This is a genomic window from Halomarina ordinaria (assembly GCF_030553305.1).
Lineage (GTDB): Archaea > Halobacteriota > Halobacteria > Halobacteriales > Haloarculaceae > Halomarina > Halomarina ordinaria.
The window spans coordinates 548999-604020 of record NZ_JARRAH010000001.1 but is presented as its reverse complement, the minus strand read 5'-3'; the positions used below and the strand labels follow the sequence as shown (position 1 = coordinate 604020).

Sequence of the window (55022 nt, the reverse complement as noted above, 5' to 3'; positions counted from 1 at the left end):
CCGCCCAGCAGGTCGTCGACGGGGGCGCAGCCGGTCGGGATGGAGTCGGTCACTGCGTCGAACTTGGACAGGTTCGGATAAAAACGTCCGCGATACGGCAGCGCTTTAGCCGCCGCCGGTCCGAGAGTGACCGAATGACCGACCTCCGGCGCACCCTGGCGCAGCGCATCGCGGGCGAGGTGGTGCTGAGCGACGACCCCGGCGGGACGCTCCGGAAGTGGCGCACGGACTTCGACGTCGCCCAGACGACGCTCGCCGACCGCCTCGACGTCTCGCCGTCGGTCGTCTCGGACTACGAGAGCGGCCGGCGAAAGAGCCCCGGCATCGGCGTCGTCCGGCGGGTCATCGAGGCGCTGCTCGACATCGACGAGGAGCGCGGGGGCAGTCACATCCGGCAGTTCGCGCGGGTCATCTCCGCCGGCTTCGAGAGCGACATCGTCTACGACCTCCGGGAGTACCCTACGACCATCCCCGTCGAACGACTGTACGAGGCCATCGACGCCGAGGAACTGGTCGCCGGCCGCCAGCGCACCATCGCCGGTCACACCGTCATCAACTCCATCGAGGCCATCACCCGCCTGTCGAGCGAGGAGTTCTACCGCCTCTACGGCCAGTCGACCAACCGAGCGCTCGTCTTCACCGACGTCACCCGGGGGGAGTCCCCGCTGGTCGCGCTGCGCGTCGTGACGCCCACGCCGAGCGTCGTCGTCCTCCACGGCCTCGACCCCGACGCCCTCTGGGAGCACGCCCCCGCGCTCGCGCGCGTCGACGGGTTCTCCCTCGCCATCACCGACACCGACATCGGGACGATGCTCGACGCGCTCCGGACCGTCGGCTGAACGCCCGAACCCGTCTACCCGGCCGCGACCACGTCCCGCGTGACCCTCTCCCGGTCGTGACGGTGAGGCGAGACTTATTTCCGAATCGCACCTACTGTGGACGTGGGTCACGCACAGCAACTCGTGGAGGCGTTCGACGGCGCCGGGTCCGTGCTCGTGGTCTGTCACGCCAACCCCGACCCGGACTGCATAGCGAGCGCGCTCGCACTCGAGACCATCGCCCACAGCGCCGGCGTCGAGACGGTCCGGCTCGTCTACACGGAGGACCTCTCCCACCAGGAGAACCGGGCGTTCGTCAACCTGCTCGACGTGGACCTCAGGGAGGCGAAGGGGGTCAGTCCCGAGGGGTTCGACCGGGTGGCGCTGGTCGGTCACACCGACCCCACCGCCTTCGAGGACCGGGGGTTGGGGACCGTCGACGTCGTCGTCGACCACCGGCCGTGCGAGGGGGTCCCCGAGGGGGCGTTCGTCGACTGCCGGACCGGCTACGCCACGACGGCGGCCATCCTCGTCGAGTACCTCCGGGACCTCTCGGTCGAACCGAGCGAGCGCCTCGCCTCCGCGCTCCTGTTCGCCCTCCACCGCGAGCGCCTCGACCACGTCCGCAACCCGACGGCGAACGAGTACGCCGCCGGCGCGTACGTCCGGCCCTACGCCGACGTGGAACTCGTCGAGGAGATGTACGGCGCGGCGTTCAGCCCCACCACCCTCGACGCCATCGGCGAGGCCATCCGCAACCGCGAGGTCCGGGGGTCGGTGCTCGTCACCTCCGCCGGTATCACGCCCGAGACGGACGCCCTCCCGCAGGCTGCGCGCTACCTCCTGAACCTCGAGGGCGTCCGGACGGTGCTCGTCTTCGGCATCGTCGAGAACGACATCCGAATGAGCATCCGCTCGACCGACCCCCGCGTCAACGCCGGGGCGGTCCTCGAACACGCGTTCGACGACGTCGGGAGCGCCGGCGGCTACCGGGACATGGGCGAGGGCGAGATACCGCTCGGCCTGTTCGCGGACGCCGCCGACGACACCATCGTCCTCCGCTACGCCGCCGAACAGGTCACCGACCGTTTCTTCGACGAGATGCACCTCTACGAGGGGTCCTGAGACCGCCGACGTCGGAGCGCTCGTCTTCGTCGCAATCCGACACACCCGCCGAGCGGCGGACGAGTCATCTGACCGTCGACGACGGTCCGGAGCGTACCCGGACACGCTGGTTTAGGTACGCCGAAACTTCGCAACAGCTATGTTGGTTTAGGCGAGCCTAAATGTCGGTGACGGACAGCGAACTCACGCGTCGCCGCCTCCTCGGCGGGACGGGTATCGCGGCTGGTGGACTGCTCGCCGGGTGTCTCGGCGGTCCGAGCGCGGGCGACTCGAACGGGAGCGCCGGCGGTGGGCCGGCGAACGGGACGGACGGAACGAACGACACCGGAGACGAGGGGGACGGGTCGTACACGGTGACGCTCTCGCCCGTCGGGGACGTCGAGTTCGACGCCGTCCCCGAGTCGGTGATGGCCTACAGCCCCCACTACGCGGACATGGCCGTCGCGTTCGGCCACGGAGCGTCGGTGAACTCCCTCGGGTTCACGGACGGCTACGGCGAGACGGCGGCGTACTTCTACGACGCGCTGGACGGTGTCTCCTTCGAGGTGGACGGCCTCACGCAGTTGTTCAACGAGGGGATGGACAAGGAGGTGTACTACGAACTCGACAGCGACGTCCACCTGATGGACCCCTGCTGGGCGATGACCTTCGACGCGTGGAGCGAGGCCGACGTCGAGGACGTCCGGCGCGACGTCGGTCCGTGGTTCGGCAACCGATACAGCCGACAGCACTCCGAACCGCCGGAGGGCTGTCGGGACGGCTACGAGTACTACTCGCTCTGGGAGCTGTGCGGGAAGGTCGCCGACGTCTTCCGGGAGCGCGAGCGCTTCGAGGCGCTCTCGGCGATGCACGACGACCTCATTGGGACCATCGAGTCGGCCCTCCCGCCCGAGGACGAACGGCCGACCGTCGGACAGGTCGCGTTCTACGACGAACGGTTCTCGCCGTACCGGATAAACGGCCCCGGCTTCGGCCGCGCGCACACCGCGCCGCTCGGGGCCAGGGACGTGTTCGCCGACAGCGACCGGACGTACGCCGAGAACTACGAGGCGAGCTACGACTTCGAGGGGATGCTGGAGTACGACCCCGACGTCGTCCTCCACCACTTCGCCATCACACCGTTCTACGAGTTCGACTCGATTCTGGAGACGGTCCGGGACCACCCCGTCGGGAGTCAGCTCTCGGCCGTCGAGAACGACCGCTTCTACGCCTCCGGTACCGCCTTCCAGGGCCCCATCGTCAACCTCTTCCAACTGGAGATGACCGCCAAGCAACTGTACCCGGACCTGTTCGGCGAGTGGCCTGGCTACGAGGACGGCGACAGCTACCCCGAGGTCCCCGAGGACGAGCGCCTCTTCGACCGGGACGAACTCGCGACCGTCGTGCGCGGCGAGTGAGTCCGCCGGTCGACCGACCCGCCGACTCCGGCGTGTTTTCACGGTGTTCGAGTGTACAACCATGTACGCTAAGCCACAAACTATTACAGTTGTGCACGAGTCCTGTCAGCCGATGCCACAGACAACCGCGTCGAAGAACCGTTGGTTGATCGCGCTGTCCGCCGTCGCTATCCACGTCTCTATCGGCTCGATATACGCCTACAGTGTCTACCAGAACCCGCTCAACGAGACCCAGGGGTGGGCCATCTCGGACGTCACGCTCGGGTTCACCGTCGCCATCTTCATGCTCGGGATGGCCGCCGCCTTCCTCGGGACGTTCGTCGAGAAGTACGGTCCACGGGTATCGGGGCTGGCCTCCGCCGTCCTGTTCGGTCTCGGGACCGTCGGCGCCGGTCTCAGCGTCCAGCTCGGGAACTACCCGCTGTTCCTCGCGACCTACGGCGTCGTCGGCGGCGTCGGCCTCGGTATCGGGTACATCGCCCCCATCTCCACGCTGGTCCAGTGGTTCCCCGACCGGCGCGGGCTGGCGACCGGGATGGCGGTCATGGGCTTCGGTGCCGGCGCGCTCATCACCAGTCCGGTCGCCGCCTTCCTGATGGAGGCGACGTCCGTCCCGACCGCGTTCTACGTCCTCGGCGCCAGTTACTTCCTGTTCATGGCGGCCGGCGCGAGTTACCTGCAGAAGCCCCCGGAGGGGTGGGTCCCCGAGGGGGCCGACCCGGACGCCCTGGAGGACGAGGAGGAGGGGGGCGACCTCGCACAGTTGCGGGCGCGGGAGTCGCTCAGGACGCCCCGGTTCTACCTGCTGTGGCTCATGATGTTCATCAACGTCTCGGCCGGCATCATGCTGCTGTCGGTGGCCTCGAACATGACGCAGGCCATCACCGGCGCCACGGCGGCGACGGCCGCCTCCATCGTCGGCGTCACTGGACTGTTCAACGGCCTCGGGCGCATCGGGTGGGCCAGCGGCTCCGACTACATCGGGCGGACGAACACCTACACCCTGTTCTTCGCCATCCAGGTCGTCGCGTTCGCCCTCCTCCCGCGGGTGACGAACGTGACGATATTCGCCGTCCTGCTGTTCCTCATCATCACCTGCTACGGCGGCGGGTTCGCCTGCCTGCCGGCGTACATCGGCGACCTGTTCGGGACGAAAGAGCTCAGCGCCATCCACGGCTACCTGCTCACCGCGTGGGCGCTCGCCGGCGTCGCCGGCCCCTCGCTGGTCGCGTACGTCGTCGAGTCGACCGGGAACTACACGACGGCGTTCTACGTCGTCGCCGGCGCCCTCGCCGTCGGCTTCCTCGCGACCGTCGCGCTCCGGTTGAAGATTCGGCGCGTCCGGGACGGCACGCCGAGTACGTCGGGCACTCCCGCCGGACAGGACTGAGCCACCCGATTCGACCCACTCCTCTCGATTACTACCCGCGACCGAACGCCTATCCGAACGCCGAGTGCCGACGCGTCACCGCGAGAAGGCGGCGTCGGCGACCGCGTTGCGGTGGACGTCGTTCGACCCGCCGGCGATGGTCAGCAGTTTCGCGTCGCGGAAGTACCGCTCGACGCTGTGTTCGCCGGTGTACCCCACCCCGCCGTGGAGTCCCATCGCGTCAGAAGCGGTGTCGACGGCCGCCTCGGTGGCGTACACCTTCGCCAGGCTCGTATCGCCGCTCGCGGTCGGCGCGTCGCGGGCCGCCGCACTCGCGGCCCGGAGCGTCAGCAACCGGGCGGCCTCGACGCGCTGGCTCATCTCCGCGACGCGCCAGCGGACGCCCTGGTACTCCTCGACGGCCCGCCCGAACTGCTCGCGTTCGTGGACGTAGTCGACGGCGTCGGAGAGCGCCGCACGGGCGACGCCGACGGCCCGCGCGGGGAGGTTCACGCCCGTCCGGAGGGCCCCCCGCCGTTCGAGCGCACGGCCGCGCTCGCCCACGAGACGGTCCGTTCCCACCCGGACGCCGTCGAACTCGACGCGGTAGGTGCCGACGCTGCGCCCACCGATGACGTCCCACTCGCGGACGACGTCGAGCGCCCCGGCCGGGACGAGGAAGGCGCTGATGCCACCTCGCTCCTCGGGCGGGTCGGTCCGCGCGTAGAGGAGGACGACGTCGGCGTCCGCGACGTTCGTCACCCACTGCTTGTGTCCCGAGAGCACCCACTCGTCGCCGTCTCGCTCCGCGCGCGTCTCCATCGCCGCCTTGTCGCTGCCCGCCCCCGCCTCGGCGAGGCCGAGCGCGCCGACCCGCTCGAAGGCCGCCATCGCCGGCAGGAACCGCTCGCGCTGGGCGTCGGTGCCGAAGCGCTCGACGACCTCGGCGACGCCGAGGTGCAACGACAGCGCCGCGGCGACCGACATCAGTCCCGCAGACAGTTCCTCGACGACGACGGCGAGTTCGACGGGGCCGGCCCCCCGCCCCCCGTACGTCTCGGCGACGGTGAGCCCCGTCACCCCGCGCTCCGCGAGCGCGTCCAGTATCTCGCCGGGGTACTCGCGGTTCGCGTCCAACTCGTCCGCGACGGGCGCTATCTCCTCTCGGGTGAACCGGCGCGTCTCCTCGCGGAGAGTCCGCTGGTCTCGTGTCAACTCGAACGGCATCGTCCCGACAACGGGGGACGCACGCTTGAAACCGCACGCTCACCGCGGCGGGTCGGGTCCCTCCCCCCAGAACCGACCGCGAGCGCCCCTCGCCGCGATACGTTCATCGCTGACACAGCGGACGCAACTGTGGTATGGAATCTTCTGTGAGATTTTTAGTATCGTATAAATACGTGTGCCTGATACTTCGTATAGCAGTAGAAGATACATCGTCCAGTCGCATCGCTCCACGGGAGCGAGACGGAGGGAGAAGGTCGCAGTCAGGCGATCTGTTCTTCGTACGCCTCGGGCGTGAGGAGTGCGTCGAGTTCGTCCTCGTCTACGCCTTCGAGTTCGAGCAGCCAGCCGTCGCCGAAGGGGTCCTCGTTGACGAGTTCCGGCGCGTCGAACAGGTCCTCGTTGACCGCGCTCACGGTCCCCGAGAGGGGAGTGTAGAGGTCGGAGACGGCCTTGATGGACTCGATGACGCCGAACTGCGCCTCCTGGTCGAGGGACTCCCCTCCGTCGGGGAGTTCGACGAAGACCACGTCGCCCAGTTCGTCCTGCGCGAAGTCGGAGATGCCGACCCTCGCGGTGTCGCCGTCGATGCGTGCCCACTCGTGCGATTCCAGGTAGTACAGGTCGTCGGGTATCTCGAAGCTCATAGGAAGGGTATGTCGGTGATGCGTGCGTCTTTCCGCTGGCCGCGGACCACGATGCCGATGTCGGTGCCGGGGGCTGCGAACTCGCGCGGGACGTAGCCGAGGCCGATGCCCTCGCCCAGCGAGGGACTCATCGTCCCGCTGGTGACGGTCCCGATGACGGTCCCCTCGGCGTCGGTGATGTCGTACCCGCCCCGGGGAATCCCCCGCTCTCGGAGTTCGAAGCCGACGAACCGCTCGTCGGGGTCGGTGGCGTCGGCCAGCGCGTCGCGCCCGACGAAGTCCGTGTCGAGGGCGACGACGAAGTCGATGCCGGCCTCGTAGGGCGTCCGCGGGTTCGACTCGGCGTCGAAGTCCTGCCCCGAGAGGAGGAAGCCCTTCTCCAGTCGGAGGGTGTCCCGCGCGCCGAGGCCGCAGGGCTGACAGGGGAGCGCCGACCAGACGGCCTCGGCGTCGTCCCACGGACAGAGGAGTTCGAAGCCGTCCTCGCCCGTGTAGCCGCTCCGGGCCGCGAGGACCGGAACGCCCTCGATATCGGCCTCGACGAAGTCGAAGGGGGCCACGTCGCGGACGGCCTCGCCCGCGGCGTCGGCGAGGAGGTCCTCGCTGTCTGGACCCTGGAGCGCGACCATCGCGTACTCGGCGGTTCGGTTCTCGACCTCGCAGTCGAGGTCCCACTCGTCGCGGTGGTCGACCCACCGCGCTTCCATCTCCCCGTCGTGGCCCGCGTTCGGGATGAACAGGAAGCCCTCGCCGGTGTCGGGCTGGCGCGCCTCCGGGAGCGCGTAGACGATGGTGTCGTCGAGGATGACGCCCTCGCTGTCGGTGATGGCCGAGTACTGGCCCTCGCCCGGCGCGAGTCGGGAGACGTCGTTGGTGGTGAGCCGTTGCATGAGGGCCGCGGCGTCGGGGCCTCGGACCTCGAGTTCGCCCATGTGCGAGACGTCGAAGAGACCGACAGTCTCGCGGACGGCCTCGTGTTCGGTCCGGATGGAGTCGAACTCCACCGGCATGTCCCAGCCGCCGAACTCCGTGAACGTGGCGTCCCGCTCGGCGTGGACGTCCCACAGCGGCGGTTTGCGAAGGGCCATACCCGACACCTCGGGGCCAGCGACGTAATGATTTGGTTATCCGTCGCCGATATTCACGAACTCGTGTATTAACAGCTGCTATATCGAAATGGCCGAGAGGTCGACGAGTGCGCCCCGCCTCAGCGTGCCGCCTCCTCGACGGCGTCTCCGACTTCGCCGACCAGTTCCTCGAAGTCGGGGTTCTCGTCGCCGCGAACCCAGCGGTACGTGACGACGCCGTCGGTATCGACGACGAAGACGCTCCGCTGGGCGACCTCTATCATCCCATACATGTCGTCGAGCACCACGTCGTAGGCGTGGATGACCTCGTGGGTCCAGTCCGAGAGCATCGGGAAGTTCAGGTTCTCCGCCCGTATCCAGATGTTCTGGGCGAACGGGAGGTCGACGCTGACCCCGTACACTCGCGCGTCGAGGTCGTCGAACAGCCCCATCGAGTCCCGGAAGGCGCACATCTCCGCGGTACAACCGCTGGTGAACGCGGCCGGGTAGAAGGCGAGGACCGTCGGGCCCTCGCTCACTGCCTCCGAGAGCGTGAACGCCTCGAGGTCGTTGTACGCCTCGCCGCCCGCCTTCGGTACCGTGAAGTCGGGTGCCTCGTCGCCGACGTTTGTCATGGTGACCCCTCGCACGGAGGTCGCTTCACCGTTTCCCCCGGGTCGCCTCAGGCGAACTCGCCCATGTCGAGGCGGGAGAGCGTCGCCTCGGTGGGCGTCCCGTCGTCGTCCCAGCCCCGGACGTCGTAGTACTCGGTGAGCATCGCGTCGAGTTCCTCGGGCGGACAGTACATCCCCTCCGAGGGGCCGTCGGGGATGGGTTCGTGCGTGACGCGATGCGAGAGCGTGTCCGTCTCCCGTCTGGCGACGCCCCGCCGGACGTTGATGAGGCGTTCGAGGTTGTACACCCGCTCGCCGATTTCCTCGACGTCGTCGACCGAGAGGTCCCACCCGGTCGCGAGGCTGAGGGCGTCGCGGTAGTTCTCGTTCACCTCCTTGCCCCAGCCCCCCTCGCTGACGAACCGACACTGGGTGAGCGAGTCGCCGAGGGCGGTGTAGTGCTGCGAGCGGGCGGCGAACTCGGGCGTCCCCTCGGTGGTCTCGTCGTGCTCGCCGCCGTACTGGCGCGTCGGGCGGGTGTCGTGGTGCGACCCGCCGCGCGTCGCGGTGGCGTAGCCGATGCTCATCCCCTTCAGGCCCCGCGGGGAGTGGGCGGCGAACTCCAGGTCCTTCGAGCCGTGGAGGAAGCGCTCGGCGCTCTCGGTGTCCTCCAGCGACGCGGCGAGGCGGAACGACCCCTCGGCGAGCCGGTCGCCGAACCCCTCGCGGTGGGCGGTCTGGCGGGCCAGTTCGACCAGACCGTCGGCGTCCCCGAAGTCGAGGTGCGGCGAGTCGTGGTGGTCGAGCAACCCCTGTTCGTTGCACTCGCGCGCGAACGCGACCGTGACGCCCCACGAGATGGTGTCCATCCCGAGGCGGTCACAGAGGTCGTTGGCCTTCATCACGCGCTTGATGTCGTACACCTCCTGCATCGTCGTCGTGGCGAAGAGGCTCTCGAACTCGGGTATCTTCGCCTCGGTCAGCCCCTCGGACTGGACGGAGACGTGCTTCCCGCAGCGGACGGCGCAGTTCGCGCAGGTGGTGTCCTCAGTGACGTACTTCGATTTGAGGGTCTCGCCGCTGACCGCCTCGGCGTCGGCCTCGTCGGCCTGCTCGTGCTGGTAGTTGTGGGTCCCGAGTTTCCCCATCTCGTTGATGGGATTGACGAGGCCGCTCGTGCCGTACTCCTGGAGCATCTCCGTCTCGTTCATCAGCTCGCCCATCTGCCCGTTGGCGAGCTCCCTGAGACCGCTCTCGTCGGCCGGTTCGGGGGTGAACTCGCCCTCCCGAATCGCGACAGCCTTCACGTTCTTCGACCCGAGGACGGCCCCCGCGCCGCCGCGCCCGGCGACGCCCTCCCGTAACTTCCCGTCGTGGAGGAGGCAGGCGAACCGCACCCGGTTCTCGCCGGCGGGGCCGGCGGCGACGACGTGCGTCTCGTGGCCCCGGCCCTCCGCCTCGCGGACCGCCGCACACGTCTCGTAGGTGTCCATCCCGGCGAACTCGCTCGCGTCCTCCAGGCGCGCTCCCTCCTCGTCGACGTGGACGTACGAGAGGTCCTCGGCGACGCCGTGGAGGACCACCACCTCGAAGCCCGTCGTCTTCTGGGCCTGCGGGAACGTCCCGCCGAACGTGGAGTCGAAGAAGCCGCCGGTCATCGGGGAGACGAACCCGACGACGCCGCGACTCGTGCTCTGGAAGGGCGTGTAGTTCATCGGCCCGACGGCGAACGCGAGGACGTTCTCGGGGTCGAAGGCGTCCGCGTCGTCGGGGACGTGTTCGTACACCTGCTTCGCGGCGAAACCGTTCCCGCCGAGGAAGCGCCGGGCGTCCGCCGGGTCGATGGCCTCCCGCTCCGTCTCGCCGGTGTCGAGGTGGACGTGGAGTATCTCGCCGCCGTACACCGGGGGGAGGTCGCTCACCGCCCGCCCCCGCGGCTCGCCCGCGTCCGTCCGCACCGGTTCGCCGTGTCGTCGTCACCCATGGTACGTAGTGGAGCGGGCGCCGCGAGCAAAGGCGTTGTGCGTTCGGTCGCCCGGCGGTCATGTCAGACGAGGTCCGAAAAGCGGTAGGCCCCCCGGTCCGTGGTGTCCGCCACCATGCCGGACTCTGACTTACAGCACGGAACCCGACTGGTCGTCTCGCCGAGCAAGGTCGTCCTCGGCAGCGGCGCCGCCGACGAGGTCGGCGACTACGCCGCCACCTACGGCGACCGGGCGCTGGTCGTCGCGAGCGAGGTCATCTTCGACATCCACGGCGAGTCGCTCGTCGAGACCATCGAGGACGCGGGCCTCGACGTCGTCACCTACACCGACGTCCGGCCCGACCCCACGGTGGAGAACATCGAGGACGCGTTCGCCCTCTGGGAGTCGGAGGACTGCGACGTCATCGTGACGCTCGGCGGCGGGTCGTCCATCGACACGGGCAAGGGGGTCGGCATCCTCGCGGCCAACGGCGGGTCCATCCGCGACTACGGCGTCGACCGCGCGGGCTACGAGGGCGTCCCGAACCCCTCGCCGCCCATCGTCGCCGTCAACACGACGGCGGGGACCGGCAGCGAGGCGACCCGGTCGGTCGTCGTCTCCGACGAGTCCACCTCGACGAAGTTCCTCATCGTCTCGCAGAACGTCGTCCCGACCGTCGCCATCGAGGACCCCGAGATAACCCGCTCGCTCCCCCGGAGCCACACCGCCTTCACCGGCATCGACGCGCTCACCCACGCCATCGAGGCGTTCGTCTCCGTGAAGTCCTACAGCGTCCCCGACGACTACGCCCGGTCGGCCATCAGGCGCATCAGCGACTCGTTCACGAAGGCGTGGGCCAACGGCGACGACATCGAGGCCCGCACCGAGATGATGATCGGCCAGCTCCAGGCCGGCCAGGCGTTCACCAACTCCTCGGTGGCGCTCGTCCACGGGATGGCCCGGCCGCTCGGCGCGCAACTGCACATCCCTCACGGCCTCGCGAACGCGCTCATCCTCCCCTACGTGATGGAGTTCTCGGTGATGGCGGCCCCCGAGAAGTACGCCGAAATCGCGCGTCTGATGGGTGCAGCCGATGCGCACACGCCGACCCGCGAGGCCGCCGAGGCCGCCGCCGACGCCGTCCTGCAGGTCTGTGAAGACGTCTCGCTCGCCTCCTACCTCGACGAGTTCGGCGACGTTCCCGACCGGGAGGCCTACCTCGACGTGGTCGGGACGATGGCCCAGGACGCCATCGACTCCGGGTCGCCGGACAACAACCCGCGTCGGCCCACCCGCGAGGAGATCGAGGACCTGTTCGTCACCATCTACGACGACGCGCTGGCACCCGACAGCCCCCGGCGGTCGTAGGACGGTTCGCACTGCGCCGGTCGGCCTCCTTCGACCTGTCGACCCCCTCCAACCGCTCGGAGGAGGTCGGGGTTCATCACCCGTCGGCCCCTCGCTCCACCATGGAGGTGGAACTCAGGTTGTTCGCCACGTTCCGCGAGCGGGTCGGCGAGCGGACGCTCGACCGGGCGGTCGCCCCGGGAACGACGGTCCGTGACCTGCTCGCGGCGCTCGAAGCCGACTACCCCGCACTCGACGGGGAACTCCTCGACGGCGAGGGGACGCCCCCCTCGGTGGCCGTCCTCCACGACGGGAAGCGGGCGGACCTCGACGCGGAACTGACACCGGACGACCGGGTGAGCATCTGTCCGCCCGTCACGGGCGGGAACGGCACGTAGGGGGCGACGACGGGACGCGTCGACACCACCGGGTGGCCGTACCGGGGGCTCGACGCGGTGGTCGAACAGGAAAAACTCGAAGCGTGCCGTTCAGCTCTCGAAGGGTCGCTCGTCGCGGTGGTTGTCGATGTTCTCCTGGTCCGCGGCCTCCTCCTCGCGAACCTCGGACTTGCGCTCGACTTCCTCCGCTATCTCCTTCTCTTGCTGCTCGCGGGCGGCCTCCTTCGCCTCGGCTTCCGCCTCCTCGATGTCCTCCGCCTCTTCCTCGTCTTTCTCCTTCGCGAGTTCCACGTCGCGGCCGTGTTCGTCGTCGGACATACGCCGGGCTACTCGACCCGGTCGGATATATCTAGTGGCACCGGTCAGGTCAGAACGAGGGGTCGGGTGAGAACGTCGCAGTCAGAGCCGAGTGCGACGGTCGAGGGATATCGAGGCGACGGGGTCAGGCGAACTCGGTGATGGTCACCGTGTAGTCGCCGCCCCCGCTGTAGGAGTCGACGAGCACGCGCAGGTCCGTCGAGGTGTCGGGTGCGTCGATGCTGATGCGCTCCTGGCTGTCGACGGTCCACGACCGGTAGTCGTAGTCCGACGTCGAGGGGCAGGAGCCGACGCCGTCGTTCACGTAGAGGTCGAAGTCGGCGTTCGACGGGCCGCTCAGTTCGACGACGACGCGACTCGGGGCGTCGTACTGGAACGGATAGCTCCAGCAGTCGGCGTCCCAGTAGCCCGACAGCGAGTCGCTCACGGAGACGGACTCGGAGTCGCCGCTCCCGCCGTCGTCCCCACCGTCGTCGCCGTCGTCGCCGTCGTCGCCGCCGGACCCGCTCCCCGGTTCGGTCGTCACGGCGTTACCGGCGTCGACGCGTCCGCTCCCCTGTTCGTCGTCCGCGAGGCCGATATCGACGGCGGTGTCCTTCAGGTGCGTCCGGAGTTCCTCGTTCGAGAGGTCCCACGCGGCGAGCGTCAGGCCGGCGACGCCGGCGACGACGGGCGTCGCCATCGAGGTGCCCGATATCGTCTCGTAGTCGTCACCCGTCCACGTCGAGAGGACGTTCGTCCCGGGCGCGGCGAGTTCTATCTCGGGGCCGACGTTGGAGTACGACGCGAGGCCCTCGTCGGGGTCGAGCGCCGAGACGGCGAGACACTCGCTGTAGGCCGCCGGGTACGAGACGGGCTGACCGGAGTCGTTGCCGGCGGCGGCGACGACGAGCGCCCCCTGGTCCGTCGCGTAGGAGACGGCGTTCTTCATCGTGTTCGTGTAGCCGCCCCCGCCCAGCGAGAGGTTGACGACGTCGGCACCCTCGTCGGCGGCCCACTGGATGGCGTCGGCGATGTCGCTCGTGCTCCCGCTGCCCGTCTCGCTCAGCGCGCGCGCGGCGAGTATCGTCGAGTTGCCGATGCCGGAGACGCCCTCGCCGTTGTCCACCTCGGCGGCGGCGATGCCGGCGACGTGGGTCCCGTGTATCTCCTCTCCGAGGTCGTCGGGGTAGGGGTCGCCGTCGTCGTCGACGAAGTCGTACCCCGGGTCGGAGGCGACGTTCCCGTCGAGGTCCGGGTGGTCGTACTTCACGCCCTGGTCGACGACCGCGACGGTGACGTCCGCGTCGCCGAGCGTGACGTCCCACGCCGTCGGCGCGTTCACCGTCTGGTCCGCGTACTGGTCGTCGAAGCGCGGGTCGTTCGGGACGAGCAGCGTCTCGAAGGTGGCGTTCTCCTCGACGTACTTCACGTCCTCCCGTCTGGCCATCGCCCGGCGGAAGTTCTCGCGGGCGCGGTCGGTCCCCTCCCCGGGGAACTCGACGGCAGCGTAGCCGAGTGCCGCGTTCTCGTGTGCGATACGGGCCTGCTCCGGGAGGTCCTTCTCGATGGCCCGCCCCGGTCCCTTCCGCTTCGACTCGTCGCTCCGACTGACGCCGACGAGGAGTTCGTCCCCTCTCGCCCCCGGCGAACGGCCGGGCGTCGCGCCCGTGATACCGGTGAAGGCGCCGACGCCGGCGAGTCCGGACAGTCGAAGGAAGCTACGGCGGCCGAGTGAGGTTCTCTCACGCATAGTGACTATCCCTTCGAGAGACAGTATTTTAATCTATTGATAATAGATTTAATTTAGATAGTAATAAAGGGATAACAACCCGAACCAGCACGACTATAGCCGGGCGCCGGTTCGGGTCGGCCATGAGCGGGCTGCTGCGCCGATTCGTGGGCGACGAGGAGCGGCGGGTCGGGTTGTTCGTCGACGGGCCGAACGTCTTCCGGACGGAGTTCGACGTCGACCTCGACGACGTCAGGACCGCGGCCGCCGAGCGGGGGCGCATCACGCACGCACGGCTCTACGTCGACGAGCACGCGACGCCGGGGCTGATACAGGCGGCCGAGGCCCACGGCTTCGAGGTGGTGACGACGAGCGGCGACGTGGACGTGAAACTCGCCGTGGACGCGACGACGGCCGTCGTCGACGGCGACGTCGACGTCCTCGCCGTCGCCTCCCGGGACATGGACTTCAAGCCGGTGCTGGAGGTGGCCGCCGCCCGCGGCGCTCGAACGCTCGCCATCGCGCCCGGCGACTACGGCCGCTCGGACGCCCTCCCGAGTACGGCCCACGAGGCCGTGACGCTCGACTGAACGTTTTGTCCCCCGACACGGCTGTCGAGACGTGTCCTCCCCGGTTCCTCTTCAGAAGGCGAGAGTGAATTGCCCCGAGAGCGCGGGGCTTTTGCCGACGCTGGGAGGAATCGAGGTATGGACCCGATTCTCGACGACCACCTGCACCTCGACCCGGTGAAGGGACGCGGGGTGGAGGCGGCCGAGGAGTTCGCCGACCACGGCGGCACCCACCTGCTCGTGTTGAACAAACCCTCCTGGCACTACGACGTCGCGGTCGAGGCGGGAGACGACTTCCGCGTCGCCTACGACCACACCCTCGACGTCGTCGCCGACTCGACCGAGGTGCTGCCCGGACGCGCGTGGCCCGTCCTCGGGGTCCACCCGGCGCTCGTCTCGCAACTGGTCGAGCGCGGCTACGACCCCGAGGACGCGCGCGACCTGATGTGTGCGGGCCTCGACGTCGCCGCCGAGTACGTCGAGGAGGGACGCGCGCTCGCGCTCAAGTCGGGACGCCCGCACTACGACGTCTCCGAGGCGGTGTGGGCGGCCTCGAACGAGGTGATGCGCCACGCGTTCGCACTCGGTGCCGACCTCGGCTGCGCGGTGCAACTCCACGCCGAGGGGAGCGAGGACTTCACCGAGGTCGCCGACTGGGCCGAGGAGGCGGGGATGGCGCGCGAGCGGGTGGTGAAACACTACTCGACGGGCGGCGTCGTCGGCCCGACGCCGAGCGTCCTCGCCGACAAGGACGAACTCGAACGCGTCGTCGAGCGCGACGTGCCGTTCATGATGGAGACGGACTTCATCGACGACCCGGACCGACCGGGCGCGGTGCTCGGGCCGAAGACGGTCCCCCGGCGGACCCGCTGGCTCCGCGAGGAGGGGTACGACGAGGCGCTGGAGCGCGCGCACGTCGAGACCCCGCGATTGGTGTACGGTATCGACACTCTCGGGACGTTGGCGTAACGAAAAGGCATATGGCCGGGCGCCCGAAGTCGTGGGTATGAGTACGCCGGAGGGTGAGTACTACACCGACGAACGCTGGCAGAACTGGCTCGACCGCCTCGACGAGGAGGGCGTGGACCTCGAAGACGAGAACTCCGCCCGCCTCCGAATGAACCTCCAGGACGACGCCGTCATCGCGGTGGCGAAGGTCGTCTCCGCATACGACGAGGGCGACCTCGACGAGGAGGCGGCGATGGAGGAGATAGAGGGCATCAGCGACATCGTCCTCACCGAGGTCGACATCGACGACGAGGAGACGCTGATGCTCATCGACGCGGTCCAGACCGCACTCGTCTGCGTCTTCCACGCCGCCCAGGAGTACGTCGTCGCGGGCGTCGCGGGCGACGGGACCCCCGAGGACCACATCGAGGCCGCGCGCAACGCCGAGGCCGAGGAGGACGTCGACGCCGCCCACGTCCACTGCGTGACGGCGGGGACGCTCATCATCGACGGAGCCGACCTCGACGTGAGCGCCGTCGAGGACATCGAGTACGGCCTCGTCGCCGAGTGGGTCGACGGCCTCAACAGCCTCCACGAGGCGCTCCGGGACCCAGAGGTCATCGAGGACGACGAGGAGTAACCTCCCGGACGGCCCCACCTCTCCGGACCCCTCGGCGGTCGGTCGTCGCGTTCTTCCACCAACTCACGACGGGGAGCGTCAGCCCCGCGTCGGACGACTTCGACGAACGACGAATTCGGTGTCGTCAAACACTTATACGAACCAGTCCACTCGTCTGTCATGACGTCCGTCGGCATCGACGCCATCGAGATTCACACGGGTAAGTTGAAACTCGACCTCGCCAACACGTTCGCCCCCGCGAAGGGGGAGGAACCGGAGAAGTACACGAAGGGTCTCGGCCTCGCGGCCAGTTCCTTTCCCGACACCTACGAAGACATCGTCACCATGGGGGCGAACGCCGCCTACCGACTGATGGACCGGCGTGACCTCGAACCGGCCGACATCGGCCGTATCGACGTCGCCACCGAGTCCGCGTTCGACAACTCCAAACCGGTCTCGACGTACATCGCCGGCTGTCTGGAACAGGTCTTCGACGGCGACTTCCACCACGCCAACAAGGGCGAGCGGAAGTTCGCCTGCATCTCGGGTACCCAGAGCCTCGACGACGCCTACAACTGGATTCGTGCGGGGCGCAACCGCGGCCGGAGCGCGCTCGTCATCGCCACCGACACCGCGCTGTACGCGCGCGGCGACGCCGGCGAGGCGACCCAGGGCGCCGGCGCGGTGGCCATGCTCATCAGCGAGGACCCCGACCTCGTCGAACTCTCGGCCGAGCAGGGTTACGGGAGCGCCGACGAGACGGACTTCCTCAAGCCCAACCAGCAGTTCCCGAGCGTCGACGGCAAGCGCTCGGTGCAGGTGTACCTCGCACGTATGCGTGAGGCGCTGGAGGACTTCGAGAGCGTCGCCGGCGACACCCACCCCGACGACTACAGACTCGTCCCCTTCCACACCCCCTTCCCCGGCATGGTCCGGAAGGCGGCGCTGCTCGGCTACCGGCACATGATTCGCGACACCAGCATCGAGGAGGAACTCGCCGGCGACATCGGCCGCCAGCCGCGCTACGAGGCGTTCGACGACGAGGAGGCGTTCCTCGACGCCGTCCTCGAGTACACCGATTCCCTGAAGGAGACCGAGCGTTACCGCGAGTGGTACGACCGCGCCATCGCCCCGACGCTGAAAATCGCCCGCGAGGTGGGCAACTGGTACACCGGCTCGGTCCACGTCGCCCGCGCGAGCGGCCTGAAACACGCCTACGAGAACGGCTGGGACCTGACGGGCGAGAAACTCCTCGTCGGCTCCTACGGCAGCGGCGCTCAGGCCGAGATCCACGCCGAGACCGTCCAGCCGGGCTGGGAGGAGGAAATCGAAGGGCTCACGGTCGACGAACAGCTGGCGAACCGCCGCGACATCGCCTTCGAGGAGTACGAGCGCGTCCACGACGCCCACAACCACGACAAGCGCGTCGACGACGTCGAGGAGTTCACCGTCCCCGAGGACGAGTTCGCCTTCGACGGCTGGGGCCGCATGGGCGAGCGCAAGTACCGCTACGTCGAGTAGTCCGGGTCGCGTCGCGCTCTCTTCTCCACCCTCGCTCGTTCGCACGGTCCGTCGACGCCGCTCACCCGTGCGCCACCGGTCTCACACGTTCGTGCCCATCTCACGCGACCTTCTCCTCGCGAGACACCACGACCGTGCGTCTTTCACCGCGAATCCGACGGTATCATATGCAGGGACTTGTAACCGATGACCACTCGATGTCCAGTTCACGGACATCCACTCTCATCCAATCATGAGCAGCCACGAATCCGGGAGTCCCTTCGCGCCGCACACGCCGGCGGAGACGGCGGCGATGCTCGACGCCGTCGGCGTCGCGAGCGAGGAGGACCTCTTCGACGTCCCCGACGAACTGCGCTTCGACGGCGCGTTCGGTATCGACCAGCGAAGCGAGCAGGCGGTCCGCACCCACCTCGACGTCACGCTCGGGCGCAACGCCGACCTCACCGAGTTCCTCGGGCGGGGTCACTACGACCACTACGTCCCCTCGCTCGTCGACCACCTCTCGCTTCGCTCGGAGTTCCTCACCTCCTACACGCAGTACCAGCCCGAGGTCGCGCAGGGGTTCCTGCAGGCGCTCTTCGAGTACCAGTCGATGCTCGTCGAGCTCACCGGCCTCGAGGTCGCGAACTGCTCGATGTACGACGCGGCGACGGCGCTGGGAGAGGCGGCGACGCTCGCCGACCGGCTTCGCGGCGTGTCGGGCGAGACGGTTCTCGTCCCCGAACAGCTCCACGAGGGACGACGCGGCGTCCTCGAGAACTACGTGACGGGGACGGACCTCGCCGTCGAGTCGTACCCGATGACGGCCGCGAACGCCGACGTCGACGCGCTCGCCGAACGCCTCGACGAGGACGTGGTGATGCTCTACGCCGAGAACCCCACCGTCCGGGGTGCGATAGAGGAGCGCCTCGCCGACCTCGGCGACCTCGCCGACGAGCACGACGCGCTGTTCGTCCTCGGCACCGACATCCTCGCGCTGGCGCTGCTGCAGGAACCCGCGAGCGTCGGTGCGGACGTCGTCGTCGGGGAGGCCGCCTCCCTCGGGCTGGGGACCAGCTACGGGATGGGTCTCGGGCTGTTCGCCTGTCGCGAGGAGCACCTCCGGCAGGTACCGGGGCGGCTGGTCGGCGCGAGCGAGGACGCGACCGGCCGGCGCGCCTACACGCTCACGCTCCAGACGCGCGAACAGCACATCCGCCGCGAGCGCGCGACGAGCAACATCTGCACGAACCAGGCGTGGGTCGCGTTGCGGACCGCGATGCACGCCGCGATGCTCGGCCCGCAGGGGCTGGCCGACCTCGCCGAGGAGTGCGTGACGGCGACCGCGGACCTCGCGGCGAGGGTGGACGACGTCGTGGGCCTGCAGGCGCCGGTCGACGACCGTCACCACTTCCGGGAGTTCGTCGCCCACACGGACCAGCCGGCGGCCGCGGTGGCCGCCGACCTCGAAGCCGAGGGGTTCGCCGTCCACGTCGTCGACGAACACCACGTCCAGCTCTGTACGACCGAGACGAACGCCGCGAAGCGCGACGCGCTCGTCGAAGCGCTGGAGGTGGTCGCGTGAGCGACAGCGAACGCGACGACGGAGCGACCCGTGGGAGCGACCGGACGCTGACCTTCGACCAGGCGCGCTGGACGGCCGACGAGGAGCGCTACGAGCCGTTGCTCTCGGAGAAACACACCCGCGAGGTCGAGGTGGAGTCCTCGCTCCCCGACGGCCTGACGCGCGACACGCTCGAACTGCCCGACCTCTCGGAGCCGGAACTCGCGCGCCACTACACGCGCCTCTCGGAGATGAACTACGGCGTCGAGAACGGCCCGTTCCCCCTCGGCTCCTGCACGATGAAGTACAACCCGAAGTTCACCGAGGACGTCGCCGCGAACCCTCACGCCGCGGTCCACCCCGACCGCTCGCCCGAGAGCGTCCAGGGGACGCTCGAACTCCTCTACCGCCTGCAGGACTACCTCGGTCGCATCGGCGGGATGGACGCCGTCACGCTCCAGCCCCCGGCGGGTGCGGCCGGCGAGTTCGCGGGCATCCTCGTCGCGAAGGCCTACCACGAGGCCAACGGCGAGGAGCGGTCGGAGGTCATCGTCCCCGACTCCGCCCACGGGACGAACTTCGCGAGCGCCGCGCTGGCGGGCTACGACGTGGTCGAACTCCCCGGTGCGGACGACGGCCGCGTCGACCTGGAGGCGCTCGAGGCGGCCGTCGGCGACGACACCGCCGCGCTCATGCTCACCAACCCGAACACGCTCGGGCTGTTCGAGCGCGACATCGAGCGCATCGCCGACGTCGTCCACGAGGCCGGCGGCCTGCTCTACTACGACGGTGCGAACCTCAACGCCCTCCTCGGGCGCGTCCGCCCCGGCGACATGGGCTTCGACGTCATGCACTACAACGTCCACAAGACGTTCGCGACGCCCCACGGCGGCGGCGGCCCCGGTGCGGGACCGGTCGGTGTCCGCGAGGACCTCGCGGAGTTCCTCCCCGACCCCCGCGTCCGGCGGACCGACGGCGGCTACGAGCTGTTCACCCCCGAGCGGTCCATCGGGAAGGTCCACGGCGAGCAGGGCAACTGGCTCGTGCTGGTGAAGGCGTACGCCTACATCGCCCGCCTCGGCGACGAGGGGCTCTCCGACGCCAGCGCGAAGGCGGTGCTCAACGCCAACTACCTCGCCTCGCAGGTGGACTACGACGTCCCCTTCGAGCCGTTCCACCACGAGTTCGTCGCGAGCGCCGATACGGACGCCGCCGACGTGGCCAAGCGCATGCTCGACTACGGCGTCCACCCACCGACGACGAAGTGGCCCGAGGCGGTCCCCGAGGCGCTGATGACCGAACCGACGGAGGTGGAGAACCGCGCGTCGCTCGACCAGCTCGCCGCGGCGTTCGACGCCGTCGCCGAGGAGGACGAGGCGGCCATCGAGTCGGCCCCCCAGCGGACCGCCGCCCGACGCATCGACCAGGCGGGCGCGGCGCGGAACCCGCGGCTGTCGTGGCAGGCACTCGACGAGCAGGAGTAACCCGTAATCCTCCGCCTATCCGACGGTTCGTACCGTTCACGTCGGGTGGTTTCGACGGTTCCGGGGATGCAACCACCGCAACGAGCGAGCCGTTTTACTCTCGCGTCGAGCGTCCTCGATACTGGAGGAATCCAGATGGGACTCGTGAACCGCGTGTTCGGCGGAGACGACGACAGCCCGACGACGTACCAGTGCTCGGCGTGCCCCGAGACGTTCGAGGTCCCCGACGGGGGGCGGGTGCAGTGCCCGGTCTGCGGCGACCGGAACGCCTCGCCGCTCTGACCGGGGCGTGCGGGTCGCTCAAGTAGGTCTCACCTGTGAGACCACTGCACTCTACTCCTCGCGTGCGCGGATGGAGTGGGCGCCCTCGCGCTCCTTGGCCCCGGCCTCGACACGGATGAACTCGGCCTTCGAGCGGGCCTCTGCGAGCGTGTGGCCGCCGCAGTAGCTCACGCCCGAGCGGACGCCGGCGACGAACTCGGAGAGCGCGACTTCGAGCGGACCGCGGTACGGCGAGAGGCCGTCGACCCCCTCGTCCGCGTCGGGTGCGAGGTCCTTGTCGGTGCGCGCCTCGTTCGCGCTCGTCGTCGCCATGCCGCGCGAGCGCTTGTAGCGCTCGCCGTCGACCTCGACGACGTCGCCCGGCGCCTCGTCGGTCCCGGCGAAGAAGCCGCCGAGCATGACGGTGTCGGCACCCGCCATCAGCGCCTTCGCCGCGTCGCCGGAGGTCTGGATGCCGCCGTCGGCGACGACGGTGACGCCGAGGTCGCGCGCGACCGACGCGCAGTCGTCGACCGCCGTGAGCTGCGGGACGCCCGCTCCGGCGACCTCACGGGTGGTACAGTGCGAGCCGGGGCCGACGCCGACCTTCACGCCGTCCGCGCCGGCGGCGTGGAGGTCGCGGACGCCGGCCGGCGTGACGACGTTGCCGGCGACGAGCGGCGCGTCGGGGAACTCGCGGTCGATGGCGGCGACGGCGTCGAGCGCCGCCTCCATGTGGCCGTGGGCGACGTCGACCACGAGACAGTCGGCGCCCGCCGCCAGCGCGGCCTCGGCCCGGTCGAGGAACTCCTCGTCGATGCCGACGGCGGCGCCGACTCGTTCGCCCGCCGTCGAGACGGCCCGGACCTGCTCGGCCTGCTCGTCGATGCCCAGGAAGCGGTGAATCGTCCCGAAGCCGCCCATCGACGAGAGCGCGACGGCGGTGTCGACCTCGGTGACGGTGTCCATCGGCGCCGAGAGGACGGGCAGTTCGAGCTCGAGCGACGGCGTGAGGTGCGTCGAGAGGTCGACGTCACTGCGGCTGTCGACGGGCGAGCGCTGGGGGACCAGCAGGGCGTCGCCGTACGAGAGTCCGGTTCTGACGTGCATTGGTGTGAACCCCTACCCGCTGATGCGAGCGCCGAAGATAGCTCCGTCGAAGTCGTCACGAGTTGCGAGGGGCGTCGCGTCGGCGGCGGGAGCGCACGGCGGCCCCACAGCTATGCCCGCGGCGCGAGAACGCCCGGGCATGAGTTTCGACGCCGAACGGGTCTCGACGGTGACGTTCGACTCCTACAGCACGCTAGTCGACGTGGACGCGGCCGAGAACGCTCTGCGCGAACGCATCGACGACCCCGAACCCGTCTCGCGGCTCTGGCGGACGCGCTCGCTCGAGTACACGATGGTCGCCAACGAACTCGACGCCTACCAGCCGTTCTACGAGATGAACCGGGACGCGCTCGGGTACGCCCTCGACGCCCACGGCGTCGACCTGCCGGAAGAAGAACGCGACGAGATTCTCGCGGTCTACCACGAACTCGACGTCTTCCCGGACGTGCGCGACGCCATCGAGCGCGTCCGGGACGCGGGCTATCCCTGCTACGTCGTCTCGAACGGGAACCCCGAGATGCTCGACTCGATGGTCGAGCACGCCGACATCGGCGACCTCCTCGACGGTACGGTGAGCGCCGACGAGATACGGACGTTCAAGCCGGCGCGGGAGCTGTACCGCCACGCGGCGGCGCGGACCGGCACGCCCATCGAGTCGATGGCGCACGTGAGCGCGCTGTGGCTCGACGTCCAGGGCGCGATGCACGCCGGGATGCAGGGCGTCTGGGCCGACCGGAAGGGGAGTCCGTGGGAACCGTTCGACGGCGACCCGGACCTGGTCGTCGAGACGCTCCACGACCTGGCCGACGAGTTGGTCTAGTCGACGAGACCGACCTCGCGGAGGTGGCGCTGGCGCTCCTCGTCGCTCTCGAACGAGCGTTCGCAGGCCGGACACGCGTAGTCGCCGTTCTCTGTCATGGGGACGGTAGCGCGCGGACGCGGAAAAGCCTGCTCGCGCCTCAGTCGAGTTCCCGTTTCGCGTCGCGAAAGAGGCCGTCGAGTATCTCGGGCGTCGTCGGGTGATACGCCCGGTCCGGGAGGTCGCGGACGTCCATCCCGAGTTCGACGGCGACCTGCATCGTCTTCGCCATCACGTCGGCGTGGTAGTGCAGCCCCTGGTAGCCGAGGACCGTCCCGTCAGTCCCGACGACGAGGCGGGCCAGGCCGCGTGCGGCGTCCTTCGTCTTGAAGACGCCGTCGCTGGCCGCCTCGCGCGTGACCGCGACGTGGTCGAGGCCGGCGTCGCTCGCGGAGGTGGCGGAGTGGCCGACGCGGGCGAACGGGTAGACCGCGAGCCCCGAGAACATCACGTGGTGGTGGACGTTCTCGTACTCGCGGAGGGACTCGCCGTCGCGGTGACGGAGGACGTTCTCGGCGGCGACGTGGCCCTGCTCCTTCGCGACGTGGAGGATGGGTTCGCGGCCGTTGACGTCGCCCACGACGAAGACCCGTTCGGCGTCCCGTGCGTGCATGGTCGCGTCGACCCACCCCTCCTCCGCTTCGAGCGACGTGTTCTCCAGTGCGAGGGCGTCGACGTCGGGGCGCCGACCCGTGAACAGGAAGAGGGAGTCGGCCTCGACGGTGCCCGTCTCGCCGTCGCGTTCGTAGGTGAGTTCGACGCCGTCGTCGGTGGGAGCGAACGACCGCTCCGTCGTCTCGGTGAGCACGTCGATGTCGAACTCCTCGCGATAGATGTCGAGGAGGGCGTCGCCGAACTCGTCGTCCGCCTCGTCGAGGGGTCGCGGGTCGTGTTCGACGACCGTGACGTCCATCCCGCCGGCCTCGGCGAGGTACGGCGCCATCTCGACGCCGACGTAGCCGAACCCGACGACGATACCGGAGTCGGGGAGGTCGGTGGCGTCGAGGACGTCCGCGCTGGTGTGGTACGGGACCTCGTCGAGCCCCGGGATGTCGGGGACGTTCGGCGTCGACCCGGTGGCGACGACGACGTAGTCGGCCTCGACGCGTTCCTCGCCGACGGCGACCGTGTGGTCGTCGAGGAAGTGCGCCGTCTCGTGGTGGAAGGTGACGTTCTCGCGTCCGGCGAGTTCGTCGACCGTCGCCCGGCGGTGCTCCGCGAACGTCGAGACGTGTTCGTCCTTGCGGGCGACGGTCCGTTCGAGGTCGACCGCCGGCGGGTCGCCGGCCAGTCGGTCGTCGGTCCGTGCGCGGTAGCGGTGTTCGGCCGCCGAGAACACGTCCTTCGAGGGCATACACCCCCGGAGGATGCAGAGGCCGCCGCCCGGGTCGCCGTTGTCGACGAGCGTGAGTTCCACGTCCGGTTCGTCCGCGAGGGCGTCGGCGACGGCGACTCCCGCGCTCCCGTACGCGCCGATGACGACGACGTGAGTCATACGTGAGGTGCGACGGCCAGCGCTATAGTCGTTCTCGAAGGGGAGAGAAATAGCCGCGTTCTAGTCGTCCGCGGGGGCGCGCGCGAGTTCGACGGCGGTGTCGGATTGGATCCACGCGCGGTGGTTGGAGGGGTCATAGAGGATGACCTGCCCGTCGTCCAGCGGGAGGGCGACGCAGTTCGGGTCAGTCGTGTCCGGCACCGGGTTCGTCTCGTCGTGCGTTCGAGTGCTCATTGTTGGGGGCTACGTTCTCGATGTAGTGGTCGTCCTACACCCGTAGGTATGCCACCGACTGGCATAAGCCTTCAGTTACTGTGCGATGTCGGAACACAGTCACGGACGCGATGACGTCACGAGATGCGGAAGAAGTGGGCGAGAGCGCGGCGTCTCCGGCCTGCTCAGGCGGCGACCTCGGCGTCGGACTCGATGTCGTCGCCGATCTTCACGAAGCCGTAATCGCACTCGGTGCAGCGCCACTTCGTCTTCTCGCCGAGGTGGACGAGCGTGCTCGCGGTCCGGTAGAAGTCGCGCTCCTCCCCGCACTTCGGACAGTAGTGCTCGATCTCGAGGCTCATACGCCCCGGTGCGCCCGGGAGGCACTTCACGCTTCGCTTTCCTCCGGACGCTGCAGGTATAAGTCGCTGTGTGCGGTAGCCACTGGTATGAAGATATACACGGGGCGCGGCGACGAGGGGATGACGGACCTGCGGAACATGGACCGCGTCTCGAAGACCGACGCGCGTATCGAGGCGTACGGGACGGTCGACGAGGCGAACGCGCTCCTCGGCGTCGTCCGACCCTCGGGCCACGACGACGTGGACGAGCGCCTGAAGGCCATCCAGAACCACCTCCACGTCATCCAGGCGGACTTCGCCGACCCGGAGACCGACAGCGACGGCCCCCGCATCGGCGAGGAGGAGAGCGAGCGACTGGAGGCGTGGATGGACGAGTGCGACGAGGAACTCGACCCCCTCCAGTCGTTCATCCTCCCCGGCGGGAGCGAGGCGGGCGCGAAACTCCACCACGCGAGAGCGGTCGTCCGGCGCGCGGAGCGCCGGGCCGTCGCCCTCGCCGCCGAGGAACCCGTCAACGAACACGCCGTCACCTACCTCAACCGCCTCTCGGACGCGCTGTTCGTCTTCGCGCGCCTGGTGAACAAGCGCGACGGCGAGCGCGAGGAGGCACCGACGTACTGAGCGCTCGTCGGGAGGGTGCTGGAGAAATGGGCGGATTGGACAGACGTTCCGGCGGGGGTGCCGGGGCCCACTGTTGATGGTGTTCACGCCTCGCGGCGGCGATACGGGACGGCGCGACCGGCCGCGCCACAGGTTTAGGTAAACCTAAAACTACAAAAAGATTGCCTTCCCGTCCGACGGGCAGCACCGTTTCGTTCGCACGGTTGGTACCACTCGGCACGGATTGGCACGTCGAGGGCCCGCTGGTCGAGGAGCGGTCGGGACAGTCGCGGCTCGACGGGCTCAGAATTGCCCTGCCGAATCACTAGGAGCACCCCGACGCACGCGCGGCGAGCGAGGGGTCGCTCTCGCGCCTCGAACGAGAGCGCGGGAAACGCCCGGTGGCGTAGCCGAAAGGAAGCGTTAAGTTACGCGGGTCGTTGGTTTCGACTGCGGGTTGGTGATCTAGTCCGGTTATGATACCTCCTTCACACGGAGGACGTCGGCGGTTCAAATCCGCCCCAACCCACTTCTGATCCCTCGCAACGACGAGCGAAGCGAGGAGTCCGTGACCGGAGGTGGTCCCAGGGAGGTGGTCCCGGAAAACGAACAGCGTCGGTTCTCGTGGGTTATAATCCGCCTTCATCCAATATGCACGCCCAGCAGAAAGAGGTAATCCTGGGTAGGTCTCATACACGATATGTCACGAATACAGTCCTGGATTAACGCGGTCGAACGAGCGACAGGAGTAACGTCGTTGGAGGCGCTGTGGAAGGTTTCAGAGTTCGCCCTGAAAATTTACAACCCGGGTATGAACGTTTACGAGCGTGACTGGGATGTACTCGTCATTCTGGACGCCTGTCGCCCAGGAATGATGCGTCGAATCGGACCGGAGTACGGATTCGGCGACGTCGAAACGGTGTGGTCAATCGCCAATATGTCCAACGAGTGGATGGAGCGCACGTTCGTCGACGAGTACGCCGACGAAATTGCGCGGACTGCGTACGTCAGCGGCAACCCGTTCACGCGAAATCACGAGTGGGACGTAGCGACACTCGAGGAAGTCTGGACGTACGGATGGGACCACGAAATCAAGGGTGTGCCCGCCCGTCCAGTCACGGACGCCGCGCTAACAACGTGGCGAGAAAGCGAGGCAGACCGGATGATCGTCCACTATATGCAGCCGCACTTTCCTTCGATACCCCATCCAGACGTCGGAGAGTTTGGCGACCTTGGTGACTTTGGCCACGGCTGGAACACCGTCTGGGGAGATGCTGGCGAGATAATTCCCGAACACGTCGTCAGAGAGGCGTACGACGATAACCTTCGGTACGTACTGGCGGAAGTGAACCTCTTGCTCGACAACATCGACGCTGAGCACGTTTCGATCACAGCCGACCACGCGAACGCGATGGGTGAGTTCGGGATCTGGGGCCATCCGAGGATAGTTCTCCACCCGTCCATCCGCCGTGTTCCGTGGGTCGAAGCAACAGGGCGCGGACCGGGCGACCACGATCCCGAACCGGTTCCTGAAACCGACGACATAACTGACGCCGAAATCGAGGAGCGACTCGAAGCACTAGGCTACAAATAGAGACTCGCTGGACGACCGTGTCGTGACTTATGGTCCCATCGTCGATAGCGATTATTAAATCAAGAATTGATATTTCTTCAAGAATTTCACGCACTCAAAACAGTTAAGAGGTCGTCTCAATACTATACCGAGGAGCACCTTCAGATGAGCACACACGAGATACTCAAAACGTCTGACGGTGCGGGGAACAGTGTCTCCGCTCCCATCCGCATAACCGGGTCAGCTGGCGATAATCGGATGGCACTCGGTCACGATGGCGTCGACGCTATCGTTGACGAACTGGAGTACCACGTCGACATCACACAGGCGAGTGCGGGCGACGTCCTCGGCGAGATCGAGATCAACGCCGATGGCGAGTGGTCGCTTCGCCCACTCGGTACGTTCGAACGCGCGTTCGTCAATGGCCAGCACTGAGGCGGCCCTTCTCTCTCACTCGGGGTCTCACTTAGAGATCGCCTCGTCGACGCCACCGATTGTGGACACCAGTGGCCCCCATCTGTGGCGTTCTTGTGGCACATTCCTTGATAGTAGTCCTCGTGATCGAGGTCACGCCGACTCGTCGGGTTCCTCGACGGTACACTGGTCGTCGCGGCAGTTCGTCGCCTTCCGCAGTGCGTCGAGGTCCGGCTGTTCCTCCGGGGAGGTGGCCGACCACGCGAACTGGACGACGCGGTCGGGGTCGACGACGAACGCCGCTCGCCCCGGAACGTCATGGTGGCCTTCGAATTCCTCGACCAGGACGCCGTACGCTCGGCCGACCTTCCCGCTCGTGTCTGCCAGCAGCGGGAACTGGATGCCGTACTCGGTCGCGTACTCACGGTGAGCGTAGGCTCCGTCCGACCCCACGCCGAGGACGACGACGTCGTCCAGCAGCGTGAGCCAGTCGGCGTCTCGCAGCGAACACCACTGGTCGGTACACGCCGGGTGGAAATCGAACGGATAGAAGACGAGAACCGCCGTCCAGCCCCGGTCCGTGTACTCGGCGAGCGCGTGGGTCTCGATAGTGCCACCGGCCGCGCCGGGGAGCGCGAACGTCGGTGCCTCCTGTCCTACTCGTATCACGTCTCCGTGTACTCCACCACCGGACATCAGGTATCTGGGGCAGTGCGACTACGTCGCACGGCGGCGAAAGCAGGGACCTTCCGTAGCCTCGTCCTCGGAACGGGGGGACGTCAATCGGTCACCCTCTCGGTCTCGACGAACCCCTCGATGATTCGCCTCTCCGCCCGCCTGAGCACGCCGCTCGCGGCCGACCTGTTCACGCCGAACGTCTCCGCGAGGTCGGTCAGCGTACAGCCACGTGGGCTGTCGTAGTAACCGCGGTCGACGGCTTCGAGGACGAACTCGCGCTGGCGCTCGGTGAGCAGGTCCGCCGTCCCGTGGGACTGCGTCACCGTCTCGACCTCGTGGGGGATACCGGCCGACCGCAGTTCCTCGACGAACCGCGACAGCCGCTCGTGTGAGCCGGTCGGGTCGAGGCGCCGGGAGGGACGGTCAGTCGCTCCGCACCGACATCGCCCGCCGGACGTCGCGTTCGAGACGTGCTGCGTGTTCCAGGCGGATGTCACGCGCCTCCTCGGGCGTCACGGTCCCGCGCTCCGCCAGTTCGTGGGTCACCGGCTGGTAGGCGTCGACGTCGAAGCCCATCCGTTCGAGGTACAGTCGGACGGCCTCCGACCGCAGTCCGTCGTCGATGGCGGCGTTGACGTACCCGAGCAGCGAGTCGAACTCGGGGAGGACGACGGCGTCCGCAGTCATCCCGCCCTCGCTCCCCTCGATGCGGAGGTCGGTGTCGTCGAGTCGACCGACCGCGGTCGCCACCTCGTCGGCCAGGCGGACGACCTGTCCCGGGAGGGCGGTGTCGGGCGAACGCCACTCGACGGTGGGGAACGACTCGCGTAACTGGACGGGCGTCCAGACGGCGCTCTCGGGGTCGAAGTTCGCCTCGATGGCTCGCCGCTCGACGCCCGCGTCGAGGGCGGCCTCGACGAACTCCTCGTAGCGGCGTTCGACGCGGCGGGTCCACTGGTCGGTGTCGTCGGCGTACGACCACAGCCACCCCTGGTGGGGGAGGCTCTCGTAGGCCATCCGCCGGTACAGTTTCGACCGGGCGCCGGCGGCGATGGTACGCCCACGGTAGTACGGGGAGGAGTTGACCAGCGCCAGCGCGGGGTCGAGCGCGATGAGCGTGTTCAGCTGGTCTATCTCGCGGCCGGGTCGCTGTTCGACGTGGATGTGAGTGCCCGCGCAGTGACGGACGTACTCGAAGTCGTCCCCGACGACCCGGTTCTGGATCCGTATCCGCTCGCCCGAGCGCTCGGCCACCGCCTCGTCGTTCAGGGGCGTCGCGAGCGGGACGAGGTGTCTGTCGCGGTCCTCGGCGCGACGGAGGACGCGCCAGAGGCGCTCGAACAGTTCCTCGCGCAGTTCGGCCGTCGTCTCGCACGGTGGCGTCTTGATCTCGAGCATCGGCTCGACGAACTCCCGTTCGACCTCCGCCGACGCCTCGACGAGGTCGCCCGGTTCGGCCAGTCGGCCCTCCCCGTCGACGACCCAGTACTCGACTTCGACGCTTCGTCGGAGCGAACCGACGTCACCTCCCGACACGATACCCCCTGTCTCCCCACACGCTGTCCCCTCCGGACCCGGTCGCGGACGCTGGCCTGCTACTCATTGCTAGTTACTAACAACCGTAGGGAGACGTTCGGCATGTAACTTTCGTATGTCAATAGTAGTGCACACGTCTCCGGACGTGTGTAGTTACTCCGCGAGAATATCGAAACGTTTAGCGATTATTCGGACCATTCGGGCGAAGCCCCCCGATGTCCGCGGAGGGACGGAGACGGCGCGCTGCGCGTCCTGTGTGACCGTGTGGAGAGCGGGTGCGGCCGAGGTGTGTCCGAGAGTCCGCAGTCGACCCGTCGAGAGCGCGACGCTCCCTACTGGATGCCCATGGCTTCGATCTGTTCTTGATAGCGGTTGCGGATGGTGACCTCGGTGACCTGAGCGACGTCGGCGACCTCGCGCTGGGTCTTCTTCTCGTTACAGAGCAGGGAGGCGGCGTAGATGGCCGCCGCCGCGTACCCCGTCGGCGACTTCCCCGACAGCAGGCCCTTCTCGGTGGTCACGCGGATGATCTCCTTCGTCTTCGCCTGTACCTCCTCGCTGAGGTCGAGTTCCGAACAGAACCGCGGGACGTACTCCTGGGGGTCGACCGGACGCATCTCGAGACCGAGACTCTGAGAGATGTAGCGGTAGGTCCGACCGATCTCCTTGCGCTCGACGCGCGAGACCTCCGCGATCTCCTCGAGGCTGCGCGGGATGCCCTCCTTGCGACACGCCGCGTAGAGACACCCAGTCGCGACGCCCTCGATGGAGCGCCCGCGAATGAGGTCCTCGGCGAGCGCGCGGCGGTAGATGACCGAGGCGACCTCCCGGACCGACCGGGGGACGCCCAGCGCGCTGGCCATGCGGTCGATTTCGCTCAGGGCGAACTGGAGGTTACGCTCGCCGGCGTCCTTCGTCCGGATGCGTTCCTGCCACTTGCGCAGGCGGTGCATCTGGCTGCGCTTCTCCGAGGAGAGCGACCGACCGTAGGCGTCCTTGTTCTTCCAGTCGATCTGGGTCGTCAGCCCCTTGTCGTGCATCGTCTGCGTCGTCGGCGCCCCGACGCGGGACTTGCTCTGTCGCTCGGAGTGGTTGAACGCCCGCCACTCGGGACCGTGGTCGATGTTGGTCTCCTCGACGATCAACCCGCACTGCTCGCAGACGAGTTCGCCCTGATCGTCGCTCTTGATGAGGCTCTCCGACTCACACTCGGCGCACACCCGCTGGCTCTCAGGTTTCTGCGTTTCCTGCTCCGTCTCGAACTCGCGCTTGCGCTGGCGGGTGCGATGGTCCATCACGTCATGACAAGGACGTCCAAGAGACTTAAGACCTCGCTACAACTGCGACATGACGTATTTTACTCGATAGCGGCAAATATGCAGGATATATACCTCTCGCATCGGGGATAGACCGTACAAACGGAACATATATTCACGAACGTTCGAACTATCGTGAAACAGTCGTCTCTCCGGCGTCACGACTCGAACGACGGCCGGCGCATCGCCCACGAACGAATCGTGTCCTCCGTCAGGGGACGGGTTCGCTCGCGTCTCGTCGCCTACGGTCGGGGTGCCGCACGACCTTCGCTCTCGGAGGGCGGTCAGTGGGTGGTGACGCTTCGTCACGTGGACGCGGCCGTGGCCGGCGGAGACAGCCATCGGGTGCGATGACGACCGGGTTCCAGCGTCCCCGCCGGTGTCCGCGTCGGCGGGCCCGAGGCCCGCCCGCGCGCCCGTCGATAGCCAACGCACGACGCCGGGCGCGTCCTTCGCTGTGACGCCCCCCGGCATGAGTTTTCTGGGGCGCACGGGTTCGACCAGCACGTGGGTATACACGATGGGAGACGGGTTCCCGGATTGAAGTGACACAACTTTAATTACAATGGGTCGCTCGTCTCCGATACCTCTCGACGAACATTCCAGCCATCACGATCGCGGTGACGACGTCGCACTTGGCGTCTGTGGTCGTGTCCGGTGCTGTGGCAGCATTGGCGGGCGAGAGCGTCGGGAGGATGCCACACTACAGCGGTCGAGGCGGCCGCTCCGACGGTTCTCGCGCGCTACGACGCTCCGAGCACACAGCGGCGTGACTCGCGACTGCTCGCTCGATTCGAAGTGTCGGACCGCCAGAGCCAGGCGGACTACCTCAGATGTCCAGGACGTCTTCGACGGTGGTCTCCTCCAGTCCGGCCTCGACGACGGCCGGGTAGTAGTCGCGGTTCTTCTCCAGCGGTTCCCCGTGTTCGCGCTTGTGGCGCGCGTTCAGTTCGTCGAAGCGGATGTCCAGTTCCTGACGCAGGTCCTCGGGGAGGTACATGAGGACGCTCGGGCGCTCCTTGATGGACGCCCGGTCGTCACCGGTGTCGGTGGCTGGGTCGTCCGTCGGCGTGTCCGCGGAGGCGTCGCCTCGCTCCTCGCGCCCAGGCGTCGAGTCGGGGTCCTCGCGCTCGAACCGTCGTTTCAGCCGGTTCGAACGCTCGTCGCGGTCGGTCATCGTGCCACCTCCTCCAGGTGGGCGGCGACGTCGAGGAACGCGCGCTCCATGTCGCACTCCTCGTGGTGGGTGAAGATGGAGACCCCCTCGTTCCACGCGCGCTTGAGCGCGACGCGCTTTCGCACCTCCCAGACGGGGATGCGCCCCTCGAAGGTGTCCTCGAACCAGTCCATCATCTCGACCGCCTCGCCGTCGGTCTCGACGCGGTTGGCGACCAGTCCCACGTCGTCGATGTCGACGCCGTAGCCCTGCTCCAGCGTCTCCACCTGGTCGAACAGTATCTCCAGGGCGCGAATCGACGTCCCCTCCGCGAGCGCCGGGATGAGCAGATTCCGGCAGGCCAGCAGGGCGTTGTCGGTCAGGTTGCCGAGCGACGGGGGACAGTCCACGACGACGAACTCGTAGTCGTGGTCGAGTTCGTCGAGCGCCATCGAGAGGCGCTCGCGACTCCGCATCGCCGTCGTCAACTTCGGTTCGGCGCTGAACATGTCGACGTTCGACGGGACGACGTCGAACTCCTCGTGTTCGTACACCAGGTCGTTGATGTGCGGGCGAGCGTCGAGGTCGAGGAGCACGTCGAAGAGACTCGGCGGCGCGGCGTCGTACGCGTCGGCCAGGCCGAGGCCCTCGGTGCCGTGTCCCTGCGGGTCGAGGTCGACGAACAGGACGTCGTTGCCGCGCGCGTTGAGCGCGCCGGCGACGTTGATGGCGACGGTCGTCTTCCCGACGCCACCCTTCTGGTTCGAAAGTGCGAGCCGGAACGTCATTCGTACGTATCCATGACGGTTACGACGTCATAACTCTACGTCAGACGAGACGGGTGAGACGGCTTATTCATCTTAGAGCGCTATGGTGGCTATGCGGTCATTACTGTCAGGACCGGTCACCGACTGCTCGAAGGAGAGACACAGAGAGTACGTATCGGCGTCCGAACCGCCGCTCAGAGGTAGGGTGTGAGCACCGACGGGTCGACGGCGAGTTCGGCCCGGTCGCGGTCCGGGTCGAAGGCGACGACACCGGCGTCGTCGAGGCGGGGAAGGTGGCTGTGGACGAGCGAGAGGGTAATCGACCGGAGTACATCGTCGTCGACCGTGTCCGCGGGCGCGCCGGCCTCCGCCGTGGCGACCGCAGCGACGAGTTCCTCGAGTGTGACCGGTGCTTCCGTCTCGACGAGATAGACGAGGAGACGACGCCTGCGGCGCTTCGAGAGGATGTCGTGGAGGACGTCCATCGACGGACCGTGGTTCGAGTCTGGGTCCGTGCCTCGCCGCTCTCGCCGCTGATCGGTGAGTCGCTGGGATGCGTCGGACATGGCTACTCGATAAACACTTCCGAAACATGAACGGTCAGGCTAGACAGCTAACCCTGTATCGGAGAGTACCACGAGGTAGCGAAATTCACGTGTGACTCAGTCGAGGAGCATCTGGAGGATCTTCTGTTCGGCCGCCCGGAGGTGCTTGTGGACCGTCGGCGAGGAGACGTCGAGGCGTTCGGCCACGTCCTCCGCGGTGCTGTCGCGCGGCCACTCGAAGTAGCCGGCGTAGTAGGCCGTCTCCAGCGTCGTCCGCTGGCGGTCGGTGAGTTCGTCCTCCAGGGAGACGCGGATGCCGTCGGGGGTCCGGTTGCGCCGCGGGACCGTCCGCTGTGAGACGAGTGCGACGTCCGGGAACGGCTCCGAGAGCGCCTCGACGAACTGGCGAACGTCGGTCTGCGTCGGGAGTTCGACCGTCAGGGTGAGCGCCTCGTCGTCGGCGACGACGTCGGTGACGCGTCCGCCGTAACTCGCGACGAGCGAGGACGCCGGGGGGTCGGTCGCCTGCAGTTCGAAGACCGCCTCCCCCGTCCCCTCGTCCTCGCGTATCTTCCGGACGTCCGCGTACCCCGGGTATCGGTCGACCAGTTCCTCGAAGCGGTCGGCGGAGAGGCCGGTGACCGTCACGTACTGCAGGTAGCGGTCCTCGCCGGACGGGATGATGCGGTCGAAGTGGACGACGCCCTCGTCGGCCGCGGCCGCGAGCAACCCCCCCGAGGTCGTCTCCGCGCGCAACTCGACCTCGAGGACGCTGTCGCTCATCAGCGCGTCCCGGCGCTCGAGTGCGTTCAGCGCGTGTCCGATGGCGCGACCGAGGTCCGCGAGGACCTCGCGCTCTTTCGTGTCGAACGCGTCCGCTTCGTCGGCGTACAGGTTGAGGACCCCGAACAGTCGGTCCTCGAAGACGACCGGAATCGCCGCCGAGGACCGGTACCCGCGGGCGAGCGCCTGGTCGCGCCACGGGCCGTAGGACTCGTCGACCGCGAGGTCCTGTATCGCGCGTACCTCGTGGGTCTCGACGGCGAGCGCCGTCGGCCCTCGCGGTTCCTCCCCCAGCGGGATGGCGATGTCGTCGAGGTAGCCCTCGGGGTCGCCGGCCCACGTCTCGGGGACGACCGCCTGCTGGGCCCGGTTGACCGAGCCGACCCACGCGAAGACGTACGGCGCCTCCTCGACCACCCCCTCGCAGACGGCCCGCTCGACCTCCGAACGGTTCTCGGCGTCGACGAGCGCGCGGTTGATACGCCGGATGATGCGATTGACGCGGTTCAGCCGCGCGAGTTCGTTGCGGTCGAGCGCGAGTTCGCGTTCGCGGCGCTGGCGGTCGCCGACGTCCCTGAAGATGGTCTGGGTGACGGCTCTACCCTCCAGTTCGACGGTGGCGACGGTCGCTTCGACGGCGATTCGACGCCCGTCGTCGCGGACGACGTGGACCTCCCGTCGTTCGACCGCGCCCTCCGGGGAGTCGCCGAAGACGTCGGTACAGTACGCGCGCTCGTCGGACGGGTGGAGCGACGCCTGCTGGCGGCCGACCAGTTCGTCGCGAGGAACGCCGACGAGCGTCGTCGCGGCCGCATTGACGTCGAGTAACTCTCCGGTCGTCGCGTCGGCGACGACGATCGGGTCCGGTGCCGCGTCGAAGAGGCGCCGATACCGCTCGCGGGAACCAGGGGATTCCCGCCGACTCCACCCTCCACGGCGGACCACCCCGGTCACGAGGCGGTCGTCGCCGTGGTCGACGGCCCGGAACGAAACCGTGCCGGTCGTTTCGCCGTCCAGTGGGAGCACGACGTCGCTCCGCTCGCCGGTGGTCAGGGCGTCGTCGATAGCGGCCAGGACGCGCTCTCCGCACCGGTCGCCCGCGAGTGCCGCTAGCGACCCCCCGAGGACCACGTCCGGTGTCTCGCCGACGACTGCCGCACCGGCCTCGTCGGCGAGGACGACCGTCCCCCCGTCGTCGACCACGAACACCCCGTCGGTGCAGCGCGCGAGGAGGTCCCGGAAGAGCGGTACTTCGTCCACTCTCCCGACGACGGACTCGTCGTACGCACATCGGTCCTCCCGAGTGCGTCGGTTCCGAGCGTCTCCCCCCGCTGCACCCGAATCACCACTCACGCACGGACATTCGGTAGCGGATGTAAATAGCCGTCGGCCGTTTCGGGTCGACTCCACGGGTGTCCCGTCGGATACCGGCCGTCCGCGCGCTCACTCCACCATCCGTGATGAACCGGTGTTCACTATATCGAATCGCTCCGAGGGCGTCAGTGCTCGCCTGTCCGGACCCGGGCGAGCGCTCGCGGTCGACAGCGGGAGCCCCCGACGACGAGCGTGAGCGACCAGTCCCCGCCGATTCGGCTGGCCTCGGTGACGGTGACGTCGTCGCGCGGGAGCGTCCGGAGGAGGTCGACGACGATGGGGAGCGTCGGGAGTCCGTCCTCCTCGGCGGCGAGCGCGTAGCCGTCGACGCGAACGGTCCACCGCCGGCCGTCGACCGCCCGGCCCGGTTCGACCTCGTAGTCGTCGATGAGCGCGACCCGTCTGAGGTCGTCGAACGCCGCCGTGAGCGGTCGGGTCGTCTGCGGCGCGTCGGAGCCATCCAGTCGGTCGGCCGCCGCGCGGAGGACGGCCGCCTGCTCACCGGGGGCGAGGTGTTCGTCGAGCGCGCGGGCGATGGCCACGAGGAGCGTGAGACAGAGGTCGTCGGGGTCGGTCACCGACTCGGCGTGTTCGAGGTAGGCGTCCATCGCGGCGCGCTCGACGCGGCGGTGCGGTCCGGCCGAGAGCGCCTCGAAGACCGTCGCCGCCACTTCGTGACAGAACTCGACGAGCGGGTCGTTCCTCGTCCGGTCGGCGCGAGCGGGTGCCGTCGCGTCCGCGGTTCGGCCGACCGACTCGCAGACGACGAGGTCGTGCCAGCGCACGCCCGGGTCGTACCGTCGCAGTTCACTACGGTAGGCCGACGCCAGCCGGGCCGCCGCCACGGCCGTCTCGCGGTCGAGGAACCGAGCGGTGGCGACGGGGACGGGACGCTCGCCGGTCCGCGCACACCGGACGAAGAATCGACCGGTCGGCGTCGAGTGCGCGTCGATGCGGCGACGGATCGTCCGCAGGGTGTTCCCCATCACGGTCACTCACTCGAGGGCACTGTACGGTCTCTTTCCGGAACCGTTCGCTCCGACCAGCGCCGTCACCTCCCCCGCGGGGACGACGATGGAGTCGCACTCGACGACGGGTTCGTCCGTCGAGGGGTAGCCGTCGGCGCGTTCCTCGCCGAACAGTTCGCAGGCGCCGGCCGCTCCCCCGCCGAGGTCGACGCGCATCGAGCGGCCGTCGGCACGGTGTCCGTTCCGCATCAGCGTCCACCCCAGGACGGTGTCGGTCGAGGTCGACGGCCCGTCATCGCGTCCCCGCCGTCGTCCGCGCGCGTCCCCGTGAGCTCCCCTCGCGGCGTCCGCTACCGTCGAGTGTCGCCCGCGCGACCCGCGATGCACTGTCGGTCGAATCACGTTTTTAGGTCCACCTAATACCAGATAAACCGTTCGGAGCGATCCGGGTGGGGGACCGAACGTCTGAGCGCGAGCGACGCCGTCACCGGTCGTCTGTCGACGCGAGACGGCGCATCGACAGACGGCTGGTTGGACCCCCTCTCCGGTCGGTCGAGAGCATAAACGGTCGTATTATCGAGGACGAGTCGTATCCGGGGAAAGAACCGTCGGGGCGGACAGACCCTCGCCGGAGCGAGGACGACGAAGCGGTCGCGACGGACGCGACGCGGTGAGAGTGCGGGTTAATCGGTGTGAAATCCGAGCGACTGCGGGGAGACGTCTGCGTCACGATGGCCACGGCGAGGGGCCGGACCGAGACGTGTGGTCGCTCACGACGGTCCGCGTTGCCGACGGTTAATCGGAGAGTTATCCGAATTACCCAACGTGTAATTAAGATAATCATAGTTGGGTGTTAGTTCGTGATAGCAAGATGACTTCGGACGAACCGACCGAACCGGCGAGCGACCGTGCGTCGGGGTCCCCGGGGACCCGCCTCACCCGGCGTGCCATCGTGGCAGTGGTCGCCGTCCTCGTCGTGACCGCGGGCGTCGGAACCGTCGCGCTCGCGGGATTCGGCGGTGACGCCCCGCTGGGGGCGCTGGACGGAGACGACGGGGGCGACGGACCCGCCGACCTCGGGGCGGAGAACGAGACGACGGCCGACACGACCCACGAGACGGGCACGCGAGACGCGCCCGACGAACCGACGACAGGCGCGGACGCCGACGCCGGGAGCGGTTCGGGCGGCTCGACCGAGAGCGGCGACGGCGACACCGACGACGGCGACAGCGCGGCGGACACGTCCGATGCGGACGACACCGACGAGCGCGTTTCGTCGGGCGACGACGCCTCGGGCGACGGCTCGTCGACCGCGGACTCGTCGGACGACGACGATGGGTTCGTCTTCTCCGGGAACGGAGCGTCGACCGATGCCGGTGACGGCGCGAGCGACACCGACGAAACCGGTGACGCGTCCGACGACGAGGGTGAAGAATCCACCGAGTGCGACGACGAGGAGGACTCCAACGCGCACGACGGTTCCGCGGGTGACGGTTCCGATGCGAACGACGAACCGGCGGACGACGCCGGGAACCAGACCCAGGGCGTCGAACAGTCGGCGAACCAGTCCGCCGAGGACGCGGACCAGTCACAGGACCAGAGCGCCGACCAAGAGCAGGGACAGGGGCAGGTCGGTGAGAACGGCACCCAGGACCAGTCCCAGAACGCGACGCAGGACGCCGACCAGGGTCAGGTCGGCGACGGCGAGAACGGGTCGCAGAACCAGTCACAGGGGAGCGACCAGGAGCAGGAGCAGGTCCAGGCCGGCGAGAACAGCTCGCAGGAACAGACCCAGGACAGCGAACAGGACAGCGACCAGTCGTACGACGGAACCGACGGCGACCAGTCGCAGGACCAGCGGACGAACCAGTCCCAGGGACAGGCCCAGACCGGCGAGAACGCTACGCAGGGTCAGAACCAGTCGGCCGACCAGGACCAGGAGCAGTCCTACGAGGGTGCCAACGGCACTCAGGACCAGAACCAGACGGTCGACCAGGACCAGGAGCAGGTCCAGACCGGCGACGACGCGAACCAGTCGCAGGACCAGGCCGTCGAGCAGGACCAGCAACAGTCGAGCAGCGGCGACGGGAACGAACAGACCCAGGACCAGTCGACCGACCAGGACCAGGAGCAGTCCCAGTCCGACGGCGACGGGTCGCAGGACGCCGTTCAGAACAACACCCAGAGCCAGACCGGGGGCGACAACCAGCAGCAGGCGCTCGCCACCCAGACCGTGCAGGTCCAGGCGGACGGGAACGTCACCGTCAACCTCCTGATGGTCGTCCTGCAGCAGCAGGTGGTCGGCGAGGGCGAGGACTCCCAGCAACAGGCACAGGGAGCCCAGCAGATCCAGGTGCAGACCCCCGGTGACGCGGACGTGACGCGGGCGCTCGTCATCGTTCAGGACGAGAACGGTCAGACCGTGACCGGTCTCTCGCCGGACGTCCTCGAGCAGCTCTCGGCGGCGCTCGGTCAGTCGACCCCCGAGGGACCGACGGCCAGCGCGAACGGAACGACGGCCACCGCGGCCGCCGCGTAACTCATCGACGTCGACCGTTTTTTCGACGGAGACCGAGACGGTGACCCGACTCGGCGAGTGACAATTCCGATAAGGAAAGCGAAATCATGTTAACTCGTACCAATACGAGGTCGAGCGGTGGGGCTCGTTTCACGCCCCGACCTCGAGAGGGAAGAGAACGTATTATATCTGATATTTTTGATTAGTTGAACGTTTCGTCTCGTTTCACCCCACGCGAGACGGCCTGTATCGACTGTCTAACCCGAACCCTACGATTTCTGTCATGTGTTAATTGCTCATGTAGTCCGTATTAAACGAACTATAGTAAAGTGACTCTGCGGTGGGGTATGCGACGCGGATGTTGCACAAACCAGACGAAGAAAGTAACACGAAGACCGCCTCTCGAGGGCGAGCGGTCGTGACGCGCCTACTGGTGCTCACGGTGGCTACCCTCGTGTTGACGGGAAGCGTCGTCGCCGTCTCCGGAGCGATCGGAGGCGGGTCGTATGCGACAGCGATGTCGAACGACCAGGATTCGACGCAGTATAGCGACCAGTACCTGTCCAGCGACCAGGACGGGGACGGAAACAACCAGGACACCGCACAGGACGGTGCCCAGGAGCAAGGCCAGATTCAGGAGGCCGACGAGAGTTCGCAGGGCCAGTCCCAGTCCCAGTGGCAGGACGGTGACGCGAGTCAGGCCGGTTCCAGCGACTACCAGTTCGTCTTCCAGGGCGACCAGCAGGCCCAGCAGCAGGCACAGGCCGGCGAGGAGAACGAACAGGACCAGGAGCAGACCGGCGACCAGAGCGCCGACGCCTCGCAGTACGGCGCGGCCAGTTCCCAGTTCCTCGAGCAGTACGGTATCCAGGACCAGCAGCAGGTCCAGTACGGTGAGGACAACGACCAGGAGCAGTCCCAGGATACCGAGCAGGCGAACGACCAGACCCAGGACGCCGAGGACAGCGACCAGTCGGGCTTCCAGGGCGCGGCCCAGGCCCAGCAGCAGGCACAGGACGCTGACGACAGCGACCAGAGCCAGGGCCAGGACGCTGACCAGGACGCCGTCGGCGAGCAGTACGGCGAGGACAACAGCCAGACCGGCTCGCAGACGAGCGAGCAGGTCGAGGAACAGGAACAGTCCGGTGACGACAACGACCAGGACCAGAGTCAGGACACTGACCAGGACGCCGAGCAGGGTCAAGCCGGCGAGGACAACGACCAGAGTCAGGGTCAGGACGCAGCCCAGTCCCAGGGTCAGGGTCAGGACGGTGTCGATAACGACCAGGACCAGAACCAGGACGCCGACCAGTCCGCTAGCCAGGGTCAGTCCGCCGAGGACAGCGACCAGTCGCAAGACCAGTCCAGCGAGCAGAGCCAGGGTCAGGACCAGGACGGCGCCCTGAACGAACAGGACCAGGACCAGGACACCGACCAGGACAGCACGCAGGCGCAGTTCGGTGAAGACAACGACCAGGACGGTGACCAGGACGCCGAACAGTCCCAGGGCCAGTCTCAGGACGGCGTGCTGAACGACCAGGACCAGGACCAGGACACCGACCAGGAGCAGACGCTCGGCCAGGACGCCGAGGACAGCGACCAGAACGGTGACCAGGACGCCGAGCAGGGTCAGAGTCAGACCCAGGACGGCGCCCTGAACGACCAGGACCAGGACCAGGACACCGACCAGGGCCAGAGCGGGGTCCAGACCGGTGAGGACAACGAGCAGGACCTCGACCAGGACGCCGACCAGGACCAGGGTCAGAGTCAGGACGGTATCCTGAACGACCAGGACCAGGACCAGGACACCGACCAGGACCAGGGTTCGGTCCAGGCCGGTGAGGACAGCGACCAGGACGGTGACCAGGAAGCGGAACAGGGTCAGGGTCAGAGTCAGGACGGCATCCTGAACGACCAGGACCAGGACCAGGACACCGACCAGGAACAGGTGCAGGGCCAGGACGCTGACGACAGCGACCAGGACCAGGACCAGAGTTCCGACCAGGACCAGGAGCAGAACCAGGACGGTATCCTCAACGACCAGGACCAGGACCAGGACGCCGAGCAGGCGCAGGGCCAGGACCAGTTCGGTGAGGATAACGACCAGGACCAGGACCAGGACGCCGACCAGGACTCCGAACAGTCCCAGGACGGGGTGCTGAACGAGCAGGAGAAGGACCAGGACGCCGACCAGGAACAGACCCAGTCCCAGGACGCTGACGACAGCGACCAGGACCAGGACCAGGACGCCGACCAGGACGCCGAACAGTCCCAGGACGGTGCCCTGAGCGACCAGGACCAGGACCAGGACGCTGACCAGGAGCAGACCCAGGGTCAGACCGGCGAAGACAACGACCAGGACCAGGACCAGGACGTCGACCAGGACGCTGAGCAGGACCAGGACGCTGTCGACAGCGACCAGGACCAGAGCCAGACCGCGGACCAGAGTCAGGCCCAGCAGCAGTCCGGTGACGACAACGACCAGGACCAGTCCCAGGAGGTCGACCAGGACGCCGAACAGTCCCAGAGCGGAAGCGACAACGAACAGTCGCAGTCGCAGTCGTCGAGTCAGGAACAGACGCAGGTCTCGTTCGACGACTTCTGACGACGCTGCTGCCTATCGGTTTCCGTTTTTTGCGCCGCCCCGACGAGGAGCGACGCGCACTGTCCATCGCGTCACAGTCCGTCGCGTGCCACCTGTCGGACACGGCCAGTCGCATCGGACACGAGCGGTCGTGTCGTGTTCCGGTCGGTCGCGCTACGGCACGTCTGCCACGTCGGAACCCGCCAGCGGCACGCGCGTCGTTCGGTCCCACCGTCGTTCGTCACGGACGACTGCGCACCGCGACCCGTCGCGTCTCGAACGACTCGGGCGGTCGTACCGCTCGGTCGGGGCGCGTCGGGGGAGTGGTCCGCGAGCGACAGGGCGGTAGTCGGGGCTCCGGGCCCCTGCTCTGGAGCGGTGAGGGGCCGGTAGGTCGACCGAATCGGTTCGGTCGTCGGACGTACTCGTGGCGGTGAACGGCCGTCTTTCGGCACTCTCATCGGGGTACGAACGAGTTCGTCACGTCCGCCGTAGGGCGATAATGAGTCTTTTAACGAGAGCGGTGGCCGGCTAAATCAGTCTGAGAGTGTTCGCAACCAGTCTATAATAAAGCACGCGTAGGCTGTGGTCCCGACGCGGATGATTCCAGATAGCACCCGGCGCTCGACATCGAGCGCCAGACGAGTCAGGACTGCCGGGCGACTCCTCGTCGTGGCGGTCGTCGCGCTGGTCGTCGCCGGCAGTTTCGCCGGCGTGGTCAGTGCGGACACGAACGAGCGGTATCACTCCTACGGAGAGGACAACGACCAGGACAGTTCACAGACGGCCGAACAGGCGCAGTCGTCGTACCAGTTCGGCGACGACAGCGAGCAGGCCCAGAGCCAGTGGCGTAGCCAGGCCCAGGGTCAGGCACAGGGCGGTGAGGACAACGACCAGGAGCAGGACCAGGACGCCAGCGAGGAACAGTCGCAGGTCCAGGACGCTGACGACGCTTCGCAGGACCAGAGTCAGGACCAGAGTCAGGACCAGACGCAGACTCAGGAGGGCGAGGACAACGACCAGGACCAGCGCCAGTCGCTCGACGAGCGACAGGCCCAGGGCCAGTTCAACGACGGCGGCGACCAGAGTCAGAGTCAGGACCAGAACCAGGAGCAGTCCCAGGCGCAGGACGGCGAGGACGGCGAGCAGTCCCAGGCGCAGGACGAGAGCCAGAGCCAGGCGCAGGTCCGCTTCGGCTTCGGCGGCTTCCAGGTCGGGACCCAGTCCGCACAGCAGGACCGGTCGAACGACGGAGCGAGCGCCGGTGAGAACCAGATTCAGGGTCAGGTCGCCGGACCGTCGCAGTCGGGCGGCGTCCAGACCCAGTCGCTCCACGAGAGCGACGACGACGGCGCCACGACCCAGTTCCAGGGTCAGAGCGGAATCGGTGACGGCGACGGCGACGACCAGACCCAGAGTCAGGACCAGGAGCAGACCAACGGCGAGCAGTCCCAGAGTCAGGACGGCATGACGCAGAACCAGGACACCGACGGGCAGAGCCAGAGCGGCGGCGACGCCACGGTGGATGGCGGGATTCAGGTCGGTGACGCCGGCGGTAACGCGGACCAGCCCCAGTCCCAGGACCAGAGCCAGGAGCAGTCCCAGGACTGAGTTCTCACGTTCAGTCTCGACCCGTATTTTTCGACGAGGCCGCGAGGAGTGGCGACCGGAGGTCCGTGACGAGTCGCTCGTGGACGGACGAACGGTCCGGGCGGACCCTCGGATAGACGAGACGTCGAGAGGACGGCAACGGCCTCCTCGTTCGACCCGTCTCGACGCGTCGCGTCGCTCCCGTCATCGTGTCGTTCGTCGTCTCTGCTAGTCTAGGCTAGAACTAGTTCTAGTTCCGAACTAGTACGTACTAGAGAGGTCCAGGAGGCAGAGTCAGTCGGGGGAGCGCTCCGAAGCGTGCTATCGGTGACGATGTGTGTTGTGTATCGCGATAGGCCGTTTATCCACGTCGTGTCGGCTGTGGGTCACTCGGCGTCTCGGTGTTCGTCGTCCGGCGGTTCCGCGTTCGGGTGTGCCGTCGCCACCTCCTGTCTACACGGACCGTTTCGTGGGGGGCCCACCCCTCGTGTCCGCATAAATCGCTCACGGCGGTCTAGACACAGAATACCGGCAAATATTTCTTGTAAATGGCGAGGGAGAGTGACATACAGCGCCACTCCCACCCCACCCCCACCCCTCGAGCACTTATGCGGACACGAGGGGTGGGAGGGCTTTAAGTCATAGAGGGATTTGCGGTCGATGCGGACAATGAAGACGCGAGGTTCTTAACCGCGTGCGTCGCGGGTTCGAGTATGCCCTCGTTCCGGAAGCAGACCGACATCATCGAGAACGATATGGTCCTCGGCGAGGACTGGGTGCCGAAGGAACTCCCTGAACGCGAAACCGAGCTCTCCCAGATGTACGAGGCGCTGTCGCCAGCGACGCGGGGGTTCACTCCGGACAACATGTTCCTCTACGGGAAGGCCGGACAGGGGAAGACCGCGGCGACCCGGTCCGCCCTCAACGACCTCAAGCACTTCTTCGAGGACGAGATGCCCGAGGAACTGACGCCCGTCTACGTCTCGTGTAACGAACTCTCCTCGTCGTACCAGGTCACCGGGCAGTTGCTCGTCGAACTGAACGAGGACGTGACCGAGCGGCCGAACGGGCACGCACCCGACATCCTCTACTCGCGGCTGTTCGGTCGGCTCGACGAGATCGGCGGGACCATCGTCATCGTCTTCGACGAGATAGACGCCATCGGCGACGACGACCAGATACTCTACCAGATCCCGCGCGCGCACTCGAACGGCAAACTCGAGGAGGCGAAGGTGTCGTTCATCGGCATCTCGAACGACTTCTCCTTCCGGGACAACCTCTCGCCGAAGGTCAAGGACACCCTCTACGACTACGTCATCGACTTCCCCTCCTACGACTCCGAACAGCTCTGCGACATCCTCACCCGCCGCGCCGACATCGCCCTCGCGGAGGACGTCCTCGACGACGGCGTCATCGAACTCTGCTCGGCCTACGCCGCGAAGGACGAGGGCTCCGCGCGACAGGCCATCAACCACCTCTACAAGGCGAGCAAGATGGCCCAGACCGACGGTGACGACGTGGTGACGACCGACCACGTCGAGACCGCTCACGACATCCTCAAGCGGAACCACGTCATGGAGGGCATCCGCGGGCTCACACCGCAGAACAAGTACGTCCTCACTGCGGTGACGCTCCTCGAAGTACGCGAGGAGACACCCGCCCGGACCGGCGAGGTGTACCCCGTCTACCGGGAGATCGCGGAGAGCGTCGGGAGCGAACCCCTCGTCCGACGACGGATGCGCGACCACCTGCAGGAACTCTCGCTGCACGGACAGATAGCGCTCACGAGCCAGAGCGGTGGGGTCAAAGGCGGGACGTACTACGTCGCGGAACTCAACACGGACCTCGAGGCCACCATCACGGTGCTCTCGGAGGTGGACGAGGCGATGCACGAAGTAGCGGAGGACCTCCGCGCCATCGCGGAGATGAAAGGAATGCTCTGATACACCACCAGAAACGACCAAACATCCACGTACGTGCGACAAAAAGCTCGTTTATCAGGACACGAGGGGTGCGACGAACACCCCTCGGTACGCGGTGCGCGCGGTGTCACGAGGCGGCCTCGACCCTATCCGCCACCACGGCGGAGAGACCCGCCGAGGGAGTATGTGCGTTGTGGTCGCGGACCGTCACCCGCTCACTCCCTCGGTCGCTCCCTGCTACCCCAGACCCGTTTGTCCTCGACCAGTGCGACGCGCAGGTCGCGCTCGACGGCCACCTGACACGAGAGTCGGGGATAGCCGAAGTGCGCGGCCAGTCGGTCGTGCCAGTGTTCGGGTGCGTGCGGCGTCAGGAGGCGAACGCCACAGGTCGCACAGAGCCCACGCCCGCCACAGTTCGCCCGTCGGGTCAGCGACGTGTACGGTGACAGACCGGCCTCGAGGAGAGCGTCTCGGAGGTTCGTCCCGGACGCCGCGAGGAGTCGTGTGCGCCCGCCGTCGTGTTCGACGGTCACGGCGACCGGGTCGCCGTCGGTTTCGACTGCGTCCTCGTCGCGGTCCGTTTGCCCCCTCTCTCGGCGGGCCTCACCGTCGTCTCCCCGTGCGTTCCCGCCTCTCCCTGTGTCGTCGGTCACGACCGGGGTAGGGGCGGGCGGTGCAAGACGTTCTCGCCGACCGATGCCGTTTCGTCCCCGGGGAGCGAACCGGTACCGGATGGTCGACCGCATCACGCGCGTGACGAGTGACAAACAGCTCTCCGACGCGCTCTCCGTCCGTCAGGAGGTCTTCGTCGAGGGACAGGACGTCCCCGAGGAACTGGAGTACGACGACCGGGACGAGGCCCCCGAGACGGTCCACTTCGTCGCCTACGTCGACGAGCGTCCCGTGGGCGCGGCGCGACTCGTCCCGTACGAGGGGAGTGACGACACCGGAAAGGTCCAGCGCGTCGCCGTCAGCGAGACCGTCCGCGGCGAGGGGTGGGGCCGCTGTGTCATGGACGCCGTCGAGGCGGCCGCCCGCGACGTCGGCTACACGCGACTCGTCCTCGACGCCCAGACTCACGCCGTCGGCTTCTACGAGCGCCTCGACTACGTCGTCACCAGCGAGGAGGAGTTCCTCGACGCGGGCATCCCCCACCTCTCGATGGCGAAAGACCTCTGACGCCGGTCGGTCGTCGGCGAGCACGCACTCCACGGCGACGCCCCTTCGAGCAGGGTATCACTTCGCGAAGAACGCTCTCCCGACACAACGAGTTATCCTCGCTATGCGCTCCAAGACGTCTAAGCTCGCTGCTCGCATCGAGCGCATCGCCACGACGAGTCCACGGAGACCGACCAGTACACGGCGCGAGATGAAGAACGGAGGAGGCGCCGCCGCCGGCGCGGCTACTGCAGGCCGAGGTCGACGTTCATCGCGTTGCCGGCGCGGGGGACGCCCTTCGCGGTGACCGTCTCGCCGTTCAGGAACGACCCGGCGGGCGAACAGAGGAACACCGCGAGGTCGGCGATCTCCTCGGGGTGACCGATACGGCGGTCGACCTGTTCTCGCGGTGGCATGTCCGACTCGTCGATGCCGAGCGTCTCCGCGACCCCCGGCGTCTGGACGAGGCCGGGTGCGATGCAGTTGACGCGGACCCCCTCGTCGGCCCACTCGACGGCGAGCGTCTCGGTGAGGCGGATGATGGCCGCCTTCGCCGCGCCGTAGTGGCTCTCGCCCGGCGCGGGGTGCTGGCCGTTGACGCTGGCGAGGTTGACGATGGTTCCGCCGTCACCCTCGCGCATGTACTCACCGGCGACCTGTGCGCAGCGGTAGGTCCCCCCGAGGTTGAGGTCGGTGACGGCGTCCCAGCCGTTCTCGGAGATGTCCTCGAACGCGGCGACGAACTCCCCGCCGGCGTTGCTGACGAGGACGTCGATACCACCGAACTCCTCGGCGGCCGCCGCGAACAGGTCCTCGACGTCCTCGCGCTCGCGGACGTTACACTCGACGGCGAGCGCGCGGCCGCCGTCGGCGTCGTTTATGCCCTCGGCGACGGGACCGACGCGGTCCATCGACCGGGAGCAGACGGTGACGTCGGCGCCGCTGGCGGCGAACGTCTCCGCGATAGCTCGCCCGATGCCCTGACTCGCACCGGTGACGACGACCGACAGTCCCGCGACACTGAACTCGGGTGTGTGCATCGGGTACACGGGCGGCGCCCGGCGCTATCACTCTACCGGTGAGCGCGAAAAGAACGGCGAGAAGCGCGTTACTGGGTCCGGATGCGGTACTCGTCGCGGGCGGCCTGGAGCGCCGCGGCGAGGATGGCCAGGTAGTCGACGACGTCCAGTTCCTCGAGGCGGCCGTTCGCGATGCGTCGACCGTCGACGTCGACGTCCAATCGGCCGTCGTCGGAGTCGGAATCGGTCGTCTCCTCCCCGTCGTCAGACGCGGTCGACACGGTATCGACGCCGTCGCGTTCGTCCCGCTCGTCGAGTTCGACGTAGTCGTCGTCGGCCGAGTCGGACGACTCCGACGACCCCGACGAGGACCCGCCACGGCGCTTGAGTTTGAGGAGGACGATGAGGACGGCGAGCACCCCGATGACGCCGACGGCTCGCTTCACTTTCCCGCCTCCCTCACCCACGTCCACGTCGTAGTCTTCCGCGATGTCTGTTTCGTCCATTGGCAGGTCGCAGGCTTCTCCTCCCGACTACTTAGCCGCTGAATTGCCGGCAAGAATACCCGCGAGCGGCCACTGGGTGCGCTCGCGGTCAGCGGGCGTGGAGGCGTACCTCGACCGGCTCTCGCGGGTGCATCGTCAGCGAGGGACGAAGCGACAGGTCCGCCGCAGAGCGGAGTTCGAGCGAGAACCGGTTCGCGACCATGCTGGCGATGACCTTCGCCTCGACCAGCGAGAACTGCTTGCCGATGCAGTGGCGCGGCCCGGCGCCGAACGGGAAGTACGCGTAGCGGTGGCGTTCGCGCGCGCGCTCGGGTCGCCAGCGCTCCGGGTCGAACGCCCCGGGGTCGTCCCAGTACGCCGGGTCGCGGTGGACGACCCACTGGGGAACCATCACCAGCGAGTCCGCGGGGACGCGGTAGCCGCCGAGTTTGACGTCCGCGTTCGCCTGCCGGAACAGGGTGTACACCGGCGGGAGCACGCGCATCGTCTCCTTCAGGACGCGCTCGGTGTACTCGAGGTGGCGCAGGTCGCCCATCGTCGGCGCCTCCCCCCCGAGGACCGAGTCGACTTCCTCGTGGAACCGCTCCTCGACGTGCGGGTGACAGCCCAGCTGGTGGAACGCGTAGGTGAGCGTCAGCGCCGTCGTGTCGTGGCCCGCCAGCAGCATCGTCATCATCTCGTCGCGGACCTGCCGGTCGGTCTGGTCGCCGACCGCCTGCGCGCGAAGGAGCAGCGAGAGGAAGTCCGTCCCCTCGTCGCCCGACGCGCGCCGGCGCTCGACGAGGTCGTCGACGATGTCCTCCAGCGTCGCCAGCGCGTCGTAGTACTCGCGGTTGCCCTCGCTCGGCACCCACGACGGCGTGAGGAAGCGCACGGGGTCGGGTTCGAAGCGCGCGCCGAGCGGTTCGAGGTTGTCCTGAACCCGACGGACCGTCTCCTCGTCGACGCTGACGCCGAACATCGCGTCGACGATTATCTCGACCGTGAGGCGGGCGATGGGCAACTGGAGGTTGACGGTGTCGCCGTCGCTCCAGCCGTCGAGCATCGCGCTCGTCTTCTCGGCCATGGTGTCGACCAGGCCGCTGATGCGCCCCATGTTGAACGCCGGCTGAGCGAGGCGGCGCTGTTTCTCCCAGAACGCTCCCTCGCTCATCAGCAGGCCCTTCCCGAGGAGGGCGTTGACCGCGTCGTCCTCGAAGTCGGCCTTCCGGAACGTCGACTCCTCGGTGACGAGCACGCGTTCGACGTCGTCCGGGTTCGACACCATGTAGGTGTCGACCGGGCCGAGCTGGAACCGCGCCACGTCGCCGTAGGCGCGGCGGACGGCGTCCATGAACGAGAACGGGTCACGAGCGTAGTGGTAGGTGTTCCCCACGACGGGGTAGCCGGCGGGGCCGGGCGGCTGGGCTCGCATACCTGAATAACGGGTGGAACGGACTAAAGCGTTCGTTCCGGGAGGTCTTCCGTAGATTCGAGAGGGTCGCGTACCGGACGCTCAGAGGAACTCTTCGACGTTGTCGGCGACCTCGTTGGGGGTGTCGCCGACGGGGACGCCCGCGTCGTTGAGCGCCGAGATCTTCGACTCGGCGGTGCCCGTGCCCGACCCGGAGACGATGGCGCCGGCGTGGCCCATGCGCTTGCCCGGCGGGGCGGTCCGCCCGGCGATGAAGCCCGCGACGGGCGTGTCCATGTGCTCGCCGATGAAGGCGGCGGCCTCCTCCTCGTCCTCGCCGCCGATCTCACCGCACATGACGACGGCGTCGGTGTCGGGGTCGTCCTCGAACGCGGCCAGCGCGTCGACGAAGTCCGTCCCGATGATGGGGTCGCCGCCGATGCCGATGGCGGTCGACTGGCCGATGCCGCGCTGGGTGAGGTTGTCGACGACCTGATAGGTCAGGGTGCCCGAGCGCGAGACGAGGCCGACGTTCCCCTCCGCGAAGATGTTGCCCGGCAGGATGCCGAGTTTGGCCTCGCCGGGGGTGATGAGACCGGGGCAGTTCGGGCCGACGAGGCGGGTGTCGACCTCCGAGAGGCGCTTGTAGACGCGCGCCATGTCCTGCTGGGGGACGCCCTCGGTGATGGCGACGACGAGGTCGAGGTCGGTGTCGAGCGCCTCGAAGACGGCGTCGCCGGCGAACGCCGGCGGGACGAAGACGACGCTCGCGTTCGCGTCCTCCTCCTCGACGGCCCCCTCGACGGTGTCGTAGACGGGGATGCCGTCGACCTCCTGACCGCCCCGTCCGGGGACGGCGCCGGCGACGACGTTCGTCCCGTAATCGACCATCTGGCCGGTGTGGAACTTCCCCTCACCGCCGGTGATGCCCTGTACCACGACGCGCGTGTCGTTGTCGACGAAGATGCTCATTGGTCCTCCTCCGCGTACTCGACGGCCCGCTGGACGGCGTCCTCCAGCGTCTCCTCGACCGTCACGAGGTCGGTGTTCAGAATCTCCATGCCCTCCTCGGCGTTCGTCCCCGCGAGGCGGACGACGACGCGCTTGGGTATCTCGTCGAAGTTCTCCAGCGCCTCGTTGATGCCCTTCGCCACCTCGTCGCCGCGGGTGATGCCGCCGAAGATGTTGAAGACGACGCTGTCGACGTTGGGGTCCGAGAAGACCATGTCGAGGGCGTTGGTCACCCGCTCGGCCTTCGCGCCGCCCCCGATGTCGAGGAAGTTCGCCGGCGCCCCGCCGAAGTAGTCGACGAGGTCGAGCGTCGTCATCACGAGGCCCGCGCCGTTGCCGATGATGCCGACGTTCCCCTCGAGGCGGACGTAGTCGAAGCCGTACTCGTCGGCCTTCGCCTCCAGGTCGTCCTGGTCGGTGTCGCCCTCCTCTTCCATCTCCTGGAGGTCGGAGTGGCGGAACAGCGCGTCGTCGTCGACGTTCATGACGGCGTCGGCCGCGACGACCTCGTCGTCGGCCGTGACCATCAGCGGGTTGACCTCGATGTCGGTCGCGTCCTTGTCGTCCCAGAGGTCGTACAGCGTCGTCAGTACGCGCGCCACGGACGTGGCGACGTCGCGGTCGACGCCGGCCTCGAAGACGGCGTTGCGCGCCTGGTAGGGGTGCATCCCGAACGAGGGGTCGACGTGGACGCGCGCGATGGCGTCCGGGTCCTCCTCGGCGACCTCCTCGATGTTCACGCCCCCCTTCGTCGAGACCATCGCCACGGGGCGGCCCTCGGTGCGGTCCATCGTGACGCCGACGTAGAGTTCGTCGGTGAAGTCGACGGCCGCCTCGACGAGGACGCTCCCGACGTGCAGGCCCTTCAGGTCCATCCCGAGGATGGCGTCGGCCGCCTCGCGGGCCTCGGCCTCGTCGTCGACGAGTTCGATACCGCCGGCCTTCCCGCGGCCGCCGACCTGCACCTGCGCCTTGATGGCGACGGGGTAGCCGATGCGCTCGGCGGCGTCGACGACCTCGTCGACGGTCTCGGCGAGTTCCGACTCGGGGGTCGGGATGCCCGCCTCGGCGAACACGCCTTTCGCCTGGTATTCGTGAAGCTTCATCAGGCGAACCGGGGACTGGCGGGCGCATAAATCCCGCCGGTTCGGTGAGAGCACGCCGGTCCGGCGAGAAGGGCCACACGCGCGCGCGAGTCATGGTCGTCAAGCTCGTCGAGTGGAGGTCCCAACGAACCTCCATCGCCGGGCACGGGGTCCCGGACTCGCCGGCGGTCGTCCCTCGGCGTCGCTCGGCGGTGAGGTCGAAAGGAACGTCACGAGGTGCGGTCGACGCCGCCGGGCCCGCTGAGAGGATGCCAAACGGCCGGGTGAGAGCCGCGTTGCGGGACGGACGACGCGCTCGCACGACACCCGACGGCAGTGACCTGCGACATCGGGTGTCAGACGCGACTCGACACAGCGACATAACGCTTGAGGTTCCGGCGGTCGACGGCCGACGGCCGACGAACTCAGGCCCGTCCCAGGAGCACGCCGAGCGTCCCCACGAGCAGGCCGAGGAGCATGAACAGCAGCGCCGCCTGCACCACGCCCCCGACGGTGAAGACGTTACAGCCGTCGGTCAGGTACAGTTCCGGCAGCGAGAGGCCGGCCAGCGGCGTCCCCTGGAGGGCGGAGACGGTCTCGAACGCGACGCGTTCGACGCCGTACCGTGGCTCGAAGTCGGCGGGACAGCCCACGTCGGTCCGGCCGCTCACGAGGCCGCCGGTGACGGCGGCGACGCTCCCGACGAACAGTCCGAACCCGAACAGCGACCAGCCGGCGCGTTGTAACCCCATGTCACCCGCATCGAAAGCGGCCGACAAACCCCTTTCGTCGCGCGACGGTCGGCAGGGCGGTCAGGTGCGGTCGGCGTACCAGCGCACGAGGTGACACCGCGGACAGACGTACGCTTCGACCGCCAGCATCGAGACGACGCCCACGGCCTCGGACCGCGAGCGGTCCGTGACGAGCGTCAGGCGGTCCCCCTCCATCGAGGTGACCGGCTCCGAGCGGAGCATCTCGACGTCACAGTCGGGACACGTTGCGGTCTGGCTCATGCGGGGAGTAGAGCGCGGGGGTTCAAATCGCTATGCGCGGGCGAACTGACGGGTCCCTCGGCGTGACGGTACGCCGCGACGACGGGGTCGGGGGGCTTTATCGCTCCCGCCTCCCTCGTGGCGACCATGCGCGCGATTCGCTACCACGAGACCGGCGGTCCCGACGTGCTCCAAGTGGACGACGTAGAGACGCCCGACCCGGGACACGGCGAGGTCCGCATCGAGACGCGGGCGGCCGGCGTCAACCCCGTCGACACCTACTTCCGGACCGGCGAGTACCCGCCCGGCGACCTCCCGAAGATACCCGGCTCCGACGTCGCGGGCGTCGTCGACGCCGTCGGCGCGGGGGTCGAAGGGTACGAGGTGGGTGACCGCGTCTACGCGACCGGCCTCGGGAACGACCGGCAGGGGACGTACGCCGAGGCGGTGCTGGCGCCGACGGACCGCGTCGCACACCTCCCCGAGGCAGTCACGTTCGCGGAGGGCGCGGCGATGGCGCTCGTCGGCGTCACCGCCTGGCAGGCGCTCGTCTTCCACGCCCGCCTCGAACCCGCGGAGGTCTGCCTCGTCCACAGTGGGAGCGGCGGCGTCGGTCACGTCGCCGTCCAGTTGGCGGCCGCGACGGGCGCGCGCGTCGTCACGACGGCGAGCGAGCGCTACCACGACCACCTGCGCGACCTCGGCGCGCACACGGTGCTCGACTACCGGCGCGACGACCTCGCGGACGCCGTGCGCGAGGTCGGGAGGCCGAACGTCGTCCTCGACACCATCATGAACGAGTACTTCCCGTTCGACGCGGAGGTGGCGGCGAAACGCGCCCGCATCGTCGGCATCGGCAACACCGATTCCACGGCCCCGATTCCCATGGGCTACGCGAAGCAGAAGGACCTCCGCTTCCAGCTGATGACCATGTTCAACACCGACGACACGGGGGCGGTCCTCTCGCGGCTGGCACAACTGATGGCGGCGGGGTCGGTCGTCCCAGAGATCGCGCGCACCTACCCGCTGGCGGAGGCCGCACAGGCCCAGCGCGACGTGCTGGACGAGAGCTTCCTCGGAAAACTCCTGCTCGAACCCTGAGCGAACTGTAGTTTTATCCACACCCGGTGCGTTCACGTCACCATGTCGCACAGCTTCGACTTCGACGGACAAGTGGTCCTCGTGACGGGCGCGAGCGGGGCGCTCGGCAGCGCGGTCTGCGAGGCGTTCGCCGACGCCGGCGCGACGGTCGCCGCCGCGGACGTGGTCGAACCGGACGACGAGGACGCGCAACTCGACACCGGCGAGGGCATCCAGTTCTACCAGGGTGATTTCACCGACGAGGGGGCGGTAGAGGAGGTCGTGAGCCGGGTCGTCGACGACCACGGCGGCCTCGACGCGCTCTGTAACGTCGCGGGGACGTGGCGCGGCGGCGACCCCATCGCCGAGACCGACGCCGAGACGTTCGACTTCCTCTTCGACGTGAACCTGAAGACGATGTTCCTCGCGTCGAAGCACGCCGTCCCCCACCTGCGGGAACGCGAGGGGGCCGTCGTCTCGGTGTCGGCCCGGTCGTCGCTCGAGGGCGGCGAGGGCGACGGTCCCTACCGGGCGTCGAAGGCGGGCGTCCGCCTGCTCACCGAGACCATCGCCGAGGAGGAGAGAGGGACGGTGCGGGCGAACGCCGTCATGCCGAGCGTCATCGACACGCCGGCGAACCGCGAGATGATGCCCGACGCGGACCACGACGCGTGGGTCGACCCCGCCGACATCGCGGCGGTGTTCCTCTTCCTCTGTTCGGACGCCGCGAGCGTCACGAGCGGCGCGGCCGTCCCGGTCTACGGCGAGGCGTAGCTCACTCGGACGCGCTGCTCTCCGGCGGGACGAACGGACCGACCGAGACGCTGTACATCGACACCGTCGCCACGCGAATCATGTACGAACTGAGCAGCGCGAGCGGGAGCACGATGACGGCCATGCCGAACGAGATTATCTCGGCGGAGCCGACGGCGGGGAGCGCGAGGCTCGACGACGTGTACGAGAGCGTCAGCGCGATGGTCACCGTCAGCGCCGTCAGTCCGGAGTAGATGATGAGCCGCGAGAGGTGCGCGAGGTCCTGCTGGATGGCGATGGTCTTGAAGAACTGGCGCATCACGGCGACGGCCTTCATCAGTTCGGAGACGGCGTCGAGGTGGTCGGTCGCCGTCTCCGAGAGGTCCGCCTCGCGCGAACGCCGGAGGTGGTGGGTCGCGGTGAGGTTCCGGGCGTACCCCGGCCCGAACAGCGAGGAGAGCAGGTCGGTCGTCTCCTCGTCCTCGTCGGAAGCCGCCGACAGCGCCGCGGCGTACCCCGTCATCGCGTCGAGGTAGGCGTCGACGCCCTCGTCGCTCGTGTCCAGTTCCCGGCGCAGGGCGTCGACGCGCTCACCGAGTGCGTCGCCGAGGAACCCGAGGAAGTGTGCCGGCTGGTTCGGGCTCGACGCGGCATCCGCGATGTCCTCGACGTTCGACCGCATGTCGAGGGTGCCCTCCAGCGTGTCCACGAGGGCGTC

The 55022-nt window shown here is 68.0% G+C and carries 54 protein-coding genes, 1 tRNA gene and 1 pseudogene (2 of these 56 running past the window's edge); 25 read left to right on the top strand and 31 right to left on the bottom strand.

Annotation, left to right across the window (positions count from 1 at the left end):
- On the bottom strand, nt 1–53 hold the 5' end (the start) of the coding sequence (gene radB / locus P1Y20_RS03230; protein ID WP_304447216.1) for a DNA repair and recombination protein RadB. 640 nt of this gene lie to the left of the window's left edge; 53 of the gene's 693 nt are visible here — the first part of the coding sequence; its start codon is at nt 51–53; the stop codon falls past the left edge of the window.
- 81 nt (nt 54–134) lie between these two features.
- Between radB and P1Y20_RS03225 the strand changes: the two genes are divergently transcribed.
- From P1Y20_RS03225 to P1Y20_RS03210, 4 genes are all read left to right on the top strand, one after another.
- Nucleotides 135–839, top strand: a complete 705-nt coding sequence (locus P1Y20_RS03225) for a helix-turn-helix domain-containing protein (RefSeq protein WP_304447215.1) — start codon at nt 135–137, stop codon at nt 837–839.
- Nucleotides 840–941: 102 nt separating this feature from the next.
- Nucleotides 942–1943, top strand: a complete 1002-nt coding sequence (locus P1Y20_RS03220; RefSeq protein WP_304447214.1) for a DHH family phosphoesterase — start codon at nt 942–944, stop codon at nt 1941–1943.
- A 161-nt stretch (nt 1944–2104) separates the two neighbouring features.
- Nucleotides 2105–3340: an ABC transporter substrate-binding protein gene (locus P1Y20_RS03215; protein ID WP_379736981.1), complete on the top strand. Its 1236-nt coding sequence runs from the start codon at nt 2105–2107 to the stop codon at nt 3338–3340.
- 112 nt (nt 3341–3452) lie between these two features.
- Entirely contained in the window at nt 3453–4730 is a 1278-nt protein-coding gene (locus P1Y20_RS03210) for an L-lactate MFS transporter (protein ID WP_304447212.1), read from the top strand.
- Between the two features lie 75 nt (nt 4731–4805).
- On the opposite strand, the gene P1Y20_RS03205 is transcribed toward P1Y20_RS03210, so the two are convergent.
- The 5 genes from P1Y20_RS03205 to P1Y20_RS03185 all read right to left on the bottom strand — a co-directional run bounded on the left by P1Y20_RS03205 (nt 4806) and on the right by P1Y20_RS03185 (nt 10183).
- Nucleotides 4806–5936: an acyl-CoA dehydrogenase family protein gene (locus tag P1Y20_RS03205; RefSeq protein ID WP_304447211.1), complete on the bottom strand. Its 1131-nt coding sequence runs from the start codon at nt 5934–5936 to the stop codon at nt 4806–4808.
- A 260-nt stretch (nt 5937–6196) separates the two neighbouring features.
- Nucleotides 6197–6580 carry a glycine cleavage system protein GcvH gene (gene gcvH / locus P1Y20_RS03200; RefSeq protein ID WP_304447210.1) on the bottom strand — a complete coding sequence of 128 codons (384 nt, stop codon included), beginning with the start codon at nt 6578–6580 and terminating at the stop codon, nt 6197–6199.
- Nucleotides 6577–7668, bottom strand: a complete 1092-nt coding sequence (gene gcvT, locus P1Y20_RS03195; protein WP_304447209.1) for a glycine cleavage system aminomethyltransferase GcvT — start codon at nt 7666–7668, stop codon at nt 6577–6579. The genes gcvH and gcvT overlap by 4 nt, the downstream gene beginning before the upstream one ends.
- Nucleotides 7669–7787: 119 nt before the next feature.
- Nucleotides 7788–8282 carry a redoxin domain-containing protein gene (locus tag P1Y20_RS03190; protein WP_304447208.1) on the bottom strand — a complete coding sequence of 165 codons (495 nt, stop codon included), beginning with the start codon at nt 8280–8282 and terminating at the stop codon, nt 7788–7790.
- A 47-nt stretch (nt 8283–8329) separates the two neighbouring features.
- Nucleotides 8330–10183, bottom strand: a complete 1854-nt coding sequence (locus P1Y20_RS03185) for an aldehyde ferredoxin oxidoreductase family protein (RefSeq protein WP_304447207.1) — start codon at nt 10181–10183, stop codon at nt 8330–8332.
- A 177-nt stretch (nt 10184–10360) separates the two neighbouring features.
- On the opposite strand from P1Y20_RS03185, the gene P1Y20_RS03180 reads away from it, so the two are divergent.
- Nucleotides 10361–11593 carry an iron-containing alcohol dehydrogenase gene (locus P1Y20_RS03180; RefSeq protein ID WP_304447206.1) on the top strand — a complete coding sequence of 411 codons (1233 nt, stop codon included), beginning with the start codon at nt 10361–10363 and terminating at the stop codon, nt 11591–11593.
- Nucleotides 11594–11694: 101 nt separating this feature from the next.
- Entirely contained in the window at nt 11695–11970 is a 276-nt protein-coding gene (locus tag P1Y20_RS03175) for a ubiquitin-like small modifier protein 1 (RefSeq protein WP_304447205.1), read from the top strand.
- 90 nt (nt 11971–12060) lie between these two features.
- Here P1Y20_RS03175 and P1Y20_RS03170 read toward each other — a convergent pair whose 3' ends face one another.
- Nucleotides 12061–12288 carry a hypothetical protein gene (locus P1Y20_RS03170; RefSeq protein WP_304447204.1) on the bottom strand — a complete coding sequence of 76 codons (228 nt, stop codon included), beginning with the start codon at nt 12286–12288 and terminating at the stop codon, nt 12061–12063.
- 124 nt (nt 12289–12412) lie between these two features.
- Nucleotides 12413–14020: a S8 family serine peptidase gene (locus tag P1Y20_RS03165; RefSeq protein WP_304447203.1), complete on the bottom strand. Its 1608-nt coding sequence runs from the start codon at nt 14018–14020 to the stop codon at nt 12413–12415.
- 122 nt (nt 14021–14142) lie between these two features.
- Here P1Y20_RS03165 and P1Y20_RS03160 point away from each other — a divergent pair, with 122 nt between their 5' ends.
- From P1Y20_RS03160 to P1Y20_RS03130, 7 genes are all read left to right on the top strand, one after another.
- Complete coding sequence (locus P1Y20_RS03160; protein WP_304447202.1) at nt 14143–14589, top strand: NYN domain-containing protein; 447 nt, start codon at nt 14143–14145, stop codon at nt 14587–14589.
- A 117-nt stretch (nt 14590–14706) separates the two neighbouring features.
- Entirely contained in the window at nt 14707–15537 is an 831-nt protein-coding gene (locus P1Y20_RS03155; RefSeq protein WP_304447201.1) for a TatD family hydrolase, read from the top strand.
- Between the two features lie 37 nt (nt 15538–15574).
- Complete coding sequence (locus P1Y20_RS03150) at nt 15575–16156, top strand: DUF2150 family protein (protein WP_304447200.1); 582 nt, start codon at nt 15575–15577, stop codon at nt 16154–16156.
- 159 nt (nt 16157–16315) lie between these two features.
- On the top strand, nt 16316–17656 hold the full coding sequence (hmgB, locus tag P1Y20_RS03145; protein ID WP_304447199.1) for a hydroxymethylglutaryl-CoA synthase: 1341 nt from the start codon (nt 16316–16318) through the stop codon (nt 17654–17656).
- Nucleotides 17657–17888: 232 nt separating this feature from the next.
- A complete protein-coding gene (gene gcvPA, locus P1Y20_RS03140; protein ID WP_304447198.1) occupies nt 17889–19220 on the top strand; it encodes an aminomethyl-transferring glycine dehydrogenase subunit GcvPA in 1332 nt (443 codons plus the stop codon).
- 47 nt (nt 19221–19267) lie between these two features.
- Complete coding sequence (gene gcvPB, locus P1Y20_RS03135) at nt 19268–20683, top strand: aminomethyl-transferring glycine dehydrogenase subunit GcvPB (protein ID WP_304449458.1); 1416 nt, start codon at nt 19268–19270, stop codon at nt 20681–20683.
- A 135-nt stretch (nt 20684–20818) separates the two neighbouring features.
- Nucleotides 20819–20965 carry a hypothetical protein gene (locus P1Y20_RS03130; RefSeq protein ID WP_304447197.1) on the top strand — a complete coding sequence of 49 codons (147 nt, stop codon included), beginning with the start codon at nt 20819–20821 and terminating at the stop codon, nt 20963–20965.
- A gap of 51 nt (nt 20966–21016) precedes the next feature.
- On the opposite strand, the gene P1Y20_RS03125 is transcribed toward P1Y20_RS03130, so the two are convergent.
- Complete coding sequence (locus P1Y20_RS03125; protein WP_304447196.1) at nt 21017–22054, bottom strand: guanosine monophosphate reductase; 1038 nt, start codon at nt 22052–22054, stop codon at nt 21017–21019.
- 139 nt (nt 22055–22193) lie between these two features.
- On the opposite strand from P1Y20_RS03125, the gene P1Y20_RS03120 reads away from it, so the two are divergent.
- Nucleotides 22194–22874: a haloacid dehalogenase type II gene (locus P1Y20_RS03120; RefSeq protein WP_304447195.1), complete on the top strand. Its 681-nt coding sequence runs from the start codon at nt 22194–22196 to the stop codon at nt 22872–22874.
- 139 nt (nt 22875–23013) lie between these two features.
- Here the strand turns inward: P1Y20_RS03120 and P1Y20_RS03115 are convergent, their stop codons facing one another.
- The 3 genes from P1Y20_RS03115 to P1Y20_RS03105 all read right to left on the bottom strand — a co-directional run bounded on the left by P1Y20_RS03115 (nt 23014) and on the right by P1Y20_RS03105 (nt 24983).
- Nucleotides 23014–24408 (bottom strand): dihydrolipoyl dehydrogenase family protein, encoded by a 1395-nt coding sequence (locus P1Y20_RS03115; RefSeq protein ID WP_304447194.1) that lies wholly within the window; start codon nt 24406–24408, stop codon nt 23014–23016.
- A gap of 60 nt (nt 24409–24468) precedes the next feature.
- Nucleotides 24469–24642: a DUF7331 family protein gene (locus P1Y20_RS03110; RefSeq protein ID WP_304447193.1), complete on the bottom strand. Its 174-nt coding sequence runs from the start codon at nt 24640–24642 to the stop codon at nt 24469–24471.
- 164 nt (nt 24643–24806) lie between these two features.
- On the bottom strand, nt 24807–24983 hold the full coding sequence (locus P1Y20_RS03105; RefSeq protein WP_304447192.1) for a DUF7838 family putative zinc beta-ribbon protein: 177 nt from the start codon (nt 24981–24983) through the stop codon (nt 24807–24809).
- An 87-nt stretch (nt 24984–25070) separates the two neighbouring features.
- On the opposite strand from P1Y20_RS03105, the gene P1Y20_RS03100 reads away from it, so the two are divergent.
- The 4 genes from P1Y20_RS03100 (at nt 25071) to P1Y20_RS03085 (ending at nt 27591) form a co-directional block, all read left to right on the top strand.
- A complete protein-coding gene (locus P1Y20_RS03100) occupies nt 25071–25604 on the top strand; it encodes a cob(I)yrinic acid a,c-diamide adenosyltransferase (protein ID WP_304447191.1) in 534 nt (177 codons plus the stop codon).
- Nucleotides 25605–26037: 433 nt separating this feature from the next.
- Nucleotides 26038–26112 (top strand) — tRNA-Val (locus P1Y20_RS03095).
- Between the two features lie 171 nt (nt 26113–26283).
- A complete protein-coding gene (locus P1Y20_RS03090; protein ID WP_304447190.1) occupies nt 26284–27177 on the top strand; it encodes an alkaline phosphatase family protein in 894 nt (297 codons plus the stop codon).
- A 237-nt stretch (nt 27178–27414) separates the two neighbouring features.
- Nucleotides 27415–27591, top strand: a complete 177-nt coding sequence (locus P1Y20_RS03085) for a hypothetical protein (RefSeq protein ID WP_304447189.1) — start codon at nt 27415–27417, stop codon at nt 27589–27591.
- Nucleotides 27592–27723: 132 nt separating this feature from the next.
- Here P1Y20_RS03085 and P1Y20_RS03080 read toward each other — a convergent pair whose 3' ends face one another.
- The 10 genes and pseudogenes from P1Y20_RS03080 to P1Y20_RS03035 all read right to left on the bottom strand — a co-directional run.
- Entirely contained in the window at nt 27724–28239 is a 516-nt protein-coding gene (locus P1Y20_RS03080; protein ID WP_304447188.1) for a redoxin domain-containing protein, read from the bottom strand.
- A gap of 110 nt (nt 28240–28349) precedes the next feature.
- Nucleotides 28350–28571 carry a helix-turn-helix domain-containing protein gene (locus P1Y20_RS03075; protein ID WP_304447187.1) on the bottom strand — a complete coding sequence of 74 codons (222 nt, stop codon included), beginning with the start codon at nt 28569–28571 and terminating at the stop codon, nt 28350–28352.
- A gap of 100 nt (nt 28572–28671) precedes the next feature.
- Nucleotides 28672–29784 (bottom strand): glutamate-cysteine ligase family protein, encoded by a 1113-nt coding sequence (locus P1Y20_RS03070; RefSeq protein WP_304447186.1) that lies wholly within the window; start codon nt 29782–29784, stop codon nt 28672–28674.
- A gap of 332 nt (nt 29785–30116) precedes the next feature.
- Entirely contained in the window at nt 30117–31079 is a 963-nt protein-coding gene (locus P1Y20_RS03065) for a transcription initiation factor IIB (RefSeq protein ID WP_304447185.1), read from the bottom strand.
- A gap of 850 nt (nt 31080–31929) precedes the next feature.
- Nucleotides 31930–32277, bottom strand: a complete 348-nt coding sequence (locus P1Y20_RS03060) for a DUF8160 family protein (protein ID WP_304447184.1) — start codon at nt 32275–32277, stop codon at nt 31930–31932.
- Nucleotides 32274–33044 carry a ParA family protein gene (locus P1Y20_RS03055; RefSeq protein WP_304447183.1) on the bottom strand — a complete coding sequence of 257 codons (771 nt, stop codon included), beginning with the start codon at nt 33042–33044 and terminating at the stop codon, nt 32274–32276. The genes P1Y20_RS03060 and P1Y20_RS03055 overlap by 4 nt, the downstream gene beginning before the upstream one ends.
- Before the next feature lie 173 nt (nt 33045–33217).
- The gene (locus tag P1Y20_RS03050) at nt 33218–33589 is read right to left on the bottom strand and encodes a DUF7344 domain-containing protein (RefSeq protein ID WP_304447182.1); all 372 of its coding nucleotides are present in this window, start codon (nt 33587–33589) and stop codon (nt 33218–33220) included.
- Nucleotides 33590–33685: 96 nt separating this feature from the next.
- Nucleotides 33686–35611, bottom strand: coding sequence for a bacterio-opsin activator domain-containing protein (locus tag P1Y20_RS03045; protein WP_304447181.1), 1926 nt, complete (start codon nt 35609–35611; stop codon nt 33686–33688).
- A 239-nt stretch (nt 35612–35850) separates the two neighbouring features.
- A complete protein-coding gene (locus tag P1Y20_RS03040; protein WP_438359930.1) occupies nt 35851–36711 on the bottom strand; it encodes a DUF7551 domain-containing protein in 861 nt (286 codons plus the stop codon).
- 33 nt (nt 36712–36744) lie between these two features.
- A pseudogene (locus P1Y20_RS03035) lies at nt 36745–36909 on the bottom strand (ABC transporter ATP-binding protein); the annotation flags it as partial.
- 655 nt (nt 36910–37564) lie between these two features.
- On the opposite strand from P1Y20_RS03035, the gene P1Y20_RS03030 reads away from it, so the two are divergent.
- The 4 genes from P1Y20_RS03030 (at nt 37565) to P1Y20_RS03015 (ending at nt 45328) form a co-directional block, all read left to right on the top strand.
- A complete protein-coding gene (locus P1Y20_RS03030) occupies nt 37565–39232 on the top strand; it encodes a putative sodium/potassium/calcium exchanger (protein WP_304447179.1) in 1668 nt (555 codons plus the stop codon).
- Nucleotides 39233–39728: 496 nt separating this feature from the next.
- Nucleotides 39729–41816, top strand: a complete 2088-nt coding sequence (locus P1Y20_RS03025; protein WP_304447178.1) for a putative sodium/potassium/calcium exchanger — start codon at nt 39729–39731, stop codon at nt 41814–41816.
- Between the two features lie 579 nt (nt 41817–42395).
- Entirely contained in the window at nt 42396–43406 is a 1011-nt protein-coding gene (locus P1Y20_RS03020; RefSeq protein ID WP_304447177.1) for a putative sodium/potassium/calcium exchanger, read from the top strand.
- A gap of 692 nt (nt 43407–44098) precedes the next feature.
- On the top strand, nt 44099–45328 hold the full coding sequence (locus P1Y20_RS03015) for a Cdc6/Cdc18 family protein (RefSeq protein ID WP_304447176.1): 1230 nt from the start codon (nt 44099–44101) through the stop codon (nt 45326–45328).
- A gap of 194 nt (nt 45329–45522) precedes the next feature.
- Here the strand turns inward: P1Y20_RS03015 and P1Y20_RS03010 are convergent, their stop codons facing one another.
- Nucleotides 45523–45960, bottom strand: coding sequence for a 2Fe-2S iron-sulfur cluster-binding protein (locus P1Y20_RS03010; RefSeq protein WP_379736970.1), 438 nt, complete (start codon nt 45958–45960; stop codon nt 45523–45525).
- A 79-nt stretch (nt 45961–46039) separates the two neighbouring features.
- Between P1Y20_RS03010 and P1Y20_RS03005 the strand changes: the two genes are divergently transcribed.
- Nucleotides 46040–46486, top strand: coding sequence for a GNAT family N-acetyltransferase (locus P1Y20_RS03005; RefSeq protein ID WP_304447175.1), 447 nt, complete (start codon nt 46040–46042; stop codon nt 46484–46486).
- Between the two features lie 224 nt (nt 46487–46710).
- On the opposite strand, the gene P1Y20_RS03000 is transcribed toward P1Y20_RS03005, so the two are convergent.
- The 7 genes from P1Y20_RS03000 to P1Y20_RS02970 form a co-directional block, all read right to left on the bottom strand.
- Complete coding sequence (locus tag P1Y20_RS03000) at nt 46711–47505, bottom strand: SDR family NAD(P)-dependent oxidoreductase (protein ID WP_304447174.1); 795 nt, start codon at nt 47503–47505, stop codon at nt 46711–46713.
- Nucleotides 47506–47573: 68 nt separating this feature from the next.
- Nucleotides 47574–47990, bottom strand: coding sequence for a hypothetical protein (locus P1Y20_RS02995; protein WP_304447173.1), 417 nt, complete (start codon nt 47988–47990; stop codon nt 47574–47576).
- A gap of 88 nt (nt 47991–48078) precedes the next feature.
- A complete protein-coding gene (locus P1Y20_RS02990) occupies nt 48079–49404 on the bottom strand; it encodes a cytochrome P450 (RefSeq protein ID WP_304447172.1) in 1326 nt (441 codons plus the stop codon).
- Between the two features lie 81 nt (nt 49405–49485).
- The gene (gene sucD / locus P1Y20_RS02985; protein WP_304447171.1) at nt 49486–50355 is read right to left on the bottom strand and encodes a succinate--CoA ligase subunit alpha; all 870 of its coding nucleotides are present in this window, start codon (nt 50353–50355) and stop codon (nt 49486–49488) included.
- Nucleotides 50352–51500 carry an ADP-forming succinate--CoA ligase subunit beta gene (sucC, locus tag P1Y20_RS02980; protein ID WP_304447170.1) on the bottom strand — a complete coding sequence of 383 codons (1149 nt, stop codon included), beginning with the start codon at nt 51498–51500 and terminating at the stop codon, nt 50352–50354. The genes sucD and sucC overlap by 4 nt, the downstream gene beginning before the upstream one ends.
- Nucleotides 51501–51904: 404 nt before the next feature.
- Entirely contained in the window at nt 51905–52231 is a 327-nt protein-coding gene (locus P1Y20_RS02975; protein WP_304447169.1) for a hypothetical protein, read from the bottom strand.
- Nucleotides 52232–52291: 60 nt separating this feature from the next.
- Nucleotides 52292–52492, bottom strand: coding sequence for a hypothetical protein (locus P1Y20_RS02970; protein WP_304447168.1), 201 nt, complete (start codon nt 52490–52492; stop codon nt 52292–52294).
- 126 nt (nt 52493–52618) lie between these two features.
- Between P1Y20_RS02970 and P1Y20_RS02965 the strand changes: the two genes are divergently transcribed.
- Together P1Y20_RS02965 and P1Y20_RS02960 are read left to right on the top strand one after the other, a co-directional pair.
- Entirely contained in the window at nt 52619–53572 is a 954-nt protein-coding gene (locus P1Y20_RS02965; RefSeq protein WP_304447167.1) for an NADPH:quinone reductase, read from the top strand.
- A gap of 42 nt (nt 53573–53614) precedes the next feature.
- Nucleotides 53615–54325: an SDR family oxidoreductase gene (locus P1Y20_RS02960; RefSeq protein ID WP_304447166.1), complete on the top strand. Its 711-nt coding sequence runs from the start codon at nt 53615–53617 to the stop codon at nt 54323–54325.
- Nucleotide 54326: 1 nt separating this feature from the next.
- On the opposite strand, the gene P1Y20_RS02955 is transcribed toward P1Y20_RS02960, so the two are convergent.
- Nucleotides 54327–55022: the 3' portion of a DUF7972 family membrane protein gene (locus tag P1Y20_RS02955; RefSeq protein WP_304447165.1), read on the bottom strand. The gene runs 303 nt beyond the window's last position; the window shows 696 of its 999 coding nt (coding positions 304–999); its start codon lies off the right edge, out of view — the gene reads right to left on this strand; its stop codon occupies nt 54327–54329.

What these genes read in the sequence shown, in the direction of transcription:
- P1Y20_RS03225 (WP_304447215.1), top strand. Translation starts at nt 135, where the DNA reads ATGACCGACCTCCGGCGCACCCTGGCGCAGCGCATCGCGGGCGAGGTG.
- P1Y20_RS03215 (WP_379736981.1), top strand. Translation starts at nt 2,105, where the DNA reads ATGTCGGTGACGGACAGCGAACTCACGCGTCGCCGCCTCCTCGGCGGG.
- P1Y20_RS03210 (WP_304447212.1), top strand. Translation starts at nt 3,453, where the DNA reads ATGCCACAGACAACCGCGTCGAAGAACCGTTGGTTGATCGCGCTGTCC.
- P1Y20_RS03205 (WP_304447211.1), bottom strand. Translation starts at nt 5,936, where the DNA reads ATGCCGTTCGAGTTGACACGAGACCAGCGGACTCTCCGCGAGGAGACG.
- gcvH (WP_304447210.1), bottom strand. Translation starts at nt 6,580, where the DNA reads ATGAGCTTCGAGATACCCGACGACCTGTACTACCTGGAATCGCACGAG.
- gcvT (WP_304447209.1), bottom strand. Translation starts at nt 7,668, where the DNA reads ATGGCCCTTCGCAAACCGCCGCTGTGGGACGTCCACGCCGAGCGGGAC.
- P1Y20_RS03190 (WP_304447208.1), bottom strand. Translation starts at nt 8,282, where the DNA reads ATGACAAACGTCGGCGACGAGGCACCCGACTTCACGGTACCGAAGGCG.
- P1Y20_RS03180 (WP_304447206.1), top strand. Translation starts at nt 10,361, where the DNA reads ATGCCGGACTCTGACTTACAGCACGGAACCCGACTGGTCGTCTCGCCG.
- P1Y20_RS03175 (WP_304447205.1), top strand. Translation starts at nt 11,695, where the DNA reads ATGGAGGTGGAACTCAGGTTGTTCGCCACGTTCCGCGAGCGGGTCGGC.
- P1Y20_RS03170 (WP_304447204.1), bottom strand. Translation starts at nt 12,288, where the DNA reads ATGTCCGACGACGAACACGGCCGCGACGTGGAACTCGCGAAGGAGAAA.
- P1Y20_RS03165 (WP_304447203.1), bottom strand. Translation starts at nt 14,020, where the DNA reads ATGCGTGAGAGAACCTCACTCGGCCGCCGTAGCTTCCTTCGACTGTCC.
- P1Y20_RS03160 (WP_304447202.1), top strand. Translation starts at nt 14,143, where the DNA reads ATGAGCGGGCTGCTGCGCCGATTCGTGGGCGACGAGGAGCGGCGGGTC.
- P1Y20_RS03155 (WP_304447201.1), top strand. Translation starts at nt 14,707, where the DNA reads ATGGACCCGATTCTCGACGACCACCTGCACCTCGACCCGGTGAAGGGA.
- P1Y20_RS03150 (WP_304447200.1), top strand. Translation starts at nt 15,575, where the DNA reads ATGAGTACGCCGGAGGGTGAGTACTACACCGACGAACGCTGGCAGAAC.
- hmgB (WP_304447199.1), top strand. Translation starts at nt 16,316, where the DNA reads ATGACGTCCGTCGGCATCGACGCCATCGAGATTCACACGGGTAAGTTG.
- gcvPA (WP_304447198.1), top strand. Translation starts at nt 17,889, where the DNA reads ATGAGCAGCCACGAATCCGGGAGTCCCTTCGCGCCGCACACGCCGGCG.
- P1Y20_RS03130 (WP_304447197.1), top strand. Translation starts at nt 20,819, where the DNA reads ATGGGACTCGTGAACCGCGTGTTCGGCGGAGACGACGACAGCCCGACG.
- P1Y20_RS03125 (WP_304447196.1), bottom strand. Translation starts at nt 22,054, where the DNA reads ATGCACGTCAGAACCGGACTCTCGTACGGCGACGCCCTGCTGGTCCCC.
- P1Y20_RS03120 (WP_304447195.1), top strand. Translation starts at nt 22,194, where the DNA reads ATGAGTTTCGACGCCGAACGGGTCTCGACGGTGACGTTCGACTCCTAC.
- P1Y20_RS03115 (WP_304447194.1), bottom strand. Translation starts at nt 24,408, where the DNA reads ATGACTCACGTCGTCGTCATCGGCGCGTACGGGAGCGCGGGAGTCGCC.
- P1Y20_RS03110 (WP_304447193.1), bottom strand. Translation starts at nt 24,642, where the DNA reads ATGAGCACTCGAACGCACGACGAGACGAACCCGGTGCCGGACACGACT.
- P1Y20_RS03105 (WP_304447192.1), bottom strand. Translation starts at nt 24,983, where the DNA reads ATGAGCCTCGAGATCGAGCACTACTGTCCGAAGTGCGGGGAGGAGCGC.
- P1Y20_RS03100 (WP_304447191.1), top strand. Translation starts at nt 25,071, where the DNA reads ATGAAGATATACACGGGGCGCGGCGACGAGGGGATGACGGACCTGCGG.
- P1Y20_RS03090 (WP_304447190.1), top strand. Translation starts at nt 26,284, where the DNA reads ATGTCACGAATACAGTCCTGGATTAACGCGGTCGAACGAGCGACAGGA.
- P1Y20_RS03085 (WP_304447189.1), top strand. Translation starts at nt 27,415, where the DNA reads ATGGCACTCGGTCACGATGGCGTCGACGCTATCGTTGACGAACTGGAG.
- P1Y20_RS03065 (WP_304447185.1), bottom strand. Translation starts at nt 31,079, where the DNA reads ATGGACCATCGCACCCGCCAGCGCAAGCGCGAGTTCGAGACGGAGCAG.
- P1Y20_RS03060 (WP_304447184.1), bottom strand. Translation starts at nt 32,277, where the DNA reads ATGACCGACCGCGACGAGCGTTCGAACCGGCTGAAACGACGGTTCGAG.
- P1Y20_RS03055 (WP_304447183.1), bottom strand. Translation starts at nt 33,044, where the DNA reads ATGACGTTCCGGCTCGCACTTTCGAACCAGAAGGGTGGCGTCGGGAAG.
- P1Y20_RS03050 (WP_304447182.1), bottom strand. Translation starts at nt 33,589, where the DNA reads ATGTCCGACGCATCCCAGCGACTCACCGATCAGCGGCGAGAGCGGCGA.
- P1Y20_RS03040 (WP_438359930.1), bottom strand. Translation starts at nt 36,711, where the DNA reads ATGGGGAACACCCTGCGGACGATCCGTCGCCGCATCGACGCGCACTCG.
- P1Y20_RS03030 (WP_304447179.1), top strand. Translation starts at nt 37,565, where the DNA reads ATGACTTCGGACGAACCGACCGAACCGGCGAGCGACCGTGCGTCGGGG.
- P1Y20_RS03025 (WP_304447178.1), top strand. Translation starts at nt 39,729, where the DNA reads ATGTCGAACGACCAGGATTCGACGCAGTATAGCGACCAGTACCTGTCC.
- P1Y20_RS03020 (WP_304447177.1), top strand. Translation starts at nt 42,396, where the DNA reads ATGATTCCAGATAGCACCCGGCGCTCGACATCGAGCGCCAGACGAGTC.
- P1Y20_RS03015 (WP_304447176.1), top strand. Translation starts at nt 44,099, where the DNA reads ATGCCCTCGTTCCGGAAGCAGACCGACATCATCGAGAACGATATGGTC.
- P1Y20_RS03005 (WP_304447175.1), top strand. Translation starts at nt 46,040, where the DNA reads ATGGTCGACCGCATCACGCGCGTGACGAGTGACAAACAGCTCTCCGAC.
- P1Y20_RS03000 (WP_304447174.1), bottom strand. Translation starts at nt 47,505, where the DNA reads ATGCACACACCCGAGTTCAGTGTCGCGGGACTGTCGGTCGTCGTCACC.
- P1Y20_RS02995 (WP_304447173.1), bottom strand. Translation starts at nt 47,990, where the DNA reads ATGGACGAAACAGACATCGCGGAAGACTACGACGTGGACGTGGGTGAG.
- P1Y20_RS02990 (WP_304447172.1), bottom strand. Translation starts at nt 49,404, where the DNA reads ATGCGAGCCCAGCCGCCCGGCCCCGCCGGCTACCCCGTCGTGGGGAAC.
- sucD (WP_304447171.1), bottom strand. Translation starts at nt 50,355, where the DNA reads ATGAGCATCTTCGTCGACAACGACACGCGCGTCGTGGTACAGGGCATC.
- sucC (WP_304447170.1), bottom strand. Translation starts at nt 51,500, where the DNA reads ATGAAGCTTCACGAATACCAGGCGAAAGGCGTGTTCGCCGAGGCGGGC.
- P1Y20_RS02975 (WP_304447169.1), bottom strand. Translation starts at nt 52,231, where the DNA reads ATGGGGTTACAACGCGCCGGCTGGTCGCTGTTCGGGTTCGGACTGTTC.
- P1Y20_RS02970 (WP_304447168.1), bottom strand. Translation starts at nt 52,492, where the DNA reads ATGAGCCAGACCGCAACGTGTCCCGACTGTGACGTCGAGATGCTCCGC.
- P1Y20_RS02965 (WP_304447167.1), top strand. Translation starts at nt 52,619, where the DNA reads ATGCGCGCGATTCGCTACCACGAGACCGGCGGTCCCGACGTGCTCCAA.
- P1Y20_RS02960 (WP_304447166.1), top strand. Translation starts at nt 53,615, where the DNA reads ATGTCGCACAGCTTCGACTTCGACGGACAAGTGGTCCTCGTGACGGGC.